The sequence below is a fragment of the Exiguobacterium sp. GL_137 genome, from assembly GCF_057834585.1.
Genome location: NZ_CM174406.1, coordinates 1,468,332 through 1,522,055, shown reverse-complemented (window position 1 = coordinate 1,522,055; position 53,724 = coordinate 1,468,332). Strand labels below are relative to the sequence as shown.

Here is a 53,724-nt window from a genome sequence, read left to right as displayed (position 1 = left end):
CAGGCATCCGGCAGTCCGAGCCGGTCGACGAAAGTTAACTGTTCGTGCAGTATTTCATTTTCACTTAAGACATGGTAAATGTCATTGGTTTCTTGCATCGATTGGCCCCCATTTAAATCTTCAACTTTTTCCACGTCTTCGGATAGGTCCGCAACTCTTTTTTTGTCGGATGCTCGGGATCGAGTACTTTTCCACGGCGTTCAAGGATCGTATCCGCCATCAAGAGCATGATGGCGAGCAACAGATACACACCGATGCTCGTGAAGAACGGCAAGCTCAGATTTAATACGACCGGCAGAAAAAGACCGACCAAGACGATGAAACAGTAATCAATTACATACTGGATTTGGATGATCCGCTTCATTGCCGGATAAGGCGTCAGCGCCATATCCCGGTTGACTTCTTTGGAATGCAACTGGGCAATCAGCACCAGTGCAACGATGAGAACGGCGAACGGCCAGTAGGCACCGCGGTTGGCGACAATCAGGACAATACTTGTTCCGTATAATAATGCGCTCATCATCCGTTGCTTCACCAGATGTCGTTTCGCTTCTTGGATGAACTGGGTACGTTCTTGTTTATTTTTCATGTTCTTCGCTCCTTCCACTTTCATTATACAATTTATAGGAGATGATGAATCATAGTATGGAAAGAATGGAGTGTTTAAAACTAAAAATGTCTCTTTTTCGGATTGATTAGATCCAAAAAGGAGACATTTCTTTACAAGCGAATCAAAATGATCCCGACAATCATCAAACCAAGGCTAAATAATTGAACACCGGTGACCGGCGTTTTGGCTGCGCCAAACCATCCGAAGCGGTCAATCAACAGACTGCCGGTCAACAGACCGATCGTGACGATGACGACGGCAACGCCCGTTCCAACGAGCGGGACGATAACTGCATTCCCGGCGATAAACAAGGCGCCGATCAACCCGCCGATCCAAATCCACCATGGAGTCGGGAGCGACCGGTCAAACTGCCACTTCGTCCGGACGATCAGATTGACAAGCAACAAGGTCACCGTTCCGACGATAAAGGAAATCAATGCTGCTTTAATGGCGGACTCGAGCACAACTCCGAGATGGCCGTTAATCGCAGCTTGGGCGGCACTCATCATACCCATGATGACACCAAGGACCCGCCAACCGTAAATCGTTGGATCGACTGGTTTCGCTTGTTCCGGATAGCGGCGTTTTGAAAGCCAATCGCCGAGCGCAACCGTTCCGACGACACCAAGTAAAACAAATCCCGCACCGATTAGTCTTGTGGACGAAAGCGGTGTGGAATTTGTAGAAAACCAACCGAAGTTGTCAATCAACAGCCCCATCAGCACCTGTCCAAAAATCGGCATGATCACCGTCTGGACACCGCCAATTCGCGGAAAGAGCAGAATGTTTCCAGTTAAAAAGATGACACCGAGCACACCGCCGATCCAAATCCAGGCGGGTTCCGACCAGACACCCGGATTCAGACGGAAATTCTGTTCCACGAACAGCGTCAGGACGATCAAAAAAACCGTCCCGATGCTGAAAGAGAGCAGAGAGGCAAGGAACGGCGAGCCGACGATGCCGCGTAAGCGTGTGTTGACACTCGTTTGAACGGGCACGAGGATCCCGATGATTAATCCGATGATAATGGCAAGAATAAGAAGCCCTCCTTTTGTACGAGTCGTTCCTATCATATGCCAGAGCCGGACAGGAAAGCGATTTGCCTGCTTATACCGTCAGTTGAACACAAGAAAAAGCATCCGGATGCTTTTTCAACAGATGGATTTAGTCAGCGGTATTCTTTGCTCATCGGCTGTTCTGGATCGGCTCGACGGATCCGGTGCTCAAGGACGGTTTCGATGACAATCGCCAGCAGCATGAAGCCTGCCACGTAAAGCAGTGATATGTCCGTATCATCTCTAAGTTCAGTAGTGACGATCAGGAGCAGCATGAGTGAAATGATACCAAAACCCATGATGGACCTGAGTCGAATCAACCGTTTGGCACGTGTCGAGTCTGACAGCCGACTGATTTCGAAACTTTCGCGACCTAACATCATGCCGGAAACCGCGAGTGCACAGATTAGTATCAGAATCGACCAAATGGATCGGTCAAAAAAGTGAGCCGCTAAAAAGGCGCCACCGGTAACGACTGCCGATAAAATCCGGGCCGGTTTCGTTCGCTTGCGGATGGTCTGAATGGTTTGGATCCATTCTTGTTTGTTCATCTTCTCACCTCATGACGATCATACGTGTTCTGGCTATAAGGGGTCCCTCTTTTTGTGAAAATTATGCCAGACCTTTGCCCCCGTGCGGCTGGTCTTCCAGCAACCGCTCGACCTTTAACAGAATCGGTCGCGCCTGTTCAATCAATTGCCGGGTCGCCGGCAACTGTAAAGACGCAGCATGTGCCGCTTGATCCGTCCAAATCTCCCGGACTATTACGGTATCAGCTTCTTCGGTCGTACTGACGACATACTGCTTACAATCCGAGACATCCTGTAAGGAAGTTGCTGCTTCTAACAGTACCTCCACCAATCGTTGTCCCTCACCGACTTGTGTCTTAAACTTTGTCCATAACCCATAATACATCTTTGTTTCCCCTCTCATGACATGATGATCGATTGTTTAAATCAAGTTTCTGGGAACATTTAGTTGAAAAATACGTATATTAAAAATAGCTTACATAATAAAAAGGAGGATGCTCTATTGAAAAAACGTCTGCTTGTCACGACCGGTTTGTATCTGCTCGTCATGATGATGACGATATATGCCATCTTTTTCGAACAATCCGATTCGACTTTTCTGCTAGTCATCCAACTTGGACTGTTGATCCATTTCTACTTTCAGTACCGGATGTCGTACATCGTCCCTGATCAGGATCTTCCTACTACACCATTTCGATTGAATGTCCTTCGAACCGTACTGATTGTAGCAGCCTTCGTCTCGTACATAATGCTTGATTCCGTGCCGCTCCTGCTCGCAACGGCTGTCGCTTTAGCGCTCGCTGTCCCGACGCTCGTTTCCTACTTGCGTTTACGGACGCAGGAAGACTGATGCGTTCAGCTTATTCCCGTTCCGGTAACGAGCGGGTCCGTCCGACGAAAACGACCTGTTGTTTCACCAGTCGAAAGACCTGATACTCGCCGCGCGGATCGGTTTTCAATTGAACGGCGACCTGATGCCTTGCCTCTTTCGAAGAAGCCGTCTTGTCATAGGCAGACCTGACCGCAATGATCGTCTCTTTGCCATATTGCTCGGAGACGTGTTTTGTCACCCGGGCCCGTACGATTTGTTCAAACGTTTCATCCTGTTCCTGCTCAAGAAAAAACCAACCGATGCCGCCGATCATTCCTAATAAGAGTAGTGCCAGTACCGTCTTTCGCATTTCGAACGCCCCGTTTCCGTTTTGTTCTCTGTAGACAGAATTCGCTGTTCATTAAAGATTTCCTGCTTTTTGAAGAAAAGCCGGGAACGAAAGGAGGTTCTTCATTGTTTTCTCGTACTTTTCGCTGGTTCCTCGCTGGATTGATTTTCATCAATCTGCTGAATACAACAGTTCTTGACCTGCCACGCTTGACGCTTGTGACGAATGTGTTACTCGTACTGGTCGCATTGTTCTTTCTCGTCCGTTTGCTGAAATCTTCGCACCATAAAAACAAGCCGTGAATCCGTCCCTCTTGCAGGAATCGGATGCACGGCTTGTTTGTTACTGATTTAATTCGTCGACCAAATTCTCCTGTTTGCGTCTTGTCGCAAAAAAGACCAGTCCGAATACGAGCATAACCAGCCCGACAACTGTCGCACTGATACTCGTCAAGTTCAATGCGATGTCTCCACCGTCGACGCGTGAAATCAAGAAGGTCGTTCCGATGCCGGTAATGAGTCCGAATCCAATCCCGCTGCCGATAAAAATCAGCATCTGAATCACAATCAGACGCCGGAGGGATGACCGGGTCAAGACCAACGTCCGGAGCAACGCATACTCACGTCGTTTCGTCGCTAAATAATTCAACAATGAATTGGCAAGTCCAAACCAGACCGAGACACTCATGACGGCGAGTGCAACAATGAAAACAATCCACCGTTCCTGCAATTGTTGATTCGCCAGTTTGACTGATGTCTCATACTGATTCAGCTGGAGTGTCGGGTAACGGGTCGTCAGCTCCTGCAAGATTGCTCTGGATTGTTCGGTGTCGGTTGCGTCTATGTACAAGGCTCCAATCCGGTCTTCAGAAGTCCGGATCGAAGACCGCCAGTCGAACCAGGCATCCGTTGGTAAGTCCGGATCAATCCGTCCGATTTCATATTTACCAACCGAGACAGTCCCCGCTTCTCCATTGATAAACCGCCCCATCTCAAGCCGGTCGCCGACTGCTAAGTCATTTGCTTTGGCAAATGTCTCGGAGACGATGAATTGATCGCGTGTTGAAGAAAGAACCGGTTTCCTGAGTGCGTCGAGCCGTTCAAAATCGGTCAGTGCATAACTTAAAGTGATCGTTTGATCAGACTTGAGAATTTCAAGTCCACTCGCCGGTGAAATAAACGTACTTTTTGCTTTCGGCAGTTCTTTTTCAATCGTCTGTGTCAGTTCTAGCGGATCAGCTTTTGTCCCTTCAATCAAGCGGCTTTTCAGAACCAGTTCTGTCGGATACTGTTCTTTCAGATAGGTCAGCTCATGTTGTTTGATCGTCTCGAGGAACGTCGAACCGAGTACAACGACGACGAGTAAAATCTGCACAATCAGCATCAACAACGCATTTTTCCGTAGTTGCGGCAATACACTTCGAACCGCCACAAACGTCGTCGGCCCGGCTACTTTTTGAAGCAACGGCTCAATCCGAACCAATAGCTGTTGAAGCAATAAGGGCGTTGCGCTGTACATCAGCACGAGAAAACTGATGGTCGATCCGAGATAACCGCCGGCCCGGTGATTCTCGGTTTGTGCGAGAATCGTCGCATATAACAATGCACCGACAGTAAGAGCCGCGAACGTCTTGGCCATCCGTTCCCGAAGCCGCGACACTTTAGGTCCGGCATGGTTTTGACGCATGACGTGAATCGGCAGAATCCGCCGGTTGCGGTAAGCAGAGCCACTCAGCAATAACAGAATCAACAGACTGCTGCCGACCGTCACGAGACCGGCCAGCTGCCAGTTAAAGGCAATCACCGTCCCCTTGAGTGCAAACAATTCCCGCCACTGCTCCTGCAATGCTCCGTAAAATAATCCGCTTAATAAAAAAGCCATCAATGCTCCGGCGCAGACAATCAGACTCGACTGCATCATGAAGATTTGGAACAATTGCCGCGTCGTCGCTCCAAGCGTCCGCATGATGGCGAATTGATAGCGGTGTTTGCGGAGAAAGACATCAAAATTCGTCATCAGGATAAACGCGGAGACGATTAAAATCAATCCGGCAATGATGGCGACATAGACCTGCATCGCTGAAACACCGTTAACGTCAGAAGCGGCAGTTTCTGCGAGATCCACGCGCAATCCCGGGACTTTTTGAGTTAAACGGTCGGCATAATCTACGACGTCCGCATCCGGTTTTAATTGAACCAACACATACGTCGCACGCTTCTTCTGACTGACATCGGCATTTAGTTGTGTCACATCGTCATAGTTCATCACAAGCGTATCCGGTGCCGTCCCGCTTGCCGCAGCATCCGGCAAAATCTCAACCACCTCGTACTTAGCACTTGAAACGGTCAGTTCCTGCCCGACTTTTACATCAAATGCCTCGGCTAATCCCGCATTCAGGATGATATCACCGCGGTCGATGGATCGTTTGATGTGATAGCGGCTTTTCGCAAGTGAATCGTTTTTTATCCCGATCGTATACACATCGGCCGTCGTTTGACCGGTCACGGTCAGATTCGTGATCAACACCGGTGAGAGCTGCCTGGTCTGTTTATCCTGCGTTAAGCGGTCGAGGAAGGACTGATCAATCACTTCCGTCCGTTTATCTTGATACCCGACCGATAAATCCATCTTGCCATAAAGCCGCTCGATATCCGCTTGAACGGACGCCTGGCTTTGCGAGACGAATAATACCATCGACAGGACAAGCAAAATCGAAATCATGACGCTGCCGATCGACGTCAGCAGGATCATCGGGCTTTTCCGGTATAATTTCAGAGCCAACCGGAACAAATGCCGTTTTTCCTGCTTCATACCGACCTCACGTAACGCTCAAACGTCTCCATGATGGGTCCAAGTTCACCGGTCGACGGCTGATCGGCCACGATGCGTCCGTCGTGGAAGTAGAGGATTCGATCGGCGTAAGACGCAACTTGCGCATCATGCGTGACGAGCAGGATGCTGGTCTGTTGGTCTTTGTTCAATGCTTTCAGCAGTGTCATGATGTCTGTTGATGTACGGAAATCGAGATTACCGGTCGGCTCATCCGCTAAAATGATCGGTGGCTCGGCAATCAAGGCACGGGCAATTGCCACCCGTTGCTGTTGGCCGCCCGATAATTCAGTCGGCCGGTGTTTCGCCCACCGTGACAGACCAACGTGCTCCAGCAGATGGTCCATCCGTTGCCGGATAGTCGTTGCGTCCACTCCTTTGAGCATCAACGGCAAGGCGATATTTTCCGAAACCGTCAAATCGTCGAGCAGATGAAACGATTGAAAAATGAATCCGATATTTTGTTGGCGGTATAACGTCGCTGCCGGCTCGGTAAAGATATCGCGTTGCGGTTCGTCCCGCAGCCGCAGTGTCCCGCCGGTCGGCTGATCGAGTGCCCCGAGAATGTTCAGCAAGGTGCTTTTTCCGGATCCGCTCGTTCCCATGATGGCAATAAATTCCCCTTCCTGCATCGAAAACGAGACGTCGTCCAGTGCATGAATTGTTTCGGTTCCTCTTATGTATGTCTTCGTCAATCGTTCGATCTGTAATAAGTTGGTCATTCCAACACCTCTAGTTTACAATTTAATTCCATTTATCATTATACACAAGACGTCATCTTCAAACTAATATTTTCCAAAATCAAAAACAGCCCACTGAGCGTCTCAGAGGCTGTTTGAGGATACAGATTAGTTCCGCTTGTTTTTTCGGTACGTCAGACCGATGAACTGGGATTTCTGATTAAACAGTTTCCGGTACGACATGTAACCGACGAGGACAGCCGACGTCGCTGCTGTCGTCAGCAACAGGAATAAAATCAGCAGCTGATACAGGACGGCTTCCATCGGATCGGCCCCGCCGATAATAAGACCGCTCATCATTCCTGGTAGCTGAACAAGTCCCATCGTCTTCTGCGCCTCAATCGTCGGAATCATACTCGTCCGGATGGCACTTTTGAGACTCGTATCAATCGCCGTTTTCGTATCACCGCCGAGGGATAAAATCAATTCGATTACTTCGTCGCTGCGTTCAACTTCATCCTTGAACTTGTTCAAGAACAACAGCGACAGAATCATACAGTTTCCGATGACCATCCCGCTGATTGGAATGACTTGCTGGGCTTCAAACGGAATGATGTTCAGTCCGAGCATCAGTCCCATCGTCAACACTTCGACCGAGACCAAGGTCGCGAGGACAATCCACTGAATGCCGGGAATCCCGTCACCTTTACGGATCACGTTAAGTGTCGCCGCACCAATCATCAACAGAATCATCAGCAGGATGTAGATCGGACTATCGCTCTCAAACACAAACGTCAGGATATAGCCGATGATCAGCAGTTGAATGATGGAACGGACGGTCGCGATCAGGATGTCTTTTTCGAGACCGAGTTTCAGTGTAAAGGCGAGAATCAGTGGAATCGCAATGAAAATCAAGGAAGTTGCCAACTGGATGTAACTCATGACAATTCCCCCTTTAGGAACGCCTGAATGTCCGAACGTGCTCCGTCCGGTTCAAGCAGCGAGACGTTGCCCTGCTCCAGCAGTTGTCCGTCTTTTAGGAACCAAACGTCTTCACTGACCCGGCGTGCCTGATCCAGATCATGTGTGATCCAGATGACGGTCACCTGAAGCTCGCGTTGCAGACGTTGAATCAGCTGCTCGATTTCCTTGACCATCCGAAAGTCGAGACTGGCCGTGATTTCGTCGAGCAACAACACATCCGGTCGATTGACGAGCGTCCGGGCAATCGCGAGCCGGCTCCGTTCACCGCCCGACAGTTCTTTGACCGGTTGGTTCAGGTCGACATGGAGATCGACTTGTTCCAGCAGACGCTTCGCTTCGTCCGGTGCCAATGTCTCGTGGAAAATCGTTTTCGGCAGACTGAGATTATCCATGACGGATCCCGGTAACATCGGTGCACTTTGAAACGCCATCCCGATTTGTTTCCGCAGTTCGACGAGGTTCATCTGTTCCAAGTCCTCGCCGCGGTAGCGAACCCGACCGCTGTTCGGGGAAATCAGTCCGTTGATCTGTTTTAAGCACGTCGATTTGCCGGCACCGCTTGGTCCGACGAGCGTCGTGATTTTGCCTTCCGTGAATCCTCCCGTGATGCCACGGAGTATATGTTTGTACTGCACGTCTTCAAAGGTAATGATCGACACGTCTGCTTCACCTGACTTTCTGGTTTCTTTTGATCCGCTATGAAACAGGTATACCCGAAAAACACAAAAACATACAACGCATCGATGCGCTGTATGTTTGAAAAACCGACTATTTGGCTTCTTTTGGGTCGATCAGCGGCCGCACTTCCATCCGCCAGCCGTACTTCTGTGCTTCCGGTAACTGGGTCGTTGGATGAAGTAATGCCAAGTCGACCGCCTGTTCCAAATCAACCGCTTCAAAGACGACCAAACTGCCGATCTGCTCCGTTTTATCCGGGTCCGGTCCGTCTTGATGCTGAATCTGTCCGTCGAGGAGCCGGGCCCGTTTCGTCTCCGCTCCCGGATGCCACTCATACAAGACGTTCGTTTTTGTAAAAAAATCTTCCAACGGTACATTACAGCGTTCCATGACGGCATCGAGCTCTTGCTGCGAGGACTGATTCATCTTTTCTGCATCGTAATAACCGATGAATAAAAATAACATCTGATCCCTCCTAGTTCCAAGGCTTTCTTGAGACGTCGTTCATTATTTAAGTACCCTGTTTTTAATGGATATAATACAAAACACCTTGTCTCCGTCGAGGAAACAAGGTGTCGCTTATTTATTGGCAATTTTGCGTAACAAATACAGCGCGTAGATAGCTGCCGGGACGGCCATGAACTGAACAAACAAATGCAACAGTCCAAAGATAAAATTCAAGTCTGTATAATCCATTCGTACTTCCCTCTTTCTTAATGCAACGATTTTGTGACGACTTGGCGCATCTTTTCAAAGCCAAGCCGTTCGTAGAAGACATCGACCCCGTCGTTGCTCATCCAGTAGTCGAGGTCGATTTTATGTATGTCCTGTTCGAGTGCCCGGCGCTCGACTTCAAGTAACAACTGACGACCGAAACCCTGCTGCTGTTTATCATCGACGATACAGAGATGATGGACGCGGGCTTTCGAATTGGCAAAATGAAAGGCACTTTCCGGACGCCGGAGATATTCGATCCAGACGTAGCCGATTGCTTCGCCGTCGAGTTCGGCAATCAAAAACTGATGACTGCCGGTTCCGACGATTTTCGCAAAAAACGCCCGGACCATCGCAAAGTCATACGGTTTAAAGAAGTCCGGCTGCTGCGCGACATGCGGCTCATGGACGTAGCGGTTCAGCCGGGCCAGTATATCGAGATCCGTTGTTTCGACAATCTGCATGCGTGTCCCTCCACTCAATGGGTGATTTGTCCGTTGAAGACATACGGGACCGTCTGTTGCGTCGTCAGAATCTGTTCGTATTCTTTTGACAGATTCATGAACTGAACGGCCTCAGCAATCGTGACCCACGAAATCTCCTCGATTTCATCGGGGAAAATCGTGCCAAGTTCGCCCCCGCGAATTTCGGACTGGAAAAAGAAGAACAGACAATGTTCATCGACTTGCGGAAAAAAGGCTTCGCTGACGTGCAACAGTTCCCCGACTGCGACGTCATAACCAGTCTCTTCTTTCGCTTCCCGGACTGCTGCTTCCGGCAACGTCTCTCCCGCTTCGACCGTCCCCCCCGGCAACGTGTAATACGAATACGACGGTCCAATGTTTTTGACCATCAAGACCTGATCCCGTGTCTCATTTAACAAGACATTATAGACGATATTTTTTTGGCGCGTCATGCTCATCCCCCCAAGTCAATAGATGGTATTTTTTAACTTATCTACTATACCATAGTCTTTTTCAGGCAGGGACAGTCTTCTCTAAAAAAGGAAAAATAATTCCATGCGAATGACCTTATGGTAAAATAATTCCATCCCGGACAAATAGGAAGGATGGATACGATGATTCACTTGGAACCGGCAATCGATAACGATGCCGACGCTTTATGGAAGTTGCAAGTCGCAGCCTTCAGTCCCTTGCTTGAGAAGTATCAAGATTATGATACCAATCCGGCCAATGAAACGATTGACCGGGTCTATACGCGAATTCATCATCCAGCGAGCTGTTTCTTAAAGATCATCGCGGACGGACAGCTCGTCGGCGCAATCTGTATTCGTTGGAAAGAAGACGTTCACTTCCGGATCAGTCCGCTATTTCTGGCCCCGGATGCACAAGGCAAAGGATTTGCCAAAAAAGCCATGCTGCTCGCGGAAGCCCGTTATCCGCAGGCCAAGACGTGGGAACTGTCGAGTCTCATTGAAGAAACGAAAACGTGTTTGTTGTACGAAAAGATGGGTTACGTCGAAACCGGTGTCCGGAAACCGCTGAATGACAAGGCAACGCTGATACAGTATCAAAAAATCATGAGATGAAAAAAGGATACTCGTCTATGTTAAACAAATTCTTCGCGGCCGCTCTGACCGCAATCACCACTTCCGGTCTATTGACGTTGGTTTTATCCGTTTATGCCTTTTTCGAAGAATCAGATAAAGATGTCTTTTCCGAGGCTTTCGATTATTTCCTCATTTACACGTTCTATTCGTTTCCCGTCATCTTCATTTCAGGAATCCTCGTCGATTGGCTGAAGAAACGATTCGTTTCATTCTTCCCTAAACGCTGGAAGACAGTCCCTTTGTTGTATGGTGCATCAGGCAGTACAATCGCCCTGGTTATTGTTTTACTAAATCATAACGGAGTCGTTCGGTTCAGTGAACTGTTGTTCTTGCTGCCTTTCCTGATGCTTTGCGGCGCATCCGCGATTCTGTATTTTTGGATTTCGCACAAGATTCTCCGGAAATCGTACGGCAATTCTAAAAAATGACTCGCGGTTAAACTACCGGAGTCATTTTTGACGTCAGTCAATCATCGTCCGTTTGAACTGAATGAGCATCATCCGTTGACCGTTCAGTTCGACTTCTACTGCTTTGCTTCCTTGTTGGAATCCGTTACCTGTCAGGACTTTTTGCGAAGCGATGTTTCCGTCTGTCGTCCTCGCTTGAATTTCCTTAATATCAAGCTTCGGACATTGTTTAATCAGCAACTGGACGGCCTCTTTGGCAATCCCCTTACCCGTATGATTTTGTCCAATCCGGTAGCCAAGTTCGGCCCGTTTAGTAGTTATATCCCGGTCGACAAGATTGATTCGGCCGAGAATTTCTCCGTCGACATCCTTGATCAGATAAAAGAATGAAATGCCCTCCCGCTGTTCCTGTAAGAGTGATGCATGCCGTTGCTTAAAAATCTCAGGCAGGTAATAGTCTTCGCCTCGCGACGGAATCGATTGTTCGAAATATAGACGGTTCTCGAGTTCAAATGCATATAACGCTTCTGCATCCAGTGCCGTACAGGCTTCCAACTGTATTTTCATACCACTCCTCCTGAAGTTCCTAATTATTCCTTTCAAATTCCATATATTATCATTATAATCATATACGATACGCTGTATCAATGCGTCGCCATTACAGTTCAAGTTAGGACAAATCATGTTCATCAAACGAAATTATCATAATCTGGCCACCCATAACGTTCGCGTCTTTTATCTCATCACCTTGTTTGGAACGATCAACCTCCTTGATCCGGTCATCACCTTATTTTATTTTCAGCGCGGCTTGTGGGCATCCGACATTTTGATCATCCTCTTTATGTATTGTGCCGCAACGTTAGTATCGGAAATCCCGACCGGTACCTTTGCCGACCGCTTCGGACCAAAAGCATCGTTTTTAACGGGCAGCCTGATCAGCGTCTTTTCGACCAGTCTGTTACTGATTGCGGATAATCTCTGGTGGTTTTCGATTCAGGGTCTGCTGTGGGGATTATCCACGTCCTTCTTTTCCGGATCGGACGATGCCCTAATTTACGAATCACTAAAGGAAAGTGGACAGGAAAAGACAATGAGTCAGGTCATGGCGAAGATCTCGTCCGTGATGTTTGCCGCGACAATTTTCACCAGCCTGATCGGTGCCTATCTCGTCCGGGACTTGGCGGAAAGTCAGTTTCGGTTCCTGATCCTCATCGGCATTCTTTTCAAAATCATCGAATTCCTGTTGATCTTTAGTCTGATCAACCCTAAATCGTTTGACCAGTTCCGGGACAACCCGTATACCCATGTCAAAAACGGTTGGCAGATTATCCGTAAGTCCCCGGATTTAATTAAAGTCTTTCTCAACTTCACGATTGTATTGATTCCGTCTGTTGTCATTTTCGGCAAGTTCGAGCAACCGTACGTAACAGGGGCCGGACTGCCCGTCGTCTGGCTTGGTGTCTTGTATGCCAGCGCTGCTCTACTCAGCATGCTGATCACTCGTCATCTCGCGTGGCTTCTCCTCCGGTTTAAACGAACGACGCTGATGCAACTGTCCGGAATCATGACACTGCTTGCCGTTACGCTGGCAAGTTTCCTGTTTGACAGTTTATGGATTGCCTTAGTGCTCTTTTTTGTCCTTCGGATGATCCGGTCGATCCGCCAGCCGCTCTATTCCGGCATAATCAACGAACACATCCCGTCCGGCAGCCGGGCGACGACACTCTCACTGCTCAATCTCGTCGATTCCGCGTTCGACTTAATCATTCTCGGAACGATGTCATTTGTCGCGACCCTCGGATTACCGGCCATCTTTCTCGGATGTGCTCTGATTATCGGAGTAGGTCTGTTGTTTCCGGTACGGGAAGCGAAACATGTACAAGAGCAAGAAGGGAGACACATCGTATGATTTACCGGAAAATAATCGCGGCTTCCATCTCCGGCCCTATCTTCGCCATTTTGTTCGGTCTGTTTGTTCCGGGTCCGACTAGCTTACCTGACAACTCAATTTGGCAGTATCTTTCAAGTGTTTTAATCAGCATTCCAGCCTACCTGATGTACAGTTTTCCGTTCATCCTGATTTACGGCGGGATCACTTCACTGCTCAGTGAGATCATCAGCCGACGGATCACTAAACATCAAAAAGCTGAATTCATTGTGTCGGGTGTGCTGCACCTTGCATTCGGAGCCGGGTTTTTCCTGCTCCTGAATCCTTACGCCGGTATCCTCAGCTTAGCTGCAGCATTCCTGTTTTTCGTGACAGATCGTTACTTACAGAACAAACGGGCTTCGTACCGGCTGACGCAAGCCTTGATGAGTCTAGAAATTCCGATTGGTGTCTGGATTTTGTTCATGGGAATCGTTTACCTTCAAAGCCTGGTAACTGGAAACTGAACAAGAGCGGACGACCTGACACTCCAGGTCGTTCGCTCTTTTGTTAAAAGTACGTATTAAATCCGATTTCATCTTCCCGCAGAACACCTTTTTCACTAATATATTCCGTAGCCAGATTTCCGCGCCGGAGTAAATTCTTTTTCTTTATAGCCGTTGCCAGCCGCGTCAGATTTTTTTCTTCCGTCGGTAACCGGTCCCGTTGCAGTGTAATCGTAATGAATGGCGGAATTTTAGCTTTCTGATATTCACTTGACGATGTCGGCTCCAACTTCAACTGCTGAACATCGTCCGGATAATAGACGGCCCTGTAAGCTGTCCCTGAACCGAAGATATTTTCGACAAGCGGACGGATCTGTTCCGTCAGTTTTTGCGACCACTGTTCAGACAAATAGGTATCCGTAACCTGCTTTGTCTGCTGATCGATGTAGACAAAAAATTCCGTATCAGTTTTTGGATCCTGTAATTGTACGGCATAATCAAAATCAGAGTATTTTCCCGCAGCGTCGTAAAAGACGCCTTCCAGCTCTGCCTGTTTGAAGTGTTTTGTGATATACGATTTTGTCTCGCGTACGATACGATCCGCTTCCGGTTGGTCCGGTTCCATCGACTGGACATACAGGAAAATCACCAGACCAGACATCACGATTATGACGCCGAAAAGGATTAGTACTTTTTTAGCAAAAGTATTCATGAAGCCCCTCCTTTTTTCTTAATATTACCATCCTTTTTATCAAATTGACTAAATCCATCCATATTTCACTTTCGCATTTCGTTTCCTATCCCTACAATGAACATAACCAATTAATCTCTGAATCCTACCAATGAAAGTGTGGTGGAAACATGCGTCGAACCATTTGGCTGATGCTGTTGAGTCTATTTATCGTACCCATTTTATCCGGTTGTTCCGATCAGGCATACGTTATCGAAGAGATGAACGGCAATCAGCTTTCGCTCGGTCCGGATGAGCAAAATCCGGAGGAACAGTATGCCTTGACCGAAGTCACGCTGGACGGCAAGACGAAAATTGATGGGCGGACGAATCAATTATCCGTTCTCCAAAAGGGTGATGTTATCCGCTTTGAATACCGAAACGACAAAAAACCGCTCGTCGCAACGATTGAGCGGGTCAAATAATCCAGAGAGAAGGTTGAACAGATGGAACTGTCCGGAAAACGGATTCTCGTCACCGGTGTTACCGGGACGCTTGGACTGCGCATCGCAAAACGATTATTGTCAGAGGCGCTTGAAGTCCGGGGATTGATACGACAGGCGGAGCGGTTCACTGAATTCGAATCACTCGGGATCACGCCGGTTTTTGGTGATTTGACCAATCAAACGTCACTTGAAAAAGCGATCGAACAAATCGATTGGGTCGTCCATTGTGCCGCCTATCTTGGTGATGATGAAAATCTCGCCCACCAGTCGAATGTTGAAGGTGTCATTCATTTAGCAACGGCCGCGTTAGATGCAGGAGCACGTGTCCTCCACATCTCGACGACATCCGTCTATGGCGAACCGGCAAATGGTCACATGACGGAGTCGTCTCCACTTGCGGTTGATCATCCGGCCCCTTATATCCGTACCAAAATCCGGTCGGAACAGATTCTCCTCGATTATGCCGCCCGCGGCTTGGACGTCCGGATTCTGCGCCCCGGGGCCATTTGCGCTGAACACGATTCGCACTGGGGGGACCGGCAAGTCAGACGGATGCAGGAAGCGGATCGCGTGACCTGGGTCCACCCGGCTGATCTTGTCAACTGGGTCCATGCCGATAACATTGCCGAGATGGTCGTCCTCGTCCTTACACGTGGAAAAGCTGGTGACGTGTTCCATGCCGTCGATGCCAATATTCCGGAAACGGACTTTCGGATGCAGCTGATTGAAGCCTCCGGCAAACCGTATCAGGTTCCGGCCCGTGCGGCTGAACGCCCGACGTATGCAACGGACAAAATCAGGTCGCTCGGCTACGAGCCGGTTCGATCGTTTGACGAAACGATGGATGCATTGCTGGCCTTGTTTTCTCTACCAGCGACACGCGAATGACATCCGGGGCTATTGTCGACTCCAGAACAACATCAGCTGTTGCTGCAGCATCCAAACAACCCACCAACATGCTCCGGCGCAGAGGACGCTGACAATCAGCGATCCGCCCCGGCTCAATAACAGGTACAACACAAGCAACAGAAGAAACGTCGCCGGCAAGCCGTACAGGACACTTTTGACAAACGCCGTCACTTCCATTTTTGATTGACCCTGTCGGACGAGCAAGATGAGGCTGATCAGACTGACGAGCGGCAGGGCCGCAATCACCCCGCCGTACGTCGGGGAACGTCGGGCCAATTCCGTGACAAAACCGATAATGACGGTACTGGTCAGAATCTTAATCAGAAAAGCAGTCATCGGTCGCCTCGCGAAACAGCTGAAATGCCGTTTGAATCATGTGTTGTTCTGCAGGAGATAATTGTTTTAAAACATGCTCGACACGCTTTGCGTCGAGTTCGGTATGCGTTTTGACGGCCGTCCGTCCTTCACGCGTCAAACTGACTTGAACGACACGCTGGTCGACAGATGACCGTTGTTTGACGACATACCCAAGCCCTTCTAGTTTCTTTACATGCTCCGACGCGGTATTCGGAGACAAATTAAACCGGGCTGCAATCTCCTTCACTGTCATGGCGCCTGTCATTTGAATCGTTTGCAAGATCCGGACACTTTGATGCGACAAATTTTCCGTCCATTTCGGATGCAGATGATAGTACAACCGGGCAAAGTCTTCATGAATCGCTGACATCTCGTTCACTCCCTTTTATATCGACATATCCGATTATATCGTAAATTACGACATAAATAAACAGCCAGGAAAGCGAGGACAGAACATGAAAAAACGAATCACACTGTTCGTCATGAGCAGTCTATTCTTTACAGCAGGATGTACGACTGACATAACGACTTCGACGACGGATTCGATTGCGACGGAAGCCCGTCAAGATCCGGCAGCTGATTTAATCCGGGCAGACGACCGGGTGTATCGGCTCGACGGAAAAGATGCGACAATCAAAAAAAAGAACGTGATTTCCTTTTCGACTGTCACGAAACAACTTACCGCCAAACAACCGTTGACGGACCAATCGGCGACAGACTGGCAATCCGGAACGAAGTTATACCGGAGTGAAGACGCGACCGGTGTGCTGTTTGTTTTCAAAGGAACGACCGCTTACCGGTATACGGCCATTCCGGAAGGCTGATGGGTGCGAAATCCTTCTCTGTTCGAGACGACCGTCCCATTGAACCTTACGATTTTGTTAGTTAAATCTCTTTGAGGTAGATGGTACACTAATCCCATTACGTTCCAACGATCCACTAAGGGAGACTTCTTGATGAAAGAAACCACGCACACATCCACTTCCACCTTGACGACGAATGAAAAAATCATTCGCTTGATCCAAGGTCTTCACCAGTTACATACAACACCGATGAAAGCAGCACATTACCAAAAATTAGCACATTACCTGCCCTATCCCTCTTTACAGGAAATTGAACAACGGTTTGGCTCTTGGACCAAACTATTGGAACAAGCGGGCATCGTCAAACCGTTCGAGTTGTCCACCGAGGACCATTTGATGCTGAATCGGGCAAAACCCGGTACGTCCAGCCAAAAACGCTGGAGTGTGGATGAAAGCATCGCTTTTTATATCAAGACGCGTGGCTCGCGCGTGACCATCCGCTCTTACTCTGAGTTACGGGAAACACATACGCAGATGGTGAGCGCAAACACCATCATCCGGCATTACGGGACATGGAAACAGGCACTGGCACATTTCCGGTTGTCGTCAAACGGTTTTTATTCCGACGCAGATTGCCTGAACGCGTTGCGCCAGGCATACGAAGAGCTCGGTCCTGACTTAACGAGCCAAGAGTATGTCCGGTTTGCGCGTAAGCACCAGGCCCCTTCCTTAACCTTATTAATCGAACGGTTCACGAGTTGGCGGGAAGCCTTACGGATTCTCGAAGAGACACTCGACTAAAAAACGGTTGATCCTCGCATGATTCGGAGGATCAACCGTTTTTCATTTTTTAAGTTCACCTGGATTTGATTTGAAAATCTCATGATCCTGTCCTTCTTGGCAGCCGGTCAGGGTAAAGGTGTTCCCTCCATCAGTTGTTTGCTGCTCAAGGTTTTGACAGATTTCCTTGTTCCGGTCGTCTGCCTGCGAACCATATTCATCACGCGAAGAATCGAGGGAATAGGTAAACCGTTTCCCGTCATACGTGACATCTTCAAGGATTGCCTCGCCTTCCGTCGTATACCCCGTAATTCGGATTGTATCCTGTTTCTGTTGCCCGACTCGCGTTAAAAAGGTCTCAAACCGGTCAAGATTATGCCGTTCCGGGGTCGTGACGATGTCACCGTTTTTGACGGCTTCCTCTGACGGGTAATCGTTACTTGCACAACCGGCAAGCATCAGAATTCCAACTCCAAACAACAGATGGATTCGTTTTATCATCCCTATTCCCCTTTCAGAGTGTCGTCGCGACGGTCTGTAAATCGTCAGCCGTCTCCGCAATCGATTCCGCGATATGGCGCATCCCTTCAATCGTTCCGGCGACCTGTTCCGTATCCTGCGACAATGTAATGATTTGTTTCGAGACATCGACCGTTTGACGGGAAATCGTCGTAAAGGCAGTGACGACACGAGTCAGTTCTTCCGTCGTTTGCACGACTGACTGCTCGGTCCCGCTCATCCGCTCCGAGACTTGTCCCATTTTCGAAGTGATTTCCTGGGCGATGCTTGATGCTTCTGACGCGGACCGTTTACTTTCTTCCGCCAGTTTCCGGATTTCCTGGGCGACGACGGTAAAGCCGCGTCCCATCTCGCCGGCCCGTGCGGCCTCGATCGAGGCGTTGAGACTCAACAGGTTCGTCTGATCGGAAATCGCCGTCACCATCCCGGCAATCCGTTCGATTTCGCGTGACAAAAAGGCGAGCTGTGTCATCTGTTCCGTCGTCAGCGTCATCTCTTCTACAACTTGTTCAAACCGTTTCGTTTCCGCCTCGACCAATTCGACACCGTCTGCCGCTTCTTTGGCGGCCTGGGTCAATTGTGTGGCAATCGCCCCGGTCGTCACGGACACCTGTTGGGCATGCCGCTCCATTTCCTGAAAACTGGCGGACGATTGTTGGCTCATCGCGGCCAGTTCCTCTGTCGACTTTTGAACAGTCTGTCCGACACGCTGTTTCGCATCCGTGACCGTCTGCCGCTCAGCTTCGACCATTTCATCATACATCGTCAGGACGATCTGTTGTTCAAGATTAAACAGTTTCCCGGCAGAACGGACGATCCGGACCTGTTCCGACTCGGGTAACGTACTTTCCTCAATTTTTCGGCTGAAGACGTTTAATACTTTTTGGAAAGCGGCAATGTACCACTTATTTTGCAGGCCGATCCGGACATGCCGGTCGGCGATCCGTTTCCGGACGCTGATGTAGTCCGCTGTGACCTGGCCGTCAAACATCTGGAGGATATGCTTGGCAAGCGTTCCCTTTAACCGTTCGAGTGTCGAATGCCGTTCAATCAGTTGTTTCAGCTCCGGCACCCGGAGCAGTTCCGCATAAAATGCATCGACCATCTGCGGCATCCACTCTGCGACATCGTGACGGATCAAACGGACGATTTGTAAATCCTCGACCGTCAAATCAATCAGCTGAAGTTGTTGCGCAAATGCCGCCCCCGCTTCCAGGCGAACATGTTCCTGTTCTTGTTGCATCCGTTCTGAAAACGTCATCTCTTGTTGTTTCGACCACCATTTCACACTATCGATCCCCTTTTTCAATCATCTCATCTTGTATAACGGCTTCATCCTTCCAAAGATGAAGTATTTCCCTTTGAATTCCCAAAATGAAAGACCTTTTTTCCAAAAGAGTGACAGTTCTGAATGACTGTTCGAAAAAAACAACCCGTCCGTGACGGATTGTCAGAAACTTTTAGGATATGGTTCGTTGAAGAAGACATTGGTCGAGACGATGCAATTGTGACGTGAATCCTTCTTTCATCCCCATCTCAAGGACCTGTTTTACGGCTTCCTCGGTCTTAAAGTCCGACCGGAACACTACCCGGGTCCGGTCACCGACGGCTTCGAACGTCGTCACGTTTTCACTGCCCGGCAATTCTTCGGAAATCGTTCCGGAAGCATCCGAAAAATAGTCGGCGTGGGCATAACTTTGCGGAGCATCAATCTGTCGGAAAATCGCTTTTCCCCAGGATTCCATGCCGTAAAACTCGCCCTGATTCGGATCCTCACAGCGCATACAGTAATGCCAAATACCGCCTTCGACGAAATCAAAGGTCGTGATTTCGGTTTGCCAGCCTTCCGGTCCCCCCAGGCTTCGAGCTGCTCTTTTTCCGTGAATGCGGCAAATACCATTTCGCGCGGAGCATCAAACGTCCATTCCATTTGTAAAACGGAACCTTCGACTTTCGTTTTTAGTTTTTCTTGCATCATCGTTCACTCCTTTGGGTTGACTGTGTCCTGCATCTGTTCCAAATAGCCTTCAAGTCGTGTCATCCGGCTGACCATCTGCTGTTCAAACGATTGGCTCCACGCAGTGAGACCTTGAAACGGCTCCGTCCGCAAATGATAGATCCGGCGATTGGCGGCCGGTTCGATACGGACGAGATCCGCTTCGAGCAATACCTTTAGATGTTTTGATGTCTGCGGTTGGTTGAGACCTAACTGTGCGGCAATCTCACCGACCGGCAACGGACCTGTCTTTAACAGTTCGACGATGTTCAGGCGATTGGCATCGGATAAAGCAAATAATGTTCGTTCAAGCCTCTCTGACATGATTTCCACCTCTTCTTATTTTATATATACCCTTAAAGGAATATTCCAAACAAAGAATATATAAAATTGAGCGAAACAGTTGTCAGATGAAACGAACGTACAGTATCGTCAAAGCACACGCATGTAAAGAGAGAGTGAAGTCTGATGAAAACCGAATGGCTCGAAGCCTTTCACGTCACGGCGGAAACATCCAGCCTGACGAAAGCGAGCGAACTTTTGCATATGACGCAACCGGCGCTCAGCAAACAAATCAAAAATCTCGAACAGGCGGTCGGCGCTCCCCTGTTCACACGGACGACGAGCGGCGTCTCGTTGACGCCGGCAGGAGAAATCGTGTTTAAAGAAGGACAGCGGATCATCGAACAGCTCGACGATATGCAACGGCAAATTGATCAATTGCAGGGTCAGACGTCGTTTACCCTCGGTTCCTGGCCGAGTGTCGCCATGTCTTATTTGCCGCAACACTTCGCCAACCATCCAACAATGGATGGACCGGAACTGAAGATCAAGACGGCACACACATATATCGAACTGATGGCCGGTCTTGAGCAGCATCAGTACGATGCCGTATTGCTCGACGATCGTCAGATTGATCACCCTTATCCGTCGACGCATCTGTATACGGAACCGTTTTTACTCTACTTCCATGAAGCCGACGAACGGTTCGAAGGCTGTGTCGATGTCCGCTTTGATCAGATTGATGCTTCATCGTTTCTGTCGTTGCCGATTGACTGTGACTCGACGAATATTCTGAAAGCCGCGTTTGCGGAACGTGGAGCGACCTATACTGTCGCCTCGGAAATGGAATTTGGTTCAAGCGTCCTTGGCTTCATCCGGGCAAAACTCGGGATCGCGATTTTACCGGCGATTTTCCAGGATGGTCTTCCTCCGGAAATCCGGACCCTGCCGATCACCGGCTTTGACGTCACACGCGAATTATCTCTCGTAACACGGGACGCGATACACCATCCAACGTTACTCCGCCTGATCGGTCATCCGCGCAACCGTTGATCCAGTCGGATCCGAAGTGTGTCGATTTCGGAACGGTCGAGCGTCTGATCCGCGACTTCCCCGTAACGGACCACATGTTGAACTACTTCCACCTACGCTTTGCTTAGAGGTGGAAGATTCCTGAGTTATTCGACCTGACGGTCAAAACCTGATCAGGCTAACTCCGTCGTCCCGACGGTTGAAGAAGCTAAGAGGCGTTCTGCTTCTTGTTTGAGATTCAGTCCTGCGTTCACATCTCGGTCGTGATGGATCCCGCAACTCGGGCATGTCCATTCACGCAAGCTGAGATGCTTCACGTCTTTGTGTTGATATCCGCAACTGGAGAACAGTTGGCTCGATGCGAAGGTCTTCCCGACTTTCACGACGGTCTTCCCGTACCAATCTGCCTTGTATTCGAGCAGGCGGAAGAACTCCGACCAGCTGACGTCAGAGAGGGGCTTGCTCAACTTGCGGTTCTTCTGCATGTTCTTCACCTGCAAGGTCTCGATTCCGATGATGTCGTGGTTTTTGACGATCTCGGTGGATACCTTGTGCAAGAAGTCGGTTCGCTTGTTGGCAATCTTTTCATGGATGCGGGCGACCTTTCGCTTCTGCTTCTGGTAGTTCTTCGACTCGGAAAGTTTCACTTTCTTGTCCAAGGCGATACGCTGACGACGAGAGAGCTTGCGTTGCTCGCGCGCCAGCTTTTTCTCGAGCGAACGGAAGTAGCGGTCGTTCTTGTACACCGTGCCGTCCGACAAGATGGCAAAGTTCTTTAACCCGACGTCTACGCCGACGGATGAACCGGTTTTCGGCAGTTCGTGGCTTTCCTGCTCGACGAGCAGGGAGACGAAGTATTTTCCTGAAGCGTTACGCCGGATGGTCGCGTTCAAGATGCGTCCTGCGACCTGCCTCGAATTGGCGAAACGCACCCACTTCAGCTTAGGAAGTTTGAGCTTGCTGCCGACGATTGAGACCTCGGGAAGCTGGTTCTTCTTCTCGATATTGGTCTTGTAGGATTGGACGGGATTGCGCTTCGACTTGAATCGAGGCCGTTCGTTCTGCTTCTTGAAGAAGCGGTCATACGCATCGGTCAGGTGTTTGACGCTCGATTGAAGCGAATGGCTATCGACTTCTTTCAGCCAGTCGAACTCTTGCTTTAGCATCGGGATTTCTTTCGAACAAGAACCGTAAGACAGTCCTTTGCCTGTCGCTTTATACGTCTCATCCCACTTCGATAAGAAGTAATTGAAGACGAAGCGCGAACAACCAATGGTCTTCGCGATCAGGATTTCCTGCTCTTTCGTCGGGTAGATCCTGAATTTGTAGGCCTTATGCTTCAACATGATTTTCACCTCCTTGAGAGGTTTATACCCGAAAGGGAGAGGGGGCGATTCACCTCCCACTTTCACTTCGTTTAGAAGTGTGAGTACTCTCGCCTAATTTAGATAGAGCACCGGATCAATCGTCATCTCAATCCGGTCGAGCCAGTCCTGGACGGTTTCTTCCGGCCGGCGTTTTGATCCGTCCGGCAATTGCCGGTCAAAGGAAGCAATCAATTGACGGACTTTGGAAACGGAGTCCGTTTGTTGTTGTGGTGGTCGCCAGGCAGACGTTGACGGCTTCACTCGCAGAACTTGCGGACCCCCTTCTTCCGTCGGCTCAATCGTTCGTTTACGCCGGCGGTATCCGAGAAACCGGCGGAACACAAACACAGATAAGAAGGCTGTCACCAGTGCTCCGATGGGCAACAGAATATCGGGTAAGAATAAGGATGCTCCTTTGATCATCGGACCTTTCGGGAACGGTTTTGCTCCAAATTCCGGTGACTCATGGCTTTGCGCGATTTAATCTTATAGTTGAATGTGTAATCTGCCGGTTTGTAAATGTAAGTCGTGTAGACATACCGTTCAAACGCGACGAGAGCTGCAGCCAGTACTAAAACGGAGATGATCATCAGTCCGAGCTTCCGTTTCATGTCGCCCTTCTTTTTTTACCAAATAATAACATATATTCATCGGTTCATCAGCATTTTTCTTTCTTTTCAGTCAATTTCAGCGTACAGTGAAACTACACTGTCAGATGGGATGTGATCGTTTGTATTTACCTTCGTTTCGACTCGATCAAAAAACGGTTCTCGTGACCGGTGCCGGACGCGGAATTGGACGTGCCCTGGCGATTGGGATGGCGGAAGCTGGCGCGGATGTCTTACTGGTCGCCCGGACGGAATCCGATTTACAGGAAACCGCAAAACAGATTGAACAGCTTGGACGACGTTCGTTCGTGTTGACGTGCGACGTGACCGACCGGATGCAAGTCCAGGCGATGGTCGAGCGTGCCTATACATATGTCGACCAGATTGATGTGCTCGTCAACAACGCCGGGATGAATATTCGCTCGAAAGCGCTCGACGTTACGGAGGACGAATGGGAAACAATTCAACAGACGAACTTAAAGTCGGCCTTCCTATTCTCACAGGAAGTTGGGCGCCGGATGCAGGACACCGGCGGCAGCATCCTGAACATCGCTTCGGTTGCGGGGCACGTCGCCTTGCGGACCGGTGTTGTCTATGCGACGACCAAAGCGGCTTTGATTCAGATGACAAAAGTATTGGCGCTTGAATGGGGTCCGAAAAATATTCGCGTCAATGCGATTGGTCCGTGGTATTTCAAGACGCCTCTGACAGAAGCGTTGCTCGCCGATCCAACCTACTTACAGGATATCGTCGACGTGACACCGCTCGGCCGGGTCGGTGAACTGACGGAACTCGTTGGACCGGCTGTCTTTCTTTCGTCTGATGCCGGAACATACGTCACTGGTCAAACGTTATTCGTTGACGGCGGGATGACGATTAAAGGGTTTTAACATGACAAGAAAAGGACTTCCGATTTTAATCGTAAGTCCCTTTTTTCTGTCGTACTCTATTTTTATTGTGACCATACGGATCCGGACGAGATAACTTTCCTGTTCCAACAGATTCAAGACCAGCACGGGCGGATCGATCTGCTCGTCAACAGTGTGTTTGGCGGTTCGGAAGCTTCCCTTCCCGCGGGACAAGGCAAACGATTTTGGGAACGGCCACTGGAACACTGGGACGCGATGATGATCGCCGGTCCGAAAGCCTATTTACTGACGACACGGGCGGCTGTTCCGTTGCTTCAACAAAGTCCGGCTGCATTGATCGTTAATTTAACATCGTTCACGCCGGATCAAGCCGCTGGCAATTTGTATTATGACTTAGCGATGCAGTCGATCAACCGGATGACATTTGTGATGGGTCAGGAACTTCGAACGTCTCGTGTCGCTTCGATTGTGCTCTGCCCCGGCTTCATGCGGACGGAACGGGTCGTCGACGCAGGCTTCAGCAGTGATGCGACTGAGACAACCGCTTATGTTGGACGGGCTGTCGTTGCCCTCGCACAGGATCCGGACATTCTACAACGGACCGGGCAAGCTTTGTTCGTGTCGGATCTCGCACGCGACTACGGTTTCACGCACCAGGACGGAACGCAGCCGGCGACGTTTATAACTTAACTTACGCTTTCCGCTTTGACATTTGAATGGCCATAATAACCGGATAGGCAGTAATCGCTAAAATCCAAATTAGCTTCATCATCAGAGGTTTGCTCCTTTTACGTGCGATTTATTTGATTCGCTTACACTTTTAACGATTGAGTTCGTAATCAACAAGAAAAACGGGTAGACCAGGAGCGAGCCGATTAAAATAAAGCCGACAATCGGACCTGGTGCATCCCCTTCATAAGTCACTTGAGATTCCTGTCGTACGGTTTAACTGATAGACGTTGAGCAACGCTTCTAACGGAATAAGTAAGGTGACCGCATACATGATGCTTATTGCATTGATTTTCAAAAACGTTTTTATAATGCCTTCTCCTCTCTATAACAGATTTTCATAGTATACATACGTAACTAAGCAGAAAAAGAAACATACAAAGGAGGAAACGCGATATTTCATTCAAACACTCGTGACTTAATCTACCACGAAAAATTTACTGATCCGCTATAATTAACCAACCGTCCTCGTACCGGAAGAAGACGGTTGACAGTCTTTTTTATAGCTCTCGTGCTGCATGAATCTGCATTTTACTTAACGGACGGAACGCAACCGGCGTCTTTTGTTTTGTAAGCGGTTTACACAAGAAGGTTCGGCTTGGTCTCGCGACAGCCGAACCTTCTTGTATTTCATCATGCCATTCTCCGACCAATTACTCGGTACATCAGTTTGATTAGAATGAGTGTCATGATAAGTGTGACAACAAGTACGACAATCGGTAACAAGACCGGATAACCGAAGACATTAACCGTCACATACTCCCGGAATAAAACGTAAACGCTTAGTGCCTGTCCCTGTGTGAACTTCACCAAAGTCCACATGAACTCCGGTGTTTCTGTATTAAACAGAACCGTTTCAATCAGAAAAGGTCCGCCGACGATAAGTCCACCGAGGAATACAGCGACCACCGTCTGTTTAATCAACATCGACAGGAACAACAGGACGATGACAAGCGAAACAGCAATCATCCACTGATACAATACGGAAATCCCGTATAATTCAGCGAACGTCAACGGGTAAGGTGAGTTGCCGTAAGCCGCTTGGATCGGAATATCCCAACCGGAATGCCCGCGGAAGAAACATAGCAGTTGAACCAGATTGTAGATTAGAATCGTCCCCGTTACCAGTGCAACGGATACCAGCAGCTTGGCCGTCAATAATTGTTTTCTCCCGTGCCGTGAAGAATACAGATATGCCGCAACACCGGTCTGATATTCATTCGAGAAACTGGCTGCTGTTCCGAAAATCAGGACCACTGCCAACAAGGCATATCCACCGGTTCCTGAAAACGTCAGCAATTGATCAAACGTTTGATAGTTTCCGACCGGACGATAATCAATCGCTTCCGTCAAATCAGCTTGTAATGAGAATTGACGTTTTTCATATACAGTGGATGCCTCCTTTCCTTCCTGACGGAGCGAAGAGACATCTTTGGATTGCTTGCCATAAGCGGATGCAGCCTCGAGCACGTTATGATAGGAAGCATTTTGTTTCTTTTCCACTATCGTCGGATTACTTTTTTTGAAATAGGCATCACTCCCGGCTTCCGCACGCGCAATCATTTCTGAAGTCAGTTCCCCTTCAAAACCTGTGTTGACGCGATCCACCCACGGCCATCCCATGCGTTGAACCGAAAAATACAATCCGACAACCAGAATGACGAGTAACAATAACAATAAAAAACGTTGCTGCAACAACTTGTAAAACTCAAAGCGGATTAACTCCCGCAACGTACTGTCTGATTTTTTCATACGCCTTGCCTCTTTCGACTAGTTTGATAAAGAACCTTCAATACAATCAGGGTCACGATCACCTGCACAAGCAGGATGGCAACCGGCAGTAACAGCGGAATTCCGAGATTGATGGTCTGATACGTCTTAAACACTTCTCCGGTCAACAAGGCGCGGCTCGGGAAAAATAAAATCCCTTGCTCAAAAACTTTTGTTTCCGGAAAAAAGATGCCCGAAATCACGAATTGGTAAAGAAGCGGGACACCCATTAAAATGCTCGACCAGAGAATCGCTTGAATCGCCGTTTTAGCGAAAAATGAGATTGCGAGCACCCAAATACCAAGCACGATTAATACAAATGTCTGATAACCAAACGATACCAACCAGTATTGTCCGATGGAGAACGGATACGGTGAATTGGTCAAACCATCCATCACTTGCATCGGAGCGAACCAATCAATCGTTCCAAAACGATACCAGGCAAGACCCAATATCCCGAGATGTACTACCAGACTGATGCCCGTCAGGAATATCGATCCGGCAAGCAGTTTTGCCGTCAGTAACTTCGTTCGACCGTTCACAGCGGGCAGTTGATATTGATCGACGCCCGAAACCCGTTCTTTGGAATAGATGAAAGCAATCAGTAACAGCAAAGGGAACAGCAGAACAGCAACGCCGGCTTGAGTCGTAAACGTTACTGCTTTTTCTGCCGGGATGTGGTACTGGATCGTGTCCAAATTGATTTGTTCCACCAGACTGGTATGTAAGGCACGATCCCGTTCTTCAAAGCCCGGTTTGGCCAATCCGTTCGTTAAAGCTTCCAGCCCCTGTGCTTTAAAAGTTTGGGCTTCTTCAATGTTAAATAAGTGGGCGAATGCTTCGTTTTCAAACGAAACAACGGAATCAAACTGACCATCTAGGTCATAGCTTTCATCATTAATTTTATTTGCGCGGTCATGTATTTTCTTAAATGTTTCTGCCGTCGCCGGACCTTCCCAGACCGCATATTTTTCGCGGACATTTGCTTCCTCTTCTGAAAAGACCGAAGACATCAAGTACAGCAATAAGGCGACGATGAACAGCATGGCAGGAATCGATGTGCAAAGTTTATACAATTCAAAGCGGATCAATCGGCTCATGCACTTTTACTCCGTTCGTCCAAGTGATACAAATATAAGTCTTCCAGCTGCGGCTCATCTTGGACCGCCTTCGGATGCGGCATTTGGCTTGAAATGATTCGGACCCGGTTTTTACCTTGCCGCGTTTGTTGGATTGATCCGATTTGATACGTGTCTTGTAATTCGAGCAATTCCTGATCCGTCACATCAACGGTCCAGATTTCAGTCGCAATTTCATCCAACAGCTCATACGGATTGGCCTGTTTAATGATGCGTCCCTGCTTCATCAAAATGATTTCACGCGCTATCGATCCGACATCGGAAACGATATGGGTCGACAGCAGTACAATTCGCTTCCGGGCAATCGACGCAATCAGATTCCGGAAATGAATCCGTTCCTTTGGATCAAGGCCAGCTGTCGGCTTATCAATGATCAAGAGTTCCGGATCATTCAGCAACAATTGGGCAATCCCGATTCTCCGCTTCATGCCGCCGGAAAAGCTTTTCAACTTCTTATTGGCGTGTTCTGTCATGTTGACCGCTTCGAGGGCGGACATGACGCTTGTTTGGACATCTTGTTTTGGCACCCCTTTGACGGTCGCGAGATAACTTAAAAATTTAGCGGCGGTAAAGTTGCTGTAGATTGGCGTGTCTTGCGGAACATAGCCGATTTTTTCGCGGTACGCGTCAGCAAGCGGCGACATTTCTTGTCCGTCAACAAGAATTTTACCCGTTGATGGTTTAAGCAATCCTGCTAAAATCTTCATCAACGTTGACTTACCGGCCCCGTTTTCTCCGAACAAAGCATAGACGCCCGGTTCTAACGTGATATTGGCATCCATCAATGCCTTTTTTCCATTTAGATATGTTTTTGAGGTGTTCTGAATCTCAATCTTCATTTCATTTGACTCCTTACGTTCATGATTTAATCTAGCATCTTACACATTATACAAAATTTGTATCTTCCAGTGTAATGGATTTCAAATAAATGTTTTTGCTATAATGGGTATTCTTTGGATTCAAATGAGAGGGTATGCAGAAAGGGGACTGTCTATGGAACAGACAAAATCGTTTAATTTAATCGAACAAGCGGTCACAAGTTATGGTCTCGATTTTCGCTCACTCGAAATCGAACCTGTCTCTCTAACGACCTACGGCAAACATGGAGATGTACACTATAAAATTCTGATCGACGGACATCCCTATTCGATACGTTTGTTGCCGGAACAACGTTATACCGGGTCCGCGCTTTCACACTCCACATTGGATACACTGGAGCTACAGTTGAGATACACCAATTATTTGCGGACGCAGGGCATTCCGTTCATGGAGCGTGTGAAACCGATGCATGAAGCACTTTTTACAACAATCATCGATTCGGACGGACAGAATTGGACATGTTGTCTGTTTCGCTGGATGGATGGCCACCACGTAACGGTGAATACGAGACATACGGCCGCTCGGATGGGCACGTTAGCCCGTCGATTGCATGATATCTCACTTCATCAACAGGAAATCCGGTTTCCGTTCATTGACCATACGGTTGCCTATCAGCGTTGGCTCGACGATTTACAACGGCTTTCCATCTCACGGATGCCGGAATCGGTCCGAAATTCATTTCAGGAGTATCTGAATCTAACACAATATCATCTCGACACCGCACAACATCACCAGTCTCCTTCCATTCAACCGGTCATTTCGACTGATTTGAATTCGCTCAATGTCTTATGGGATTCCGATCAACAAATCGTCGGAATCGTTGATCACGAACACATCGGTGCAACCGACCGTGTACAGGATTTGGCTTGGCTGATCAAATGGTATGCCCGGACGGAAGGGATTGACTCGCATGACGTGTCCGGCCGTTTAGCCAAAAATTTACTGACCCACTATAATTCGCCGACCGTCCTCGTACCGAAAGAGGATCCGCGACTGGCTTCGTTGCTCTGGCTCTCGGGCTGCTTCAATCTGCATTTCGTTGAACGGACGAAACATTTGTTGCAGGAAGCCGGGCAACATCCGGAACAGTATAATCCGCTGCAGCTTCATTTGCAGACATACCGTCTCCGGAACGAGCGACTGTCCGGTCTGCTAATCTAAAAAAAGAAACAAGTCGCAGGACTTGTTTCTTCACAAAACACGAAACGGACTGACACTATCGGATTTTTTTAGGCGGTATTCCGCAATCGGCTTAAAGTGACTGTTCAGCGTCTTAACCCGGAATTCAGCTGTTTTGGTGATTTCTTCGAGGACATGATACGTTTTCGTTTTAGAATCATATGCATAGTCGACTAAATCATCTTTACTGTCATATAAGACACGGACTTGTTTCGTCTTATGGTTGATTTCATACATCCGGTCCTGATTGAATATCAGTTCGGTTTCTTTTGTAAGGGTTTGTGTTTTCTCGACTCCGCCCTTTACGTACTGGTTCGTCGTCATTGTTTTTACATTGCGCTGTTTTTTGACGTCATACGACAAGACTGTCAACTTTTCCTCATGTTCCGGACGGATGCCGTAAATCTTGAGTTGAGAACCCACCTGGCGCATGTGATAGGCGAAAAGCATCGATGTGATGGTCTCATGGTGCAACGTTGCAAATGATTTGGTATCAAAGGTATGCAGTTTGATGGAATAGTTGTATCCTTTCATATGATCGGCCAAAACGTACGCTTTATTATCGATAAGAATCAGATGCCGTCCATATCCGGTGAATTTTTTTGTCTTCCCGACTTTCTTAAAATCAAGAGTATATTTCGTCAGCGAGGAATGGTCCATATCTTCCAGGCTCATGACATAATAGGCGTCTTTGTACTTCCTAATTTGACCCGGTGCAGGCGCGAGCCGTTTGACCGTCTGCTTGCTGTTCTTTAAATCAACGACACGATCCGTCTCCGAACCATACATCACTCCGTCGTTTATGTATTGAGCGTTGCCAAACGCATAGCGCACCGTTTCAATCTTTTTGTTGCCGATATAGGTCTCAAAAGTAGTGATCGGTTGCTGATAGCTTGTTGAAACGACTTGATAGGTATCGCTTTGTGCTGATACCTGATGATTTAATCCAAATGAAGAACTGACAATCGTTGCTGCCATCAGCAGCTTGTAGCCTGTGTGCATGTTTTCCATTCCTCTCCACACGAACCGTATTAAGGTTCCATCAACAGTCCCGTATTTCAGACTTGCTATGTTCCCTTCATACAAATAATACCCATTTAATGGCACACGGTGAGCTGTGAATCATCAAATGGGTCAATCTGTTTTTTGAAATTCATTTCGGTGAGATAGCCCCAAGTTACGATGAGGCGTTTACCCCTTACATTATTTCCATATTAAAGGGTGATTTATTTATCGTATGTTATAATTATACAAATAATGATTTTGAGGAGTTCATATGAAAAGAATACTCGTCATTTTATTAAGTGGAAGTTTATTTGTCTTGGCTGGGTGTAGTCAATCTGATACAGAGAGCACTGGTAGTTATGCGATGATTGTAGTGGTGAATAACAAAGAATATAACGGAACAGAAGCTCAATTGGATACATCCAAGCAACTTGGGGAAGAAATCAACAAAATAATCAAGAAAACTAAAGCCAATGAGATGCCTCAAGGGAATAATCAATCGAATTACTTTCCGGTCGGATCGAAAATCTATTCCGTTAAGGGAACGGAAGATTATATCATCGTAAAAGACAACAAAAATAAAAAGTGGCTTTTAGAAAAAGTGATGAATAGAGAATAGAAAATTTCTCTTTCATTACTTTTTTCAGTTATAGCAATTATGGCTCATCACAATCAGCATGTTTGCTACTTTAACGACTAAGTTCAATGAGCAATCTAAAAAAACGATTGGGGAAATCCGTATGATACTAAATGTTGATATACATATTCGAGCGATGACCTCTCATGATTTTTATTTAATGGTGAAGTGGTTAAATAATCAGAAGGTACTAGAATTCTATGAAGAACCACCTTCCAAATTAGATGAAGTAATACATAAATATGTTCCTAGAATTAAAGGTGAGCATTATGTTACACCTTGTATTGTAGAGTACAAAAGCGAACCCATAGGTTATATGCAGTACTATAAAATTCAAGAAATTGATTTGGAAAAATATGATCTTCCAAAAAATCAAAATATTTATGGTATAGATCAATTTATTGGAGAACCCCAATTATGGGGCAAAGGTATAGGCTCCATGATGATTCAAATGATGCTGGAGTATCTTTGGAATGACAAAGATGCTTTAAAGGTCGTATTAGACGTTAAGAAAAATAATAAAAGAGCAATTTCAAGTTATAAGAAATGCGGTTTTACGCAAAATAAAGAGTTAAATCATGACTCACTTTTAATGGAATGGACAAAAGAAACATGAATATACTTAATAACATTCTTCAATGAATATTTGGAAACAATTTAAAAAGGCACGAACGCTTATCTAACAGCGTTTCGTGCCTTTTCCTGTGAACCTATTGCAATCAAACGCAACAGAACCTATTTTTTAAGAACCGGCCGCATCGGATCAAAAACGGTTTTCGCATCAAAGAACGAATCCAAAACGTTGGTCTTCCCAGCAATCGCTTGGCGGAGCCGGATCCCGTCGACATTGATCCGCGCCTGTCGGTAATAGTCTTTCCCCGCCTGCTTCCAAGCATGCTGCGAGGCGTCGACGTTATAAAAATAGCGGAATCCTTTTTGCGTCAAATACCGGTACTTGTCGCCGCTGTACCCATGCCAGTCCTGAATATCACTGCCGTACGGATATATCAATTGACGGGTCGACCCGATCAGTGGCATGACGTCGCGGTTGTAACGGTCCGTATCCGCTTGAATGGTCGCCAGACTGACTTTCCCGACTGAGATATGACCGTACGTGTGACTCGCAAACTGCCAACCGTCTTTCTTCAGAACGGTCGCCGTCGCTTTCGCCTGTTGACGCGCCTGCTCGACTATAGCAGATTGCCCGTACTGCGCATACGACGACCGGTATCCGAGGACGCCGTTATAGCCGGTAATACCCAGTAATCCTTTCGCGCCATGGTAAGAAAAATCCGGATGACGGTTGACGAACGCGTCCACAAGCGGTACGAGATCATAGGCACCATCCGGTTTTCCGGTCATCGAATTGGTGATTCGTCCATTTTTGACTTTCAATGTCGTCGCAAAACCGTCGCCGATCATGTATTCATAGTAGTTGACGTCATCCTGCGACAGAACGAGCGGCTTCTTACCTTTTGGAAAAGGAAGTCCCTTTTCGGTCATCCGTCCGTCTTTCCACGTCGCAAGATCGGTCGGCCGGACAAGGACATAGTTCCGTTGATACAAGGCGGTCAAAATCCGTTCGAATTCACCTTGCGTCACCATATAATCATCATAGCCCTGCTGTTTCCGGTCCCCGTCAAAGGCGCGTTTTGGTTCTGCAATCAAGGAGTGGAAAAATAAGTGCGGGGCAGATGTCCCGGCTTTAATCGTACCGAGATTCGCCTGTTTCGCCGCATATTCCTTCCCCTTTTGTTTTGCTTCCGTCGTCTTCAAGCGGTCGACAATCCGGATCGCCCGGGCGTAATCATACTGGGACGCGATGAAATCGGCGCGTTTTAATTCCTGACGTATGTAGCTCGGGTCTGCTGCTTGATGTTCGACCTGTTTCGTTTTCGTTTCCGATCCAACCGACTGTTGACCGCATCCACTGATCAGCACAATCCCGGCAAGACTGACGCCCATCCATTTTTTATTCATGTGAATCCCGTCCTTTCTCCGACAAACAACACTCCACTCTGCTTACTTTTTATATTCACGATTATTCAGTTGATTAACGATTTTCCCTGCATCATTCCAGTTCGTTATGCCCCCCCATCCAAAGCGGAAGTACACAAACCGGCCGGATGGGTGTTTAATAAGGGACGTAATGAAAACACACGGAGGTGCAATACATGATTGAACAAAACGTCATTAATAATATTTGGTATAACACAGAGGAAACGATTCCCGTCTTTAACCCGGCAACAAAAGAATTGCTCGGACACGTCCCGAGCAGCACAGCAGACGATGCAGCGCGTGCCGTCGATGCGGCAAGTACGGCTTTCGTCGACTGGTCGGAACGGACAGCCGATGACCGCGCCGATAAAATCGATGCCTGGTACCGCCTGATTCAACAACACCGTGATGAACTCGCGGAAATCATGACGCTCGAACAAGGGAAACCGTTCGTCGAAGCACGTGGAGAAATCGATTACGGCAATCAATATGTCCGCTGGTATGCGGAAGAAGCGCGCCGGATCTACGGAGAAACAATTCCGGCATCCGTTCCCGGGAAACGACTCTTCGTCGAAAAAGAACCGGTTGGTGTCGTTGCGGCAATCACGCCATGGAACTTCCCGGCAGCAATGATTACACGGAAACTCGCTCCGGCGCTCGCTGCCGGCTGTACCGTCGTGTTGAAACCGTCGGAAGAAACACCGTATACGGCACTTCGTCTGGTTGAACTCGCGATCGAAGCCGGTATTCCGGCTGGTGCCATCAACGTCCTGACCGGTGACGCGGCAACGATCAGCGGTGTCTGGCAAGCCGATTCCCGCGTCCGGAAAATCACGTTCACCGGCTCAACAGCGGTCGGTAAATTGATCATGCGTCAAGCGGCTGATACGATGAAAAAATTGTCGCTTGAACTCGGTGGTCATGCGCCGTTCATCGTCACGGAAAATGCCGATCTCGACAAAGCCGTTCAAGGCGCCATCCGCTCGAAATTCCGCAACGGCGGACAAGCGTGTGTCGCAACGAACCGCTTTTATGTCCAGGCATCGGTCCTTGATGCTTTCACTGAAAAATTCGTCGCCGAAGTCAATCGTCTGAAAGTCGGTAACGGACTCGATGCGGATTCGACGATTGGACCGTTGATCAATGCGAAGGCTGTCGCCAAAGTTAAAGCACATATCGACGATGCCGTCGCCAAAGGTGCAACGATTTTAACAGGCGGCACAATTGACGACTCTGTCGGCTATTTCGTCGAACCGACCGTCCTCGGTAATGTCACGGAAGACATGATCTGCATGCAGGAAGAAACATTTGGTCCACTCGCACCGATTTCGGTCTTCGATACGCTTGACGAAGTCATCGAACGCGCGAACAACACACCATACGGTCTTGCGGCCTATGCGTTCTCGGAAAAAATCGACGAAGCTCTCCTGCTCGGTAAAAAACTCGAGTACGGAATCGTCGGTCTCAATGACGGTGCACCATCCGCTGCGCAAGCACCCTTCGGCGGTTATAAAGAAAGTGGACTCGGCCGTGAAGGCGGCGTCTACGGTATCGAAGATTATCTCGAAGTCAAATACTTGTCACTCGGTTAATCACAAAGCAGCCCCTGTCCATGGACAGGGGCTGTTTTTTCGTTTACTCGACGTACTCGTAGAGGACGACACTTTCGATATAGTGGATGAACCGGCGTAACTCTTTTTCTTCTTCGCCGGACAAATCGCCTTCCTTCGACATCGAAGCGATTTCCTGACGCTGGACTTCGATTGCCCGTAAACAGAGTTCTTCTTTTTGTTGATCGACGTCGGCTTTCCCGCCGACCGGTGACGACCAGCGCGTATGCTTAAACCGTAAGCGTTTGTAGAATTCGAGCACGCTTTGGACGACATCGGCCGGATAATCGCCGCGGCATCCTTCGAGACGGCTGATGACTTCCCCCATGACCTGTTCGTACAGCTCATGCTCGACCTGCGTCAAGTAAATCAACTGATCGGACGACATGTTCGACCGTTTCCGTTTCCAAAGGATTTTCCGGATCGGTTGCATCAGACGAAAACGGGCTTCCTTGTCGATGGCTTCGCGCCGGTTATCGATTGACCGGAAGACTTCTTTTTTCAGCTGATCCGGTGTTTTATGCTCCTGTAGGAACTGCTTCGTAAAATCACGTTCCCACTGGACCGCCTCGAGCCGCAGTTTTTTCAACTGTTGGTTGAAGTGCGTCAATTCTTCCTCACTTTTCTCCTGTGCCCGCAACAGACGCAGCATGACATGATATTCATTTAACAAATCAAAGGCGACGGTCGAGTTTTCTTCCTGGACGACCTGTTTGATTTCCGTGATCGCCCGTTTGACCATCCGCTGTTTGTACGAATTCAAATCGAGTTCCGGTTGGACATCAGCCTCGCCGCGGTTAAGCAACGGCAGAAGAATCGTTGCAAGCACCAGTGTAAAGATGATGACACCGGCCGCGAGGAAAATAATCAATGACCGTTCCGGGAACGCTTCGCCCGATTCAGTCAGAAACGGCAGAGACAGGACTCCGACCATTGTAATCGTACCGCGGACCCCGACCAGTGTCGTGATGATGTCCTGTTTGAATGCCGGCTTTTGATGATCGGCCTTTTTCAGGAAGCGATGGTCGAACCAGTTGAAGAATATCGTCCAAATCAAACGGATCAATAGAATGACACTGCCGATTTCAATGACGTAGAGCATGAGCCGCCAGTTATTGATGGCGTCGTCAGCAAAGATTTCGCGTGTCGCTTCCGGCAACGTCAGACCAAGCAACAGGAAGATGATCCCGTTTAAGATGTAGGCAATCATCGTCCAGATATTGTCCGTCAACGTCTGTTCCTGAGCGAAAAACGTTTCGGTCCGCTCTTTAATCAACGCGTGCAGGATTCCGCCTGTGACGACGGCGATGACGCCGGATGCATGCAGAATTTCTTCCGCGACGAAAAAGATGATGAACGGTGTCAGGATTTGCAGTAACGCATAAAAGACGACATCTTCAATCCCTGTCCGGCGTAATTTCATCTTCAGCCAGTTCATCGCGATGCTGATCGCAAGACCGACGACGGCTCCGACGACGAACATGTAGACGAATTCCGTCGTTGCCTGCTGGATCGAGAAGTAACCGGTGACGACGGCTGCGACCGCATAACTGAAGGCAACCAGTCCCGAGGCGTCATTGATCAACGACTCACCGCGGACAAGATTTAAAATCTGTTCCGGAATCTGGACCCGTTTCGCAATCCCGTTGACAGCAATCGGATCCGTCGGTGACAGGATCGCGGCGAGCGCAAAGGCAGCCGCGACCGGAATGACCGGTACAAGCCAGTTGATGAAATAACCGCCGATGACCGTCGTCAATAAGACAAGGACGATGGCATTGCCGAAAATCGCGGCGCGCATCTTCCACAACTCATCGCGCGGAAAGTGCGAACTGTCGTTATAGAGTAATGGTGCGATGAATAATAACAGGAACCATTCCGATTCGACTTCAATCTTCAGCCCGCTGATCAGCAATGCCGTAATCGTGCCGACCAGGATTTGAATCAAGGCCGTCGGAATAAAGCGGATGTAGTGTCCAAGGACTTGAGTCAAGATGATTAAGGCAAGCATTAACAAAATAAGTGATAACGTTTCCATAGAAAACCCCTTCCATTCTTACCATGTTTCTCTGGTTATATCGTAACATAGTTTCTTACCAACTTAGGAACAGGACCCCTTGTCAATGCTCATATAAAGCCAACACTTCGCTTGCGTGACGCCGGATGTCGTCTCGGAGGAGCAACGGTTCAATGACTTCGACTTCCCGCCCCAGTCCAAACAACTGTCGTCCGAGAAACGGCAGTTCCGTAACCGGCACGGACCACGTCCGCAATGGACTCAGCGGCAAAATCCCTTCGAGCAACCGTTCGCCGAGCGGTGTTAACTCGAGGCGGACCGTCACCTGTTCTCCCGCCTGTCCAAGCTGTTCGGCCTCCTCAAACGTCATTCGCTGTGACGGAACCGCCGTCTCGGTCACCTGTTCCATCCGGTCGACGCGGTACTGGCGTAATCCGCGATCTGTCTGCGCGAGCAGATACCAGCGGTTCCGTTCAAACGTCAGACCAATCGGATCAATCCGAATCGTCCGGCGACCGCTTGTCGTCCGGTAAACCAGTTCACCCTGTACTTCCATTTCCATCAGCCGCAACAAGTCGCGCGTCAATGGAGACGCCGGTGTATCCGGTTTGGCAAAACGGACACGCCCTTTCAACCGGTCGAGCTTCAGTTCGAGATCGGCCGGCAGTTCGTGCAGATACCACTCGGCAAGATTGCCGCGTAACGTACCGAACGGCAAATCCGGCACCTGACCGACCCAGTCGAGCATCAAAAACAACGTGATTGCTTCCTGTTCCCGCAAGGCAAGCGGCGGCAACAGCCGGTTCGGTAAGACCCTGTAGCCGCCGGCCGGTCCGCGTTCGCTGTAAATCGGATAGCCGTTTGCTTCAAGCTCCAACAAATCGCGCTGGATCGTCCGCAAGGAAACGCCGCATGCTTCCGCCAGTTCCCGCGCTGTCAATAATTGTTGCCGATTCAGCAGACGCATCAGTTTCAACTGTCGGGTTTTCATCATAAAAATCTCCTTTAATTACGACATCTTTTGTCATGATTATACCGTAGACTACAAACAGAACGAACCAAAGGAGGGAAAAAGATGACACAAACCGTTTTATATATCGCCTGCAGCTTAGACGGGAAGATCGCCCGTTCGGACGATTCACTCGATTGGTTGTTTGCTGTTGAAGGAGACGGTGACAACGGCTACGCAACGTTCATGCAGGACGTCGGTGCCGTCATCATGGGGCGGAAAACGTTTGACGAAGTACTTGTTCTCAGTGACGACTACCCTTACTCCGCCATCGACAACTATGTCCTGACCCGGCAACCGGACAAACAGTCGGACCATGCCACGTTTACGAATGAGCCGCTCGATGTCTTGCTTGACCGGATTGGTCCGACGGTTGACGGCAAGATTTGGCTGATTGGTGGCGGCGAACTGATTCAGGAAGCGTTACGGTTGAAACGAATTAATCAGATGGAGCTGGCGATCGCACCGGTCGTCCTCGGGAGCGGCATCCCGCTGTTTCCGGAGGGAACGCTTGAAACCCGGTTCCGACTGACCGGTTGCCGTCCGTCCGGACAGTTCATCATGGCCACGTATGACGTCTTAAAAGGATGACATCTCAAAAATACGCTGACCGGTCTTGAAGCCGGTCAGCGTATTTTCGAATCAGGATTTCGGTTTCGTTTTTTTCGGTTTTGGTTCCGTCCACTTGAATATTCCGTTCATAAAGTTGAAAATCCGTCTTGATTCCTTTGTCATCAGCGGTCCGAGAATCGCGAGAATCAAGACATAGAGTGCCGAGAACGGGGACAGGATCTCCATCAAACCGCCGGCGATGCCGAGGTTCGCGACGATGATCGAGAATTCACCACGCGAGACAATCGTCAGCCCGATGTTCGAGGACGCTTTGTGCGACAGTCCGGCCCGGCGTCCAGCAATCATGCCGGCGACATAGTTTCCGACAATCGTGATGACGACGGCACCGAGGGCAAGCCAGACGGCGTCAAGCAACATCGTCGGATCGATGCTCAGTCCGAAGCTGAAGAAGAAGATAGCACCGAAGAAATCACGGAACGGCACGACGAGGTGCTCAATCCGTTCGCCTTGGTCCGTTTCCGAAAAGACGAGTCCGAGCAGTAAGGCCCCGATGGCTTCCGCGACGTGAATCGTTTCCGAGAAGCCGGCGACGAAGAACAGGGCGGCAAATACGACGATGATGAAGACTTCATCCGACGCAATCTTCAGCATCCGATTCAAAAGTGGTGTCGCTTTGCGGGCGATGATGAAGAACAACAGCATGTAACCGAGAGCGATTAAAATCGATGTGACCGAAGACAGTAACGTCGTTCCGTCGCCGAGCAACAGTCCCGATAAGACGGACAGGTAGACAGCGAGGAAAATGTCTTCGAACATGATGATCCCGAGAATCAATTCGGTTTCCGTATTCCCGGTCCGGCGCAGATCGACGAGGACTTTCGCAACGATTGCGCTCGACGAAATCGTGATGATTCCGGCGATGATCAGCACTTCATATAACGGGAAGCCGGCGATGAATCCGTACAACAGTCCACCGGTGAAGTTAATCGATAAATAAATTGTTCCACTCGTAACGATCGATTTACCCGACCGGATTAATTTCCCGATTGAGAACTCCAGTCCCAGATAAAACAGGAGGAACAGGACACCGATGCGTCCGAGGAAGCTGATAAACTCAGCACTTTCAATGAACTTGAAGTCTAGTATCCCGATTGTCGGAGCGTGCGGTCCGACGATCATTCCAAGGATGATTAAAAACGGAATGATCGAAAAATTCAATTTGTTCGCAAGCAAAGCTGCGATCGCCACTAAGATAAGCGCGGTACCGACTTCAAATATTAAATGATCCATCTATCATCCGCCTCCTTCGATTGAGAAGAGTGCTTTCGTGATGTGGCGGACATTTTGACGCTCTCCCGACAGGACAATCGTGTCTCCGGCTTCAAGACGTGTCTCCGGCCCCGGATTCAATGATTTTGATTTATCATGTTTGAGAACGGCAATAATCGAGATATCATACTCGTTTCGTACGTCGAGTTCGCCGATCGTCCGGTTGTTGACGGATGAATCCTCACCAATCTTAAACCATTCAATGACGAGATCATCAAACGCCAATTCGATTTTTTCAAGGTCCTTCGGTTTATACGCCAGGCCGCCTAAAATACCTGCCATCTGTCTTGCCTCCGCGTCGTTGAATGTCACACTCGAGATACTCTCATCAAAATCGTCATCGTCATAGTGGTGCATTTCCCGGCGTCCGTCATCGTGGACAATCACGACCACCTTGTCTCCTCTTGTCGTAATTCCTTCGAACTTCCGGCCAATTCCCGGTAAATCTACTTCACGCATATCCATGTTGATAGTTCCTCCTTTTAGTTGGTCAATCTGATAATTTTACAGGTGATGATGTGCTTTTTGGATGAGTGATTTGAATTTCTCGTCACTCAAAATATCTTGAAGGTCATGCAGCTGTTGTAAATCCGCTTTCGCCATGATGACAAACCCGTCTTCCTCGATGAAGGCAACGCGATCTCCTTCCTCTACTTGTAACGCCTGTCTGATTTTTTTCGGGATCGTGATTTGCCCTTTGGACGTCAACTTGGATAGCTCCATTCCGAACTTCCTTCTTTCTTTGTCTGATTTTCCTTACTTCCTTACTTTTCTTATTCCCAGTGTAACATACGTTCAAACCAATTCCGAGTACTTTGCTTTGAATTGATAAAAAAAGATTTTTTCTCATCCTTCAGGCGGGTAATTTGCGGACAAAGATGGACTATACTGAAGGAAAGAAAGGAGGAACGGATGATGAAAAAATGGCATCTTGTCTATTTGCAACTTGTCTGCAGCGGGTTGTTGATCAGTCTGTTCGGATTGGCCGGAGTCGCCATTTCCCTGCTGATTAAAAGAGCACAACGGGGATTCTCACTGGAGGTTTTACTTGATAAACCGGGTTATTTCATCTTGATGGCGGGACTGCTCGCATTGATTCCGAGTCTGCTGATCCTGGTTCATGTCTTAAAAATTCTCCGGTCGTTTAAGGGAAGTATGGCTGAAACAAATGTCCTCTCTTCTTCCTTCGGCACAATTAAAATCTGTTTTATCCTTATCAGTTGTGTCGCAGTCGGTCTGTTTCCGGTCATGTTCATCGTCGCCGATCGGGATGATGCACCGGGTCTGATCCTGTTTGCTTTTATACTGATTTTGATTCCCGCCACACTCGGTGTCATCAGTTCGCTTTTACAGTCACTTGTTAAACAAAAGAACTTGATTTCCGGAACAACAGCTTAAAAGATGGGTCTGGCATACTAATCGGACAACCTGTATAATTTTGGTAAAATGCTTATGGAAAAGCAGGTGGATTTGGTTGTCTCGTTCTTCGACTCTTTTGGCTTCATTCGGTATCTCCCAGTTTGGAGATTTTGTTTACCTCGTCGCGATCAATGTCTACCTCTATCAACTGAACGGTTCTGCCGCCGCAGTTGCCGGTCTTTGGATCATCGGTCCGCTCGCCGCCCTGTTGACGAAATTTTGGGCCGGCAGTGTGGTTGACCGGGTCGATGTCCGACGATAGCTGATCGGAACCGATCTGGTTCGGGCATTGCTCGTTGCCTTGATTCCCTTTTTATCATCTTTACCGTTGATGTACCTGACGTTGTTCGGACTGGCGCTCGTCAAAGCGTTTTTTGAACCGGCCGCCATCCGTTACCTGACGCAGATGATTTCGGAAAGCGGACGCACGTCGTTTAACGCGTACCGGAGTCTGATCACATCCAGTGCCTTTTTGATTGGTCCGGCACTCGCCGGTCTGCTGTTACTGGTTGCGACACCCGATGTCGCCATCTGGATCAACGCCGGTTCGTTTCTCGTGTCCGGGTTACTCCTCCTGACGTTGCCGTCCGTTTCGCATGCGACTCTGTCAACCGTCCGCCTGTCGGATATTAGAACCGATTGGCGGATGGTCAGCCGGTTCAGCCGGACCAACTGGTTTGTCAGCCGAATTTACCTGGTCGGTATTTTGTCGATGAGTCTCGCACTTGCGATGGATGCTCAGGAAGTCGTCTTTCTGCAAACGGTCGTCGGTTTGACCGCCACCGATTACGGTCTTCTGATCAGCATCACGGGAATCGGTTCCGTCCTCGGCGGTCTGACGGTTGCCCGTTTTGCAAACCGGCTGTCGCTCAAGACATTACTCGTCAGCGGTTATCTGTTCGTCGCAATCGGCTACCTGATGTATGCGACTGCCGGCTCATTTCTGATCGTGACGGTCGGATTTTTACTGCTCGGCTTTTTTAATGCCTTTGCCGGAACCGGCTTCATGACGTTTTATCAAAACAATGTCCCGCAAGCTTTGATCGGCCGCTTCACGAGTCTGTACGGTCTCGGTCAAAGCGTCATCCAGATTCTGTTGATTTTAGCGATCGGCTTTACAGGCGACCTGTTCCCGCTTCGTTTCAGCATCATTGCCGGTTCTGTTTTGCTTTCACTGCTGAGTCTCATCCTGGTTCGTCATGTCCTGCAACCGGACAAGGAAGCATTTTTCCGGGACGATCAGACGACCAAACAAATTTCGTAATACATAGAAGGACGTGCTAACATGAAGATTTTAATCGGCCAACCGAAACAGGAAACACAACTCGAACAATTGCAGCGTGAAATAGCGGCCTATCCGGACATCGATCTTCTGCTGTATCCGGAAGGTTACTGCCGCGAGACGGATGTCGAGACGTTACGTCACTTGGCGAAGCAATTCGCGACCGTCATCGTGACCGGGTACCGCGATGCGGATCGCCTGGACCGGGCCCTGATCATCAATGCAACAGGCGAGATTCTGCTCGACCGGGCGAAGACACCGGAAGCCGGTCCACTTTATACGCCGTCGACGGCGACTGTTGCCGGACAAGCTGCCGGATATCTGCTTTGCCGGGAGATTTTCCTCGGCCTGGACGGTCTGAAGCAGGACAAAGTCGACATCATTTTTAATCCGATCGGTGTCGGGATGTTCAGTGAGGAACAATACACGGACTGGTCCGGCGAAGCCCGGCGCATCAGCCGCCAGCAATCGGCACTATTCCTCGGGACGAGTCACGCCGACGGCTCTTACCGCAATTGCGGCTTCTCGATTCCGACGGCGTTTGCCTTTGACGCGACCGGCGAAGAGATTTTCCTCTCAAAAGATGATCCACGGACACGGATTCTCGATACAGAGACGCACACGGTCGAATTCGTGGATGCTTCATCCGTTGAACAGACGATCTAATCAAAAAACCCCCAAACCGGTTCGCCGGTTTGGGGTTTCATCTCATTGATGCTGTTTCGAATTGGATTCTGTCTTTTGCGTCACTGCGGCATACTCATCCCGTAATATTGCATACATCTTGACGTCATGGAACGCCCCTTTGATGAAGATTAATCGGCGTAACGTTCCCTCGTACATCATCCCGACTTTTTCCATCACCCGGGCTGAACCGATGTTCGGCTCCATGCACCGCGCCTGGATCCGCTCGAGCTTGAGTTCTTCAAAACCGTAGGCCATGACACGTGCGACGGCTTCCGTGACGATTCCTTTGCCCCAGAACTGACGCGATAACGCATACCCGAGTTCCGTCTGTTTATTGTCGTCGAGCAACAGGTGGATGAAATCAATTGTTCCGATCATCTTGCCGGTTTCCTTCCAAACGATCGCCCACGGTGCTTCTTTCCCCTGGTCATAGTTTGACAGGACATAGTTCAAAAACTGTTCGGCCTGTTCAATTGTCTGATTGGCATTCCACGTCACGTAACGGGCGGTTTCCTCGTCCTGCGTGTATTCAAATAAATCATCAAGATCGCTTGCTCGAAGCGGCCGCAGCACCAATCGTTCAGTCTCAAGGACCGGTAAGTGCCGGTAAAATTCCGTTGTCGTCATGTTCGTTCCCCCGTTCTTTTTTTACATTATATAGAAAAAATAACAGGAATGCGATACACAGGAATGCGATACAGTGGAGAAAAATATATCCGGAGGTATACGTTATGACCTTTCAAGCTGTCCCGATGACCGTTGATCAGGCAACTGCCATTCTGAAGTGGACCTATCCGCCGCCGTACGATTTTTACAACATGGAAACGTCGGAGGAGGCATATGCTGAACTGCTTGACGGTTCCTATCAGGCCGTCATCGCTCACAAACAACTCGTCGGCTTCTTTTGTACGGGCCGTTCTGCGCAAGTCCCACCTGGTCGCCCGCTTCATTTGTACCCAGATGACCATTTGGATATCGGACTCGGCCGGCAGCCCGAACTGACCGGACAAGGGACAGGATTTGCGTTTTGTTCGTTTGTCCTTGATACGGTCAAAGCGCAATCGGCGTTACCGCTCCGTTTAACGGTCGCTTCGTTTAATGAACGGGCGATTCACCTGTATGAACAGCTCGGATTTCAACGCCACGCCGCGTTTTCGACGACGCATGCCACGTTTCTCATCATGACGCAATCTCATACATAAAACACCATTCCGACGTGATGCCGGAACAGCGTTTTTTCTGTTACTGCTGTCGTTTGTTTTTGACCGTTTCCACCGTTTGAAAGACATTCGAATACATGGAGGTAATATGTCTCTTCGTTTTAACATCGTTGTATAACCCGTATGTCCAAAACAAAGTCGTTTTCCCGTTTAAGTAACCGGCTGCATAATCGGTCGTCTCTCCCGCCGCTTCCTTGTACGAAATCCAGTCCGCGATAAACGGCACATGCCCCTTATTCGATCCGATGAAAAACGTCGGAATTCGCATTTTCAGGTAGGTGTCGGCATACTCGCCTTGATCCGCTTCCAGTAACTTGTTCGGCATGATCATGACCGCGTCGAAAGTCGAAGCGACCTGCTTACGATTTTTTAATTCTGTGAATGAAATTTCCTTTAAACGGACGTTGTCTTCCCGAACTTCCGGTGCTTTCCCGATATAGGCAATGTGTAAATATTCGCCCGTATACCGAGGGAAGTCGGGCTCTTTCGGTTGTCCGATTCCACATCCGCCAAGCATCAGCACCATCGTGACCGAACAAAAAACTCGTTTTTTCATAACGGCACTCCTTTTAAATGAATATGTGCAGATAATCGTTAAAAATCCTCGTCATAACCTTCGGTGTATTGGCGATGTAGACGTTGATCTGTTCCTGATTCGACTGAAGCGGATCAAGATCCGTCTCGTCTGTCGGTATATCCGAGATGCCTTTAATGATGATGCATTCGACGTCGTTTTTCCGGCAGATGTAGGCAATCGCCGCCGCTTCCGTATCGGCAATCGTGATATCGTTCGCCTGCAGTTCGAGATAATCGTTCCACATGACGACGGCACGATCGGCCGTCCCGATCGTGCCGTTACCTTTCATGCCGTATTTCAGTACATCGATTTCAACGATAAACGACGGCTTAAGCAACGGTTCGATTTCCTTGACCGTACAGTCATATTGAACGGCACGGTCCGGAGTGAGGATGTCGAGGATGTCAAACCGTTCGTCGATTCCGGCACATGTTCCGATGACAAGCACTTTTTGAAGCGGAAAACGCGCCAGCATATACTGATTTGCACCGACCCCGTTCACTTTGCGGATACCGGTACTGTAAAAGACGACCGGCGTCCCGTTGATCGTCCGGAAAAAATATTCTCCGTACGGATACGTCGTTCGTTCCGTTTCTTTTACGTCAAAGTATTCTAATGCTGCTTCGAATTCCCAAACGGTGGCGATACTGACGCCGATTTCAATGCGCTTTAAATCAGGGATTAATCCCATTTTTCTTCTTCGTCGATCCAGACATTCCGTTTTAAATCAAGTGTCTGTCCTTCATCGTGAACACCGAAGTAACACGGCAACTCTACAGTGGCACCGCCGGCTTGCTCAAAGCAGGTCCGGAACCATTCACCGATCAGGCGCTGTTCCTCTTCAATCAGCGTTTCCTCGTGTTCTTCATAAAAAGCATCAAACGCCTCAGACTGATTGTCCGGTACAACCGCATAGACGATTTCATCGAATACCGATTTACTGCCGGCAAAACCCGGTGTTCCCTCTTCTTCAAATACTTCGTTGGCGTCTCGGTCCATCGAAAAGAGCGTAATCGATACCTCATGGCTCAACGGCTCGATGAAGGCCGCGAAATCGAGCAGCTCGACATCCGCTGCAAAAGTCGATGCCGTGAGGGTCTTTAACTGGTTGAGCAACGACTCTGTATGTGGCGCAAGATTCTCTTGGATGGAAGCCAAGTATTCATTAACTGTAAACATATGTATAACCTCCGTCATCTTTTTTTGACCATCCTGTATTTAGGATTCTTTTAAATTATCCCATACAAAAAATGGATGTTCCTTTCTTCATCATCCCGTCTTTCCCTTGTTCCGGCAAGTCTTTTTTGAATATAAAAAACAACCTCCACCCGTATTCAGGTGGAGGTCTGCCGGCTTAACGTTGCTCGGCTTTGTCGTACGATAAGTTTTGACCGTTTGTCGCGATGACTTGTTTGTACCAGTCGAACGAATCCTTTTTCATCCGTTCCATCGAACCGTTGCCTTCATTGTCACGGTCGACATAAATCATCCCGTAGCGTTTTTTCATCTCGCCCGTCGTAAACGACACGATATCGATGATGCCCCATGGCGTGTAACCCATCAGTTCGACGCCGTCTTCCGTGACCGCTTCCGTCAACGCTTCGATGTGCGTTTTCAAGTAATCAATCCGCGCTGCGTCATGAATCTGACCGTCTTCAATCGTATCGACGGCCCCGAAGCCGTTTTCGACGATGAAGAGCGGGAGCTGATACCGGTCATAGAGACGGTTCAGGACGTAGCGGAGTCCGATCGGATCAATCGCCCAGCCCCAGTCGCTCGACTGGATGTACGGATTCTCGACACCGTTCGCAAGACCGCCGTTAACGATGTTGCCTGTATTGTTGACAGTCGCATCGTGTTTGACGGTCGTCGACATATAATAGCTGAAGCCGATGTAGTCGACCGTTCCGTTTTTCAGGATCTCATCGTCGCCCTCGAGAATCGGAATCTGATAGCCTTCCCGTTCAAACTCTTTTAAGGCATAGTTAGGATAATAACCGCGTGCCTGAACGTCCGGGAAGAAGTAGCGCTGACGCATCGATTTTTCCGCCAGCATGACATCTTCCGGATGCGACGAGTACGGATAAATCGGAACGTGCGAAATCATTGCCCCGATCTGGAAGTCGGGATTGATTGCTTTCCCTTTCGCGACCGCAAGGGCACTGGCAATCAACTCATGGTGACCGGTCTGATACATGACTTCCATCGCGTTTTCACCCGGCTCGACTTTGACACCGGAGTTCGTCCAAAGGAACAGCGGGTTTTCGACATCCATCTTATTGTTGATTTCGTTGAACGTCATCCAGTACGTGACTTTGTCTTTGTAACGCGTGAAGCAGACTTCAGCGAACCGTTCGAAGAATTCAGCCACTTTGCGGTTGCGGAACCCGCCGTATTCACGGGCCAGGTGCAACGGCATCTCGAAGTGTGACAGCGTGATGATCGGTTCGATGCCGTGTTTCAATAACTCATCAAAGACGTCATCATAAAACTGCAGTCCGGCTTCGTTCGGTTCCGCTTCATCGCCATTCGGGAAAATCCGGCTCCAGCCGATGGATGTCCGGAGACATTTTAATCCCATCTCGGCGAATAGCGCGATGTCTTCTTTATAGCGGTGGTAAAAATCGATTGCTTCATGGTTCGGATAAAACGTTCCTTCTTCAATCGTCTCGGTGATCCGGCGGGCGACGCCGTGTTCGCCTGCTGTCATGACGTCGACGACGCTTGGTCCTTTACCACCGGCGTTCCAGCCGCCTTCAAATTGATGGGCAGCGAGTGCCCCGCCCCATAAAAAGTCGTTTGGTAATGTTTTCATCTTCATTTCCTCCTTGTTTCTGTCTCTTATTTTACGATCGTCAAAATCTCTGTGTTTGCTTTGACCAAACCGTTTTGCGTCGCAATGACTTCGGCGTAACTCGACGCGTTCGTGACGATGACCGGTGTAATTGTCTGTAAGCCGTGCTGTTCAATCATTGCCGCGTCAAACGTCAGCAATGTTTGACCCGCTTCGACATGCGTTCCGTCTTCAACATGTAACGTAAATGGCTGACCGTCCAAGCCGACGGTTTCGAGACCGACGTGAATCAAGACTTCAACACCACTCGTCGACCGGAGACCAATCGCATGTTTCGTCGGCGCAATCATGACGATTGTACCGGTGAATGGCGCGACGACTGTGTTGGACGTCGGGTGAATCGCAACACCTTGTCCCATAGCTCCTGAGGCAAACACTTCGTCCGGAACGTCCGATAATGGGACGACTTGTCCCGCGAGCGGTGCTTGAATCGTTTCTTCGTTCGTCAATGTCGCGCTGACTTCCTGAGCCGGCATCGGTGTTGTCGGAGCAGTTACGACCGGGGCAACTTTTTCTTCTCCAAAACCAAGGATTTGAATCAGAACGATTGGCAAAATCAAGGCAATCGCCGTTCCGATCAACAATCCGACAATCGACGACGGATAATCGGAACTGATGCCGTTGACGAGGGTCAATGGTCCCGGGAGACCAGCGTAAGCAAAGTAATACGGTTTGAAGAAGCTGGCAACGACCGCTCCGACCGCTCCCGAGATACAGCCGTAAATGAACGGTTTCTTAAAGCGTAGCGTCACCCCGTAAATCGCCGGTTCCGTAATTCCGAAAATTCCGGTCAGACCGGCCGAAATCCCGACTTTTTTTGTTTCTGTATTGCGTGTTTTTAAAATGACACCGATAACGGCACCGACCTGGGCGATGACGGCAATCGTCTGGTACGCCTGGAACGAATCCCGACCGTATTGTTCGAAGTTCGCCAGGACCATCGGCGTGACGCCCCAGTGGACACCGAAGATGACGATGATTTGCCAAAAACCGCCGATGATGAGTCCGGCCAACGCCGGTGCATTTTCCGCTAAATAATTGTATCCGTTTGCAATTCCTTCCGCTCCGAGGGTCGTGATCGGACCGATGACGAGAATCGTCAACGGGACCATGATGACCATACAGAAGAACGGGACGAACAACGGCTTGATGACATCATTGATCGTCCGGTTCAGGAACCGTTCGAGGTAAGACAGTAACCAAACGAGGAACAACGGCGGTAAGACCGATGACGTGTAGGTTGTTCCCGATAACGCGATACCAATGAATGAAATCGACTCGCCGGACGTGATCCGTCCCGCCATCTCAGCCCACGTCGGACTGACAAGTGCCGCACTACAGGCGACGGCGATGAACTGATTGACTTTAAAATGATTCGCTGCCGTGATCGCAATGAAAATCGGCAGGAATGTAAACGGTGCCCATGAGATAAAGCTGAACACTTCATATGTTCCCGTCGCGGCAAAGTCTTTAAACACAAGCGAAATTAAGATGAGTGCCCCTTGCAGGATACCGGCTGCCGCTAAAATATAGACGAACGGTGCAAACACTGCGGACATCGTCGCGATGATCCGGTTTAAGATTGTGCCTTTCGGTGCTTCGGTTCCCTGATCCGAATTCCCGTCATCTAATGAAACGAGTGGACGAAATGCTTCATAGACTTCTCCGACGTGTTGCCCGATGACGACCTGGAACTGACCGCCTGATTCGACGACCGTGATGACGCCCGGTAAAGCAGCTACCTGGTCTTTTGCTTTCGCATCCGACCGTTTCAAGACTAAACGCAACCGTGTTGCACACCGCGCGACACTGATGATATTGTCCTCGCCGCCGACCGCTTCTAAAATCGAATGCGCCAGCTGCTGATAATCCCGCACTTTACTCATCCCTGAACCCCCTTATGGTGTAAATCCATATCGTACGTTCTTATTATAATTGTACATGTACAATTTATCAATCCATATTTAATTTAATTATTCGTATTATTTAGTTCGAAATCGTCTTATGCTATAGTAAAAAAGCAGAACAATTACTGGAAAATGAGGGTGAACCATGCTGAAATACCAACAGACGGCAACGGAAATCGAAGCCTATATCGAGCAACATGCGTTACAGCAAGGAGATAAATTACCGGTTCTCGATCACTTGATCCGTCAATTCGAAGTCAGCAAAACGACGATGACGAAAGCACTGGAACTACTGGAGCGAAAAGGTACCATCTTTCAAGTCCGCGGCAGCGGTATTTTTGTCCGCAAGACCAATCGAAAAGGCTATATCGAGCTGTTTTCGACGCAAGGTTTTAAGCAGAATCTCGTCGAACATGACATCCAGTCCAAAGTCCTGTCGTTTGAGCTGATTCCGTGTCCGGAAGCGATCGCTGAAAATCTCGGCTGTACGACCGGTGATATGGTTTATTTCATTAAACGGATCCGCTACATCGACGGCAATATCATGTGTCTTGAGGAATCCTATTACCGTCAAACCATCGTGCCTTACTTAAACCGGGAAATCGTTGAACAGTCGATCTTCGAGTACCTCGAGACGGCGCTTGGACTGAACATCGGGTTTTCGGACATGTATATGCATGTCGGCAAGTTACCGGATGCGATTGCCAAACACTTGAAGCTGACAGCCGGTGATCCGGCGTTGACGGTCGAGACAATCTTCCACCTGACGAATGGCCGGCCGTTTGACTATTCCGTCATCACCTATCATTATGATCACTCGCAATTCGTCGTTCAGGCGAACGGCTTGTATTTATGAGGGGGATGGTCGCATGAATGAAGAAATATTGTTTTTTTACGCACTTTTCGCAGGCGGAATCGTCTGTATAATCTTAAGTATCTTGTTATACTTCTGGCTCCGCGAGGATACCGGAATCGAATTTTCCACGTTCGGCCGACTCGTTTTCATGTGTTTAGTTGGTGTCGGACTCATCTGGTATACGGCTCCGAGTTTGAAGTACGTCGTTTATCATGACTATGCGACGACTAAAGGAGTCTGTACGGTGGAATACGATGATCAATCCAAACCGCGGACGATTGATCTTTATTACGATGAAACAGGAGACTATTTCAGTTTCTTGGATCGGGCAGACCTCGGCGCATACGGACCGGACGTCCCGTATACCTGTCACGTGACAACGACAAAAGATCATGAATTTGAGATTTCTTATCGGATTTATGATGTCAAGACGAACAAGTTATTGTATTCGTCTGAATAACTGATACGTTTAAAAAGGAGTACTGTTTAGTTTATGTCATTACTATTTTTTACACTGGCCGGACTTGCTGAAATCGGCGGTGGTTATTTAATTTGGCTGTGGTTGCGGGAGGGACGCCCTGCTTATTTCGGACTGCTCGGCGGTCTTTCGCTTGCATTGTACGGGGTCATCGCAACCTGGCAGACGTTCCCGACTTTCGGCCGGGTCTATGCCGCATATGGCGGAGTATTTATTGTCCTTTCGCTTCTTTGGAGTGCCGGCATCGATAAAAAAACACCCGATTTTTACGACTGGCTCGGCGGCGGGATTTGTTTGCTTGGTGTCGCTGTTATCTTATTTGGTCCGAGGAATTAATACTTACAGGAAATTCGGATTGACGAACTTGTTTCTTGAAAAGGACGTGTCCAGATGAATGCTGAAATAATCACTTATTTTTTCATTTTTTTATTGGGTATCGCGTTTGTCTTACCGGCCTGTTATATTCTTGTCCTTCATTTCGGCAATAGGCAGTATGCTTTTTTAAAGAAGCTCAAGTGGACGGGTGTCCTGTTTCTTGGATTGCTGTGTCTGTGGATGACAATGTCGAGCTTCACCGAGATGGTGTTTCGGGATTACCGTGTATTAGAAAGCGCCTGTGTTTTGGAACCGTCTGAATCAAAAGGAACATCGATCGATATCACGTTAACGGAAACCAACGATACGTTTTCTTTCCGTGACGGACCATATCTTGAAGCTTACGGCAAAAAGGTTCCGTATTATTGTCAGGTGACGACGACCCGGAATCAAGAATTCGCAATCGATTATCGGGTCTATGACAAAAACACGAAAAAGCTGCTTTATACGAATTGAACAGACAAAACAAGCGGAGTCCCTGTTCACAGGGACTCCGCTTGTTTACTGTTCGATACCGGCACGTTCAGCTGGTTCAAGAAACAGTTCATCATCAAATGTCGTCAGCTCAATCATCCGGCCGTCTTTTTCGTACCAGGCGGCCAGACCCTCCCGGTCGACCCGTTTCCAGCCGGCTTGCCGGATCCGCATTTCGTACAAGACACCCGGTCCTTCTAATTCCGACACGAGATGCGTCTTGACTAATAATCCCTCCGGCTTTTCCTGAACCGTCCCTGTTCGCGGAATCGGAAAACCGTTCACTTGTGACGTCTCAAACAGATAATACCAAGCCGTTCCGCTGATGATCACCACGGTTAATACACCTGCCAGCCACTTTCCCACGCGTCGCGTATTCATGTCATCCCGCCCTCTTCATTCATCTATGTATCCATTTGATTTTACCAATCATTTCCTTAACTTGACCTCCTGCTCAGGGCGGATTCTTGACGGACAAACAAAATGAAAACGAATAAGAAACGTGTCATTTTTGTGAAAAGATGTGAAAAGAAATGAAAAAAATTAATATTTTTTCATTTATCTTGACGACAAGACGTCTTCCTTACAGTCTCAACGGTTTGACAACTCCCGGCACAGAGCCGTTTTTAGTCATTTTCAAGTCGTCAAGCGGCTTAGCGACTTGACTTCATTTCCTACTATGTTACGATACGAACTTATTAAAGGGAGTGAACAGAACTTATGAAATTCAGAAAAGAAAAAGTCAATGTCGTCGACATGAAGCAAACCAAAAAAAGTGTCTACGCGACCGGAATTGGGAATGCGATGGAATGGTTCGATTTTGGTCTTTATTCCTATCTCGCAATCATCATCAGTCAAAACTTCTTTAGCGCTGTTGAAAATGATGAACTGAAGCTTGTCTTTACCTTTGCGACGTTTGCGATCGCTTTTTTAATGCGACCAATCGGCGGAATCGTTTTCGGACGAATCGGAGATCGCCTTGGACGAAAGGTTGTCCTGACGACAACAATCGTCATGATGGCAGCGTCCACCCTGCTCATCGGTTTGTTACCAACGTATGATCAAATTGGGATTTGGGCACCGATTCTACTGTTACTGGCTCGGATTCTACAAGGTTTCTCAACCGGCGGTGAATATGCCGGCGCGATGGTTTATATCGCGGAATCATCACCGGACAATAAACGAAGCGCCCTCGGAAGTGGTCTTGAAATCGGGACACTCGGTGGTTACATTTTAGCTTCGATTCTTGCGACTGTGCTGTTCGTCACGTTATCCGACGATCAAATGGCATCGTGGGGCTGGCGGATTCCGTTTATCTTAGGAGCACCGCTCGGACTGTTTGGTCTGTACTTGCGTCGCCACCTCGATGAATCACCAATTTTCGAAAATGAAATTAATGAAAATACGGAAGAACCGGCATCGTTCCGCGAAAT

General features: G+C 48.7%; 68 protein-coding genes and 1 pseudogene (2 of these 69 running past the window's edge). 28 read left to right on the top strand and 41 right to left on the bottom strand.

The annotated features are described in order from the left end of the window. From AC3IRK_RS08060 to AC3IRK_RS08040, 5 genes are all read right to left on the bottom strand, one after another. A protein-coding gene (locus tag AC3IRK_RS08060) for a nucleotidyltransferase family protein (protein ID WP_489169798.1) crosses the window boundary here: on the bottom strand, positions 1–98 show its start. The gene continues 445 nt to the left of window position 1, outside the view; 98 of the gene's 543 nt are visible here — the first part of the coding sequence; the start codon lies at positions 96–98; the stop codon falls past the left edge of the window. A 14-nt stretch (positions 99–112) separates the two neighbouring features. Further along, a complete protein-coding gene (locus tag AC3IRK_RS08055; RefSeq protein ID WP_489169797.1) occupies positions 113–589 on the bottom strand; it encodes a hypothetical protein in 477 nt (158 codons plus the stop codon). 131 nt (positions 590–720) lie between these two features. Next, entirely contained in the window at positions 721–1,683 is a 963-nt protein-coding gene (locus AC3IRK_RS08050) for a DMT family transporter (protein ID WP_131972712.1), read from the bottom strand. 95 nt (positions 1,684–1,778) lie between these two features. Then, a complete protein-coding gene (locus AC3IRK_RS08045) occupies positions 1,779–2,216 on the bottom strand; it encodes a hypothetical protein (RefSeq protein ID WP_489169796.1) in 438 nt (145 codons plus the stop codon). Between the two features lie 61 nt (positions 2,217–2,277). Next, positions 2,278–2,580, bottom strand: a complete 303-nt coding sequence (locus AC3IRK_RS08040) for an antibiotic biosynthesis monooxygenase (RefSeq protein ID WP_131972714.1) — start codon at positions 2,578–2,580, stop codon at positions 2,278–2,280. A 117-nt stretch (positions 2,581–2,697) separates the two neighbouring features. Between AC3IRK_RS08040 and AC3IRK_RS08035 the strand changes: the two genes are divergently transcribed. Next, the gene (locus tag AC3IRK_RS08035) at positions 2,698–3,045 is read left to right on the top strand and encodes a hypothetical protein (protein WP_131972715.1); all 348 of its coding nucleotides are present in this window, start codon (positions 2,698–2,700) and stop codon (positions 3,043–3,045) included. A 10-nt stretch (positions 3,046–3,055) separates the two neighbouring features. Here the strand turns inward: AC3IRK_RS08035 and AC3IRK_RS08030 are convergent, their stop codons facing one another. Next, positions 3,056–3,376: a hypothetical protein gene (locus AC3IRK_RS08030; RefSeq protein ID WP_131972716.1), complete on the bottom strand. Its 321-nt coding sequence runs from the start codon at positions 3,374–3,376 to the stop codon at positions 3,056–3,058. Between the two features lie 104 nt (positions 3,377–3,480). Here AC3IRK_RS08030 and AC3IRK_RS08025 point away from each other — a divergent pair, with 104 nt between their 5' ends. Continuing rightward, entirely contained in the window at positions 3,481–3,657 is a 177-nt protein-coding gene (locus AC3IRK_RS08025; protein WP_165871622.1) for a hypothetical protein, read from the top strand. 40 nt (positions 3,658–3,697) lie between these two features. On the opposite strand, the gene AC3IRK_RS08020 is transcribed toward AC3IRK_RS08025, so the two are convergent. The 7 genes from AC3IRK_RS08020 to AC3IRK_RS07990 form a co-directional block, all read right to left on the bottom strand. Beyond that, on the bottom strand, positions 3,698–6,166 hold the full coding sequence (locus tag AC3IRK_RS08020; protein ID WP_131972717.1) for an FtsX-like permease family protein: 2,469 nt from the start codon (positions 6,164–6,166) through the stop codon (positions 3,698–3,700). Next, a complete protein-coding gene (locus tag AC3IRK_RS08015; protein WP_131972718.1) occupies positions 6,163–6,906 on the bottom strand; it encodes an ABC transporter ATP-binding protein in 744 nt (247 codons plus the stop codon). The genes AC3IRK_RS08020 and AC3IRK_RS08015 overlap by 4 nt, the downstream gene beginning before the upstream one ends. A 126-nt stretch (positions 6,907–7,032) precedes the next feature. Beyond that, entirely contained in the window at positions 7,033–7,806 is a 774-nt protein-coding gene (locus AC3IRK_RS08010; protein WP_131972719.1) for an ABC transporter permease, read from the bottom strand. Continuing rightward, positions 7,803–8,507, bottom strand: coding sequence for an ABC transporter ATP-binding protein (locus tag AC3IRK_RS08005; protein WP_489170715.1), 705 nt, complete (start codon positions 8,505–8,507; stop codon positions 7,803–7,805). The genes AC3IRK_RS08010 and AC3IRK_RS08005 overlap by 4 nt, the downstream gene beginning before the upstream one ends. A gap of 109 nt (positions 8,508–8,616) precedes the next feature. Then, positions 8,617–8,991 carry a YciI family protein gene (locus AC3IRK_RS08000; RefSeq protein ID WP_131972721.1) on the bottom strand — a complete coding sequence of 125 codons (375 nt, stop codon included), beginning with the start codon at positions 8,989–8,991 and terminating at the stop codon, positions 8,617–8,619. Positions 8,992–9,239: 248 nt separating this feature from the next. Continuing rightward, positions 9,240–9,704, bottom strand: a complete 465-nt coding sequence (locus tag AC3IRK_RS07995) for a GNAT family N-acetyltransferase (protein WP_131972722.1) — start codon at positions 9,702–9,704, stop codon at positions 9,240–9,242. A 14-nt stretch (positions 9,705–9,718) separates the two neighbouring features. Then, positions 9,719–10,156 (bottom strand): NUDIX domain-containing protein, encoded by a 438-nt coding sequence (locus tag AC3IRK_RS07990; RefSeq protein ID WP_165871623.1) that lies wholly within the window; start codon positions 10,154–10,156, stop codon positions 9,719–9,721. Positions 10,157–10,318: 162 nt separating this feature from the next. Between AC3IRK_RS07990 and AC3IRK_RS07985 the strand changes: the two genes are divergently transcribed. Further along, complete coding sequence (locus AC3IRK_RS07985; RefSeq protein WP_489170714.1) at positions 10,319–10,789, top strand: GNAT family N-acetyltransferase; 471 nt, start codon at positions 10,319–10,321, stop codon at positions 10,787–10,789. Between the two features lie 17 nt (positions 10,790–10,806). Then, positions 10,807–11,238 (top strand): hypothetical protein, encoded by a 432-nt coding sequence (locus AC3IRK_RS07980; protein WP_489170713.1) that lies wholly within the window; start codon positions 10,807–10,809, stop codon positions 11,236–11,238. A gap of 33 nt (positions 11,239–11,271) precedes the next feature. On the opposite strand, the gene AC3IRK_RS07975 is transcribed toward AC3IRK_RS07980, so the two are convergent. Further along, positions 11,272–11,784 carry a GNAT family N-acetyltransferase gene (locus AC3IRK_RS07975; RefSeq protein ID WP_489170712.1) on the bottom strand — a complete coding sequence of 171 codons (513 nt, stop codon included), beginning with the start codon at positions 11,782–11,784 and terminating at the stop codon, positions 11,272–11,274. 115 nt (positions 11,785–11,899) lie between these two features. Between AC3IRK_RS07975 and AC3IRK_RS07970 the strand changes: the two genes are divergently transcribed. Then, positions 11,900–13,126, top strand: a complete 1,227-nt coding sequence (locus tag AC3IRK_RS07970; RefSeq protein WP_489170711.1) for an MFS transporter — start codon at positions 11,900–11,902, stop codon at positions 13,124–13,126. Then, on the top strand, positions 13,123–13,611 hold the full coding sequence (locus AC3IRK_RS07965) for a hypothetical protein (protein ID WP_489170710.1): 489 nt from the start codon (positions 13,123–13,125) through the stop codon (positions 13,609–13,611). Before AC3IRK_RS07970 ends, AC3IRK_RS07965 begins: the two co-directional genes overlap by 4 nt. A gap of 43 nt (positions 13,612–13,654) precedes the next feature. Here AC3IRK_RS07965 and AC3IRK_RS07960 read toward each other — a convergent pair whose 3' ends face one another. Beyond that, positions 13,655–14,302 (bottom strand): hypothetical protein, encoded by a 648-nt coding sequence (locus AC3IRK_RS07960; RefSeq protein ID WP_489170709.1) that lies wholly within the window; start codon positions 14,300–14,302, stop codon positions 13,655–13,657. 149 nt (positions 14,303–14,451) lie between these two features. On the opposite strand from AC3IRK_RS07960, the gene AC3IRK_RS07955 reads away from it, so the two are divergent. Next, positions 14,452–14,745: a hypothetical protein gene (locus AC3IRK_RS07955; protein ID WP_131504141.1), complete on the top strand. Its 294-nt coding sequence runs from the start codon at positions 14,452–14,454 to the stop codon at positions 14,743–14,745. Between the two features lie 21 nt (positions 14,746–14,766). Beyond that, positions 14,767–15,654, top strand: a complete 888-nt coding sequence (locus AC3IRK_RS07950) for an NAD-dependent epimerase/dehydratase family protein (protein WP_489170708.1) — start codon at positions 14,767–14,769, stop codon at positions 15,652–15,654. A 9-nt stretch (positions 15,655–15,663) separates the two neighbouring features. Here the strand turns inward: AC3IRK_RS07950 and AC3IRK_RS07945 are convergent, their stop codons facing one another. Both AC3IRK_RS07945 and AC3IRK_RS07940 read right to left on the bottom strand, forming a co-directional pair. Next, positions 15,664–16,011: a DUF3147 family protein gene (locus AC3IRK_RS07945; protein WP_489170707.1), complete on the bottom strand. Its 348-nt coding sequence runs from the start codon at positions 16,009–16,011 to the stop codon at positions 15,664–15,666. After that, the gene (locus AC3IRK_RS07940; RefSeq protein ID WP_131504139.1) at positions 15,992–16,402 is read right to left on the bottom strand and encodes a MarR family winged helix-turn-helix transcriptional regulator; all 411 of its coding nucleotides are present in this window, start codon (positions 16,400–16,402) and stop codon (positions 15,992–15,994) included. Before AC3IRK_RS07940 ends, AC3IRK_RS07945 begins: the two co-directional genes overlap by 20 nt. 85 nt (positions 16,403–16,487) lie before the next feature. Here AC3IRK_RS07940 and AC3IRK_RS07935 point away from each other — a divergent pair, with 85 nt between their 5' ends. Both AC3IRK_RS07935 and AC3IRK_RS07930 read left to right on the top strand, forming a co-directional pair. Next, positions 16,488–16,856: a hypothetical protein gene (locus AC3IRK_RS07935; RefSeq protein ID WP_131504138.1), complete on the top strand. Its 369-nt coding sequence runs from the start codon at positions 16,488–16,490 to the stop codon at positions 16,854–16,856. Positions 16,857–16,988: 132 nt separating this feature from the next. After that, entirely contained in the window at positions 16,989–17,636 is a 648-nt protein-coding gene (locus AC3IRK_RS07930; protein WP_489170706.1) for a homing endonuclease associated repeat-containing protein, read from the top strand. Between the two features lie 42 nt (positions 17,637–17,678). On the opposite strand, the gene AC3IRK_RS07925 is transcribed toward AC3IRK_RS07930, so the two are convergent. The 4 genes from AC3IRK_RS07925 to AC3IRK_RS07910 form a co-directional block, all read right to left on the bottom strand. Continuing rightward, on the bottom strand, positions 17,679–18,116 hold the full coding sequence (locus tag AC3IRK_RS07925) for a DUF4362 domain-containing protein (RefSeq protein ID WP_489170705.1): 438 nt from the start codon (positions 18,114–18,116) through the stop codon (positions 17,679–17,681). Positions 18,117–18,129: 13 nt separating this feature from the next. Further along, positions 18,130–19,422, bottom strand: coding sequence for a protoglobin domain-containing protein (locus AC3IRK_RS07920; protein WP_489170704.1), 1,293 nt, complete (start codon positions 19,420–19,422; stop codon positions 18,130–18,132). Positions 19,423–19,594: 172 nt separating this feature from the next. Continuing rightward, positions 19,595–19,918, bottom strand: coding sequence for an SRPBCC family protein (locus AC3IRK_RS07915; protein ID WP_489170703.1), 324 nt, complete (start codon positions 19,916–19,918; stop codon positions 19,595–19,597). Positions 19,919–20,115: 197 nt separating this feature from the next. Next, positions 20,116–20,454: an ArsR/SmtB family transcription factor gene (locus AC3IRK_RS07910; RefSeq protein ID WP_426355334.1), complete on the bottom strand. Its 339-nt coding sequence runs from the start codon at positions 20,452–20,454 to the stop codon at positions 20,116–20,118. 144 nt (positions 20,455–20,598) lie between these two features. Between AC3IRK_RS07910 and AC3IRK_RS07905 the strand changes: the two genes are divergently transcribed. After that, on the top strand, positions 20,599–21,465 hold the full coding sequence (locus AC3IRK_RS07905; RefSeq protein WP_188004305.1) for a LysR family transcriptional regulator: 867 nt from the start codon (positions 20,599–20,601) through the stop codon (positions 21,463–21,465). A 152-nt stretch (positions 21,466–21,617) separates the two neighbouring features. Here AC3IRK_RS07905 and tnpB read toward each other — a convergent pair whose 3' ends face one another. The 3 genes from tnpB to AC3IRK_RS07890 all read right to left on the bottom strand — a co-directional run bounded on the left by tnpB (position 21,618) and on the right by AC3IRK_RS07890 (position 23,422). Beyond that, positions 21,618–22,790: an IS200/IS605 family element RNA-guided endonuclease TnpB gene (gene tnpB, locus AC3IRK_RS07900; protein WP_489170702.1), complete on the bottom strand. Its 1,173-nt coding sequence runs from the start codon at positions 22,788–22,790 to the stop codon at positions 21,618–21,620. 93 nt (positions 22,791–22,883) lie between these two features. Further along, positions 22,884–23,234 (bottom strand): hypothetical protein, encoded by a 351-nt coding sequence (locus AC3IRK_RS07895; protein ID WP_489170701.1) that lies wholly within the window; start codon positions 23,232–23,234, stop codon positions 22,884–22,886. After that, the gene (locus tag AC3IRK_RS07890; RefSeq protein WP_255508292.1) at positions 23,231–23,422 is read right to left on the bottom strand and encodes a hypothetical protein; all 192 of its coding nucleotides are present in this window, start codon (positions 23,420–23,422) and stop codon (positions 23,231–23,233) included. The genes AC3IRK_RS07895 and AC3IRK_RS07890 overlap by 4 nt, the downstream gene beginning before the upstream one ends. A 119-nt stretch (positions 23,423–23,541) precedes the next feature. On the opposite strand from AC3IRK_RS07890, the gene AC3IRK_RS07885 reads away from it, so the two are divergent. After that, complete coding sequence (locus tag AC3IRK_RS07885) at positions 23,542–24,309, top strand: SDR family NAD(P)-dependent oxidoreductase (protein WP_188004303.1); 768 nt, start codon at positions 23,542–23,544, stop codon at positions 24,307–24,309. A 63-nt stretch (positions 24,310–24,372) separates the two neighbouring features. Continuing rightward, a pseudogene (locus tag AC3IRK_RS07880) lies at positions 24,373–24,978 on the top strand (SDR family NAD(P)-dependent oxidoreductase); the annotation flags it as partial. A 672-nt stretch (positions 24,979–25,650) separates the two neighbouring features. Here the strand turns inward: AC3IRK_RS07880 and AC3IRK_RS07875 are convergent. From AC3IRK_RS07875 to AC3IRK_RS07865, 3 genes are read right to left on the bottom strand one after another with little or no spacing between them, the layout of a single operon-like run. Further along, entirely contained in the window at positions 25,651–26,769 is a 1,119-nt protein-coding gene (locus tag AC3IRK_RS07875; RefSeq protein ID WP_489170700.1) for a hypothetical protein, read from the bottom strand. Beyond that, the gene (locus AC3IRK_RS07870; RefSeq protein WP_489170699.1) at positions 26,766–27,887 is read right to left on the bottom strand and encodes a hypothetical protein; all 1,122 of its coding nucleotides are present in this window, start codon (positions 27,885–27,887) and stop codon (positions 26,766–26,768) included. The genes AC3IRK_RS07875 and AC3IRK_RS07870 overlap by 4 nt, the downstream gene beginning before the upstream one ends. After that, complete coding sequence (locus AC3IRK_RS07865) at positions 27,884–28,765, bottom strand: ATP-binding cassette domain-containing protein (RefSeq protein ID WP_489170698.1); 882 nt, start codon at positions 28,763–28,765, stop codon at positions 27,884–27,886. The genes AC3IRK_RS07870 and AC3IRK_RS07865 overlap by 4 nt, the downstream gene beginning before the upstream one ends. Before the next feature lie 154 nt (positions 28,766–28,919). Here AC3IRK_RS07865 and AC3IRK_RS07860 point away from each other — a divergent pair, with 154 nt between their 5' ends. Further along, positions 28,920–29,966, top strand: a complete 1,047-nt coding sequence (locus tag AC3IRK_RS07860; RefSeq protein WP_489170697.1) for a phosphotransferase — start codon at positions 28,920–28,922, stop codon at positions 29,964–29,966. Between the two features lie 30 nt (positions 29,967–29,996). Here AC3IRK_RS07860 and AC3IRK_RS07855 read toward each other — a convergent pair whose 3' ends face one another. Then, positions 29,997–30,986 carry a hypothetical protein gene (locus AC3IRK_RS07855; protein WP_489170696.1) on the bottom strand — a complete coding sequence of 330 codons (990 nt, stop codon included), beginning with the start codon at positions 30,984–30,986 and terminating at the stop codon, positions 29,997–29,999. Positions 30,987–31,260: 274 nt separating this feature from the next. Between AC3IRK_RS07855 and AC3IRK_RS07850 the strand changes: the two genes are divergently transcribed. Together AC3IRK_RS07850 and AC3IRK_RS07845 are read left to right on the top strand one after the other, a co-directional pair. Next, positions 31,261–31,608, top strand: coding sequence for a hypothetical protein (locus tag AC3IRK_RS07850; protein ID WP_214720953.1), 348 nt, complete (start codon positions 31,261–31,263; stop codon positions 31,606–31,608). A 58-nt stretch (positions 31,609–31,666) separates the two neighbouring features. After that, positions 31,667–32,242, top strand: coding sequence for a GNAT family N-acetyltransferase (locus AC3IRK_RS07845; RefSeq protein WP_489170695.1), 576 nt, complete (start codon positions 31,667–31,669; stop codon positions 32,240–32,242). 119 nt (positions 32,243–32,361) lie between these two features. On the opposite strand, the gene AC3IRK_RS07840 is transcribed toward AC3IRK_RS07845, so the two are convergent. Then, on the bottom strand, positions 32,362–33,606 hold the full coding sequence (locus AC3IRK_RS07840) for a polysaccharide deacetylase family protein (protein WP_489170694.1): 1,245 nt from the start codon (positions 33,604–33,606) through the stop codon (positions 32,362–32,364). Positions 33,607–33,800: 194 nt separating this feature from the next. Between AC3IRK_RS07840 and AC3IRK_RS07835 the strand changes: the two genes are divergently transcribed. Then, the gene (locus AC3IRK_RS07835; protein WP_489170693.1) at positions 33,801–35,216 is read left to right on the top strand and encodes an NAD-dependent succinate-semialdehyde dehydrogenase; all 1,416 of its coding nucleotides are present in this window, start codon (positions 33,801–33,803) and stop codon (positions 35,214–35,216) included. 43 nt (positions 35,217–35,259) lie between these two features. Here AC3IRK_RS07835 and AC3IRK_RS07830 read toward each other — a convergent pair whose 3' ends face one another. After that, complete coding sequence (locus AC3IRK_RS07830; protein ID WP_489170692.1) at positions 35,260–37,272, bottom strand: Na+/H+ antiporter; 2,013 nt, start codon at positions 37,270–37,272, stop codon at positions 35,260–35,262. A gap of 82 nt (positions 37,273–37,354) precedes the next feature. Then, the gene (locus AC3IRK_RS07825; protein ID WP_489170691.1) at positions 37,355–38,242 is read right to left on the bottom strand and encodes a helix-turn-helix transcriptional regulator; all 888 of its coding nucleotides are present in this window, start codon (positions 38,240–38,242) and stop codon (positions 37,355–37,357) included. Positions 38,243–38,326: 84 nt separating this feature from the next. On the opposite strand from AC3IRK_RS07825, the gene AC3IRK_RS07820 reads away from it, so the two are divergent. Next, the gene (locus AC3IRK_RS07820) at positions 38,327–38,851 is read left to right on the top strand and encodes a dihydrofolate reductase family protein (RefSeq protein ID WP_489170690.1); all 525 of its coding nucleotides are present in this window, start codon (positions 38,327–38,329) and stop codon (positions 38,849–38,851) included. A gap of 51 nt (positions 38,852–38,902) precedes the next feature. Here AC3IRK_RS07820 and AC3IRK_RS07815 read toward each other — a convergent pair whose 3' ends face one another. From AC3IRK_RS07815 to AC3IRK_RS07805, 3 genes are read right to left on the bottom strand one after another with little or no spacing between them, the layout of a single operon-like run. After that, complete coding sequence (locus AC3IRK_RS07815; RefSeq protein ID WP_131972773.1) at positions 38,903–40,123, bottom strand: cation:proton antiporter; 1,221 nt, start codon at positions 40,121–40,123, stop codon at positions 38,903–38,905. Positions 40,124–40,126: 3 nt separating this feature from the next. Next, on the bottom strand, positions 40,127–40,627 hold the full coding sequence (locus AC3IRK_RS07810; RefSeq protein ID WP_131972774.1) for a cation:proton antiporter regulatory subunit: 501 nt from the start codon (positions 40,625–40,627) through the stop codon (positions 40,127–40,129). 39 nt (positions 40,628–40,666) lie between these two features. Beyond that, positions 40,667–40,885, bottom strand: a complete 219-nt coding sequence (locus AC3IRK_RS07805; protein ID WP_012370339.1) for an AbrB/MazE/SpoVT family DNA-binding domain-containing protein — start codon at positions 40,883–40,885, stop codon at positions 40,667–40,669. A gap of 192 nt (positions 40,886–41,077) precedes the next feature. Between AC3IRK_RS07805 and AC3IRK_RS07800 the strand changes: the two genes are divergently transcribed. From AC3IRK_RS07800 to AC3IRK_RS07785, 4 genes are all read left to right on the top strand, one after another. Then, positions 41,078–41,560 (top strand): DUF2975 domain-containing protein, encoded by a 483-nt coding sequence (locus tag AC3IRK_RS07800; RefSeq protein WP_489170689.1) that lies wholly within the window; start codon positions 41,078–41,080, stop codon positions 41,558–41,560. Positions 41,561–41,636: 76 nt separating this feature from the next. Beyond that, entirely contained in the window at positions 41,637–41,843 is a 207-nt protein-coding gene (locus AC3IRK_RS07795) for a hypothetical protein (protein ID WP_489170688.1), read from the top strand. Between the two features lie 27 nt (positions 41,844–41,870). After that, positions 41,871–42,845 carry an MFS transporter gene (locus AC3IRK_RS07790; protein ID WP_489170687.1) on the top strand — a complete coding sequence of 325 codons (975 nt, stop codon included), beginning with the start codon at positions 41,871–41,873 and terminating at the stop codon, positions 42,843–42,845. A 21-nt stretch (positions 42,846–42,866) separates the two neighbouring features. After that, positions 42,867–43,529: a hypothetical protein gene (locus AC3IRK_RS07785; protein WP_489170686.1), complete on the top strand. Its 663-nt coding sequence runs from the start codon at positions 42,867–42,869 to the stop codon at positions 43,527–43,529. Between the two features lie 42 nt (positions 43,530–43,571). Here the strand turns inward: AC3IRK_RS07785 and AC3IRK_RS07780 are convergent, their stop codons facing one another. After that, entirely contained in the window at positions 43,572–44,177 is a 606-nt protein-coding gene (locus AC3IRK_RS07780; RefSeq protein WP_489170685.1) for a GNAT family N-acetyltransferase, read from the bottom strand. Positions 44,178–44,281: 104 nt separating this feature from the next. Between AC3IRK_RS07780 and AC3IRK_RS07775 the strand changes: the two genes are divergently transcribed. Next, positions 44,282–44,752, top strand: coding sequence for a GNAT family N-acetyltransferase (locus AC3IRK_RS07775; RefSeq protein ID WP_489170684.1), 471 nt, complete (start codon positions 44,282–44,284; stop codon positions 44,750–44,752). A gap of 40 nt (positions 44,753–44,792) precedes the next feature. Here AC3IRK_RS07775 and AC3IRK_RS07770 read toward each other — a convergent pair whose 3' ends face one another. The 5 genes from AC3IRK_RS07770 to AC3IRK_RS07750 form a co-directional block, all read right to left on the bottom strand. Beyond that, positions 44,793–45,326 carry a hypothetical protein gene (locus tag AC3IRK_RS07770; RefSeq protein WP_489170683.1) on the bottom strand — a complete coding sequence of 178 codons (534 nt, stop codon included), beginning with the start codon at positions 45,324–45,326 and terminating at the stop codon, positions 44,793–44,795. Between the two features lie 13 nt (positions 45,327–45,339). Then, on the bottom strand, positions 45,340–46,038 hold the full coding sequence (locus AC3IRK_RS07765; RefSeq protein ID WP_489170682.1) for a 5'-methylthioadenosine/S-adenosylhomocysteine nucleosidase family protein: 699 nt from the start codon (positions 46,036–46,038) through the stop codon (positions 45,340–45,342). Continuing rightward, on the bottom strand, positions 46,029–46,526 hold the full coding sequence (locus AC3IRK_RS07760; protein ID WP_489170681.1) for a hypothetical protein: 498 nt from the start codon (positions 46,524–46,526) through the stop codon (positions 46,029–46,031). Before AC3IRK_RS07760 ends, AC3IRK_RS07765 begins: the two co-directional genes overlap by 10 nt. 175 nt (positions 46,527–46,701) lie before the next feature. Continuing rightward, positions 46,702–48,162: a 6-phospho-beta-glucosidase BglA gene (gene bglA / locus AC3IRK_RS07755; RefSeq protein ID WP_214854788.1), complete on the bottom strand. Its 1,461-nt coding sequence runs from the start codon at positions 48,160–48,162 to the stop codon at positions 46,702–46,704. A 26-nt stretch (positions 48,163–48,188) separates the two neighbouring features. Continuing rightward, the gene (locus AC3IRK_RS07750; RefSeq protein WP_214854791.1) at positions 48,189–50,087 is read right to left on the bottom strand and encodes a beta-glucoside-specific PTS transporter subunit IIABC; all 1,899 of its coding nucleotides are present in this window, start codon (positions 50,085–50,087) and stop codon (positions 48,189–48,191) included. A 166-nt stretch (positions 50,088–50,253) separates the two neighbouring features. On the opposite strand from AC3IRK_RS07750, the gene AC3IRK_RS07745 reads away from it, so the two are divergent. The 4 genes from AC3IRK_RS07745 to AC3IRK_RS07730 are packed head-to-tail and all read left to right on the top strand — an operon-like array spanning position 50,254 to position 52,273. Further along, positions 50,254–50,964 carry a GntR family transcriptional regulator gene (locus AC3IRK_RS07745; RefSeq protein ID WP_214854794.1) on the top strand — a complete coding sequence of 237 codons (711 nt, stop codon included), beginning with the start codon at positions 50,254–50,256 and terminating at the stop codon, positions 50,962–50,964. A gap of 13 nt (positions 50,965–50,977) precedes the next feature. Continuing rightward, positions 50,978–51,424: a hypothetical protein gene (locus AC3IRK_RS07740; protein WP_214854797.1), complete on the top strand. Its 447-nt coding sequence runs from the start codon at positions 50,978–50,980 to the stop codon at positions 51,422–51,424. A 33-nt stretch (positions 51,425–51,457) separates the two neighbouring features. Then, a complete protein-coding gene (locus tag AC3IRK_RS07735; RefSeq protein ID WP_214854800.1) occupies positions 51,458–51,778 on the top strand; it encodes a YnfA family protein in 321 nt (106 codons plus the stop codon). A 54-nt stretch (positions 51,779–51,832) separates the two neighbouring features. Beyond that, complete coding sequence (locus AC3IRK_RS07730; RefSeq protein WP_489170680.1) at positions 51,833–52,273, top strand: hypothetical protein; 441 nt, start codon at positions 51,833–51,835, stop codon at positions 52,271–52,273. Positions 52,274–52,318: 45 nt separating this feature from the next. Here the strand turns inward: AC3IRK_RS07730 and AC3IRK_RS07725 are convergent, their stop codons facing one another. Beyond that, on the bottom strand, positions 52,319–52,672 hold the full coding sequence (locus AC3IRK_RS07725; protein WP_214854803.1) for a hypothetical protein: 354 nt from the start codon (positions 52,670–52,672) through the stop codon (positions 52,319–52,321). A 339-nt stretch (positions 52,673–53,011) separates the two neighbouring features. Here AC3IRK_RS07725 and AC3IRK_RS07720 point away from each other — a divergent pair, with 339 nt between their 5' ends. Next, positions 53,012–53,724, top strand: the 5' portion of a protein-coding gene (locus tag AC3IRK_RS07720) for an MFS transporter (protein WP_214854806.1). The gene runs 673 nt beyond the window's last position; only the first 713 of its 1,386 coding nucleotides appear in the window; it begins with the start codon at positions 53,012–53,014; the stop codon falls past the right edge of the window.

Coding starts and splice junctions, on each gene's coding strand:
- AC3IRK_RS08055 (WP_489169797.1), bottom strand. CDS start 589: ATGAAAAATAAACAAGAACGTACCCAGTTCATCCAAGAAGCGAAACGA.
- AC3IRK_RS08050 (WP_131972712.1), bottom strand. CDS start 1,683: ATGATAGGAACGACTCGTACAAAAGGAGGGCTTCTTATTCTTGCCATT.
- AC3IRK_RS08045 (WP_489169796.1), bottom strand. CDS start 2,216: ATGAACAAACAAGAATGGATCCAAACCATTCAGACCATCCGCAAGCGA.
- AC3IRK_RS08040 (WP_131972714.1), bottom strand. CDS start 2,580: ATGTATTATGGGTTATGGACAAAGTTTAAGACACAAGTCGGTGAGGGA.
- AC3IRK_RS08030 (WP_131972716.1), bottom strand. CDS start 3,376: ATGCGAAAGACGGTACTGGCACTACTCTTATTAGGAATGATCGGCGGC.
- AC3IRK_RS08020 (WP_131972717.1), bottom strand. CDS start 6,166: ATGAAGCAGGAAAAACGGCATTTGTTCCGGTTGGCTCTGAAATTATAC.
- AC3IRK_RS08015 (WP_131972718.1), bottom strand. CDS start 6,906: ATGACCAACTTATTACAGATCGAACGATTGACGAAGACATACATAAGA.
- AC3IRK_RS08010 (WP_131972719.1), bottom strand. CDS start 7,806: ATGAGTTACATCCAGTTGGCAACTTCCTTGATTTTCATTGCGATTCCA.
- AC3IRK_RS08000 (WP_131972721.1), bottom strand. CDS start 8,991: ATGTTATTTTTATTCATCGGTTATTACGATGCAGAAAAGATGAATCAG.
- AC3IRK_RS07995 (WP_131972722.1), bottom strand. CDS start 9,704: ATGCAGATTGTCGAAACAACGGATCTCGATATACTGGCCCGGCTGAAC.
- AC3IRK_RS07990 (WP_165871623.1), bottom strand. CDS start 10,156: ATGACGCGCCAAAAAAATATCGTCTATAATGTCTTGTTAAATGAGACA.
- AC3IRK_RS07985 (WP_489170714.1), top strand. CDS start 10,319: ATGATTCACTTGGAACCGGCAATCGATAACGATGCCGACGCTTTATGG.
- AC3IRK_RS07980 (WP_489170713.1), top strand. CDS start 10,807: ATGTTAAACAAATTCTTCGCGGCCGCTCTGACCGCAATCACCACTTCC.
- AC3IRK_RS07975 (WP_489170712.1), bottom strand. CDS start 11,784: ATGAAAATACAGTTGGAAGCCTGTACGGCACTGGATGCAGAAGCGTTA.
- AC3IRK_RS07970 (WP_489170711.1), top strand. CDS start 11,900: ATGTTCATCAAACGAAATTATCATAATCTGGCCACCCATAACGTTCGC.
- AC3IRK_RS07965 (WP_489170710.1), top strand. CDS start 13,123: ATGATTTACCGGAAAATAATCGCGGCTTCCATCTCCGGCCCTATCTTC.
- AC3IRK_RS07960 (WP_489170709.1), bottom strand. CDS start 14,302: ATGAATACTTTTGCTAAAAAAGTACTAATCCTTTTCGGCGTCATAATC.
- AC3IRK_RS07955 (WP_131504141.1), top strand. CDS start 14,452: ATGCGTCGAACCATTTGGCTGATGCTGTTGAGTCTATTTATCGTACCC.
- AC3IRK_RS07950 (WP_489170708.1), top strand. CDS start 14,767: ATGGAACTGTCCGGAAAACGGATTCTCGTCACCGGTGTTACCGGGACG.
- AC3IRK_RS07945 (WP_489170707.1), bottom strand. CDS start 16,011: ATGACTGCTTTTCTGATTAAGATTCTGACCAGTACCGTCATTATCGGT.
- AC3IRK_RS07940 (WP_131504139.1), bottom strand. CDS start 16,402: ATGTCAGCGATTCATGAAGACTTTGCCCGGTTGTACTATCATCTGCAT.
- AC3IRK_RS07935 (WP_131504138.1), top strand. CDS start 16,488: ATGAAAAAACGAATCACACTGTTCGTCATGAGCAGTCTATTCTTTACA.
- AC3IRK_RS07930 (WP_489170706.1), top strand. CDS start 16,989: ATGAAAGAAACCACGCACACATCCACTTCCACCTTGACGACGAATGAA.
- AC3IRK_RS07925 (WP_489170705.1), bottom strand. CDS start 18,116: ATGATAAAACGAATCCATCTGTTGTTTGGAGTTGGAATTCTGATGCTT.
- AC3IRK_RS07915 (WP_489170703.1), bottom strand. CDS start 19,918: ATGCGCTGTGAGGATCCGAATCAGGGCGAGTTTTACGGCATGGAATCC.
- AC3IRK_RS07910 (WP_426355334.1), bottom strand. CDS start 20,454: ATGTCAGAGAGGCTTGAACGAACATTATTTGCTTTATCCGATGCCAAT.
- AC3IRK_RS07905 (WP_188004305.1), top strand. CDS start 20,599: ATGAAAACCGAATGGCTCGAAGCCTTTCACGTCACGGCGGAAACATCC.
- tnpB (WP_489170702.1), bottom strand. CDS start 22,790: ATGTTGAAGCATAAGGCCTACAAATTCAGGATCTACCCGACGAAAGAG.
- AC3IRK_RS07895 (WP_489170701.1), bottom strand. CDS start 23,234: ATGATCAAAGGAGCATCCTTATTCTTACCCGATATTCTGTTGCCCATC.
- AC3IRK_RS07890 (WP_255508292.1), bottom strand. CDS start 23,422: ATGAAACGGAAGCTCGGACTGATGATCATCTCCGTTTTAGTACTGGCT.
- AC3IRK_RS07875 (WP_489170700.1), bottom strand. CDS start 26,769: ATGAAAAAATCAGACAGTACGTTGCGGGAGTTAATCCGCTTTGAGTTT.
- AC3IRK_RS07870 (WP_489170699.1), bottom strand. CDS start 27,887: ATGAGCCGATTGATCCGCTTTGAATTGTATAAACTTTGCACATCGATT.
- AC3IRK_RS07865 (WP_489170698.1), bottom strand. CDS start 28,765: ATGAAGATTGAGATTCAGAACACCTCAAAAACATATCTAAATGGAAAA.
- AC3IRK_RS07860 (WP_489170697.1), top strand. CDS start 28,920: ATGGAACAGACAAAATCGTTTAATTTAATCGAACAAGCGGTCACAAGT.
- AC3IRK_RS07855 (WP_489170696.1), bottom strand. CDS start 30,986: ATGCACACAGGCTACAAGCTGCTGATGGCAGCAACGATTGTCAGTTCT.
- AC3IRK_RS07850 (WP_214720953.1), top strand. CDS start 31,261: ATGAAAAGAATACTCGTCATTTTATTAAGTGGAAGTTTATTTGTCTTG.
- AC3IRK_RS07845 (WP_489170695.1), top strand. CDS start 31,667: ATGTTTGCTACTTTAACGACTAAGTTCAATGAGCAATCTAAAAAAACG.
- AC3IRK_RS07840 (WP_489170694.1), bottom strand. CDS start 33,606: ATGAATAAAAAATGGATGGGCGTCAGTCTTGCCGGGATTGTGCTGATC.
- AC3IRK_RS07835 (WP_489170693.1), top strand. CDS start 33,801: ATGATTGAACAAAACGTCATTAATAATATTTGGTATAACACAGAGGAA.
- AC3IRK_RS07830 (WP_489170692.1), bottom strand. CDS start 37,272: ATGGAAACGTTATCACTTATTTTGTTAATGCTTGCCTTAATCATCTTG.
- AC3IRK_RS07825 (WP_489170691.1), bottom strand. CDS start 38,242: ATGAAAACCCGACAGTTGAAACTGATGCGTCTGCTGAATCGGCAACAA.
- AC3IRK_RS07820 (WP_489170690.1), top strand. CDS start 38,327: ATGACACAAACCGTTTTATATATCGCCTGCAGCTTAGACGGGAAGATC.
- AC3IRK_RS07815 (WP_131972773.1), bottom strand. CDS start 40,123: ATGGATCATTTAATATTTGAAGTCGGTACCGCGCTTATCTTAGTGGCG.
- AC3IRK_RS07810 (WP_131972774.1), bottom strand. CDS start 40,627: ATGGATATGCGTGAAGTAGATTTACCGGGAATTGGCCGGAAGTTCGAA.
- AC3IRK_RS07805 (WP_012370339.1), bottom strand. CDS start 40,885: ATGGAGCTATCCAAGTTGACGTCCAAAGGGCAAATCACGATCCCGAAA.
- AC3IRK_RS07800 (WP_489170689.1), top strand. CDS start 41,078: ATGAAAAAATGGCATCTTGTCTATTTGCAACTTGTCTGCAGCGGGTTG.
- AC3IRK_RS07785 (WP_489170686.1), top strand. CDS start 42,867: ATGAAGATTTTAATCGGCCAACCGAAACAGGAAACACAACTCGAACAA.
- AC3IRK_RS07780 (WP_489170685.1), bottom strand. CDS start 44,177: ATGACGACAACGGAATTTTACCGGCACTTACCGGTCCTTGAGACTGAA.
- AC3IRK_RS07775 (WP_489170684.1), top strand. CDS start 44,282: ATGACCTTTCAAGCTGTCCCGATGACCGTTGATCAGGCAACTGCCATT.
- AC3IRK_RS07770 (WP_489170683.1), bottom strand. CDS start 45,326: ATGAAAAAACGAGTTTTTTGTTCGGTCACGATGGTGCTGATGCTTGGC.
- AC3IRK_RS07765 (WP_489170682.1), bottom strand. CDS start 46,038: ATGGGATTAATCCCTGATTTAAAGCGCATTGAAATCGGCGTCAGTATC.
- AC3IRK_RS07760 (WP_489170681.1), bottom strand. CDS start 46,526: ATGTTTACAGTTAATGAATACTTGGCTTCCATCCAAGAGAATCTTGCG.
- bglA (WP_214854788.1), bottom strand. CDS start 48,162: ATGAAAACATTACCAAACGACTTTTTATGGGGCGGGGCACTCGCTGCC.
- AC3IRK_RS07750 (WP_214854791.1), bottom strand. CDS start 50,087: ATGAGTAAAGTGCGGGATTATCAGCAGCTGGCGCATTCGATTTTAGAA.
- AC3IRK_RS07745 (WP_214854794.1), top strand. CDS start 50,254: ATGCTGAAATACCAACAGACGGCAACGGAAATCGAAGCCTATATCGAG.
- AC3IRK_RS07740 (WP_214854797.1), top strand. CDS start 50,978: ATGAATGAAGAAATATTGTTTTTTTACGCACTTTTCGCAGGCGGAATC.
- AC3IRK_RS07735 (WP_214854800.1), top strand. CDS start 51,458: ATGTCATTACTATTTTTTACACTGGCCGGACTTGCTGAAATCGGCGGT.
- AC3IRK_RS07730 (WP_489170680.1), top strand. CDS start 51,833: ATGAATGCTGAAATAATCACTTATTTTTTCATTTTTTTATTGGGTATC.
- AC3IRK_RS07725 (WP_214854803.1), bottom strand. CDS start 52,672: ATGAATACGCGACGCGTGGGAAAGTGGCTGGCAGGTGTATTAACCGTG.